The 57,671-nt window shown below is 44.7% G+C and carries 52 protein-coding genes and 5 pseudogenes (1 of these 57 running past the window's edge); 16 read left to right on the top strand and 41 right to left on the bottom strand.

Annotation, left to right across the window (positions count from 1 at the left end):
* Positions 1-367, top strand: partial view of a sensor histidine kinase gene (locus tag LCF57_RS19225; protein WP_226002144.1) — the final stretch only. 1,031 nt of this gene lie to the left of the window's left edge; 367 of the gene's 1,398 nt are visible here — the last part of the coding sequence; its start codon lies off the left edge, out of view; it ends in the stop codon at positions 365-367.
* Between the two features lie 435 nt (positions 368-802).
* Here the strand turns inward: LCF57_RS19225 and LCF57_RS19220 are convergent.
* A pseudogene (locus LCF57_RS19220) lies at positions 803-1,143 on the bottom strand (VanW family protein); the annotation flags it as partial.
* A gap of 502 nt (positions 1,144-1,645) precedes the next feature.
* Complete coding sequence (locus LCF57_RS19215) at positions 1,646-2,212, bottom strand: VanZ family protein (RefSeq protein WP_226002143.1); 567 nt, start codon at positions 2,210-2,212, stop codon at positions 1,646-1,648.
* 209 nt (positions 2,213-2,421) lie between these two features.
* Between LCF57_RS19215 and LCF57_RS19210 the strand changes: the two are divergent.
* A pseudogene (locus LCF57_RS19210) lies at positions 2,422-2,690 on the top strand (transposase); the annotation flags it as partial.
* Between the two features lie 42 nt (positions 2,691-2,732).
* Here the strand turns inward: LCF57_RS19210 and vanY are convergent.
* From vanY to LCF57_RS19180, 7 genes and pseudogenes are all read right to left on the bottom strand, one after another.
* Positions 2,733-3,596, bottom strand: a complete 864-nt coding sequence (gene vanY, locus LCF57_RS19205) for a VanY-A/VanY-F/VanY-M family D-Ala-D-Ala carboxypeptidase (protein WP_226002142.1) — start codon at positions 3,594-3,596, stop codon at positions 2,733-2,735.
* Between the two features lie 119 nt (positions 3,597-3,715).
* Positions 3,716-4,813, bottom strand: a complete 1,098-nt coding sequence (locus LCF57_RS19200) for a sensor histidine kinase (RefSeq protein WP_226002141.1) — start codon at positions 4,811-4,813, stop codon at positions 3,716-3,718.
* Positions 4,806-5,501 carry a vancomycin resistance response regulator transcription factor, VanR-F/VanR-M family gene (gene vanR / locus LCF57_RS19195; RefSeq protein ID WP_226002140.1) on the bottom strand — a complete coding sequence of 232 codons (696 nt, stop codon included), beginning with the start codon at positions 5,499-5,501 and terminating at the stop codon, positions 4,806-4,808. Before vanR ends, LCF57_RS19200 begins: the two co-directional genes overlap by 8 nt.
* Before the next feature lie 225 nt (positions 5,502-5,726).
* Positions 5,727-5,851 (bottom strand): annotated as a pseudogene (locus tag LCF57_RS28265) (helix-turn-helix domain-containing protein); the annotation flags it as partial.
* A gap of 99 nt (positions 5,852-5,950) precedes the next feature.
* Positions 5,951-6,061: pseudogene (locus LCF57_RS27680) on the bottom strand (group II intron reverse transcriptase/maturase); the annotation flags it as partial.
* Between the two features lie 5 nt (positions 6,062-6,066).
* Complete coding sequence (locus tag LCF57_RS28260) at positions 6,067-6,306, bottom strand: hypothetical protein (RefSeq protein ID WP_413232208.1); 240 nt, start codon at positions 6,304-6,306, stop codon at positions 6,067-6,069.
* 533 nt (positions 6,307-6,839) lie between these two features.
* Positions 6,840-8,708, bottom strand: a complete 1,869-nt coding sequence (locus LCF57_RS19180) for a stalk domain-containing protein (RefSeq protein ID WP_226002139.1) — start codon at positions 8,706-8,708, stop codon at positions 6,840-6,842.
* Positions 8,709-9,014: 306 nt separating this feature from the next.
* Between LCF57_RS19180 and LCF57_RS19175 the strand changes: the two genes are divergently transcribed.
* The gene (locus tag LCF57_RS19175) at positions 9,015-9,344 is read left to right on the top strand and encodes a DUF3817 domain-containing protein (protein ID WP_226002138.1); all 330 of its coding nucleotides are present in this window, start codon (positions 9,015-9,017) and stop codon (positions 9,342-9,344) included.
* Between the two features lie 143 nt (positions 9,345-9,487).
* Here LCF57_RS19175 and LCF57_RS19170 read toward each other — a convergent pair whose 3' ends face one another.
* On the bottom strand, positions 9,488-9,739 hold the full coding sequence (locus LCF57_RS19170; protein ID WP_007432418.1) for a YolD-like family protein: 252 nt from the start codon (positions 9,737-9,739) through the stop codon (positions 9,488-9,490).
* 191 nt (positions 9,740-9,930) lie between these two features.
* Entirely contained in the window at positions 9,931-10,500 is a 570-nt protein-coding gene (locus LCF57_RS19165) for a TetR/AcrR family transcriptional regulator (protein ID WP_226002137.1), read from the bottom strand.
* A gap of 135 nt (positions 10,501-10,635) precedes the next feature.
* Between LCF57_RS19165 and LCF57_RS19160 the strand changes: the two genes are divergently transcribed.
* From LCF57_RS19160 to LCF57_RS19130, 7 genes are all read left to right on the top strand, one after another.
* Positions 10,636-12,099, top strand: a complete 1,464-nt coding sequence (locus LCF57_RS19160; protein ID WP_413232207.1) for a DHA2 family efflux MFS transporter permease subunit — start codon at positions 10,636-10,638, stop codon at positions 12,097-12,099.
* Between the two features lie 179 nt (positions 12,100-12,278).
* The gene (gene nikA / locus LCF57_RS19155; RefSeq protein ID WP_226002135.1) at positions 12,279-13,820 is read left to right on the top strand and encodes a nickel ABC transporter substrate-binding protein; all 1,542 of its coding nucleotides are present in this window, start codon (positions 12,279-12,281) and stop codon (positions 13,818-13,820) included.
* A 1-nt stretch (position 13,821) separates the two neighbouring features.
* Positions 13,822-14,766 (top strand): nickel ABC transporter permease, encoded by a 945-nt coding sequence (gene nikB / locus LCF57_RS19150; protein ID WP_226002134.1) that lies wholly within the window; start codon positions 13,822-13,824, stop codon positions 14,764-14,766.
* Entirely contained in the window at positions 14,763-15,617 is an 855-nt protein-coding gene (nikC, locus tag LCF57_RS19145; RefSeq protein ID WP_226002133.1) for a nickel transporter permease, read from the top strand. The genes nikB and nikC overlap by 4 nt, the downstream gene beginning before the upstream one ends.
* A 7-nt stretch (positions 15,618-15,624) precedes the next feature.
* Complete coding sequence (locus LCF57_RS19140) at positions 15,625-16,458, top strand: ABC transporter ATP-binding protein (RefSeq protein ID WP_226002132.1); 834 nt, start codon at positions 15,625-15,627, stop codon at positions 16,456-16,458.
* Positions 16,451-17,311 (top strand): ABC transporter ATP-binding protein, encoded by an 861-nt coding sequence (locus LCF57_RS19135; RefSeq protein ID WP_226002131.1) that lies wholly within the window; start codon positions 16,451-16,453, stop codon positions 17,309-17,311. The genes LCF57_RS19140 and LCF57_RS19135 overlap by 8 nt, the downstream gene beginning before the upstream one ends.
* The gene (locus LCF57_RS19130) at positions 17,278-18,591 is read left to right on the top strand and encodes an MATE family efflux transporter (protein ID WP_226002130.1); all 1,314 of its coding nucleotides are present in this window, start codon (positions 17,278-17,280) and stop codon (positions 18,589-18,591) included. Before LCF57_RS19135 ends, LCF57_RS19130 begins: the two co-directional genes overlap by 34 nt.
* Positions 18,592-19,091: 500 nt before the next feature.
* On the opposite strand, the gene katA is transcribed toward LCF57_RS19130, so the two are convergent.
* The 6 genes from katA to LCF57_RS19100 form a co-directional block, all read right to left on the bottom strand.
* Positions 19,092-20,549, bottom strand: coding sequence for a catalase KatA (gene katA, locus LCF57_RS19125; RefSeq protein ID WP_226002129.1), 1,458 nt, complete (start codon positions 20,547-20,549; stop codon positions 19,092-19,094).
* Positions 20,550-20,748: 199 nt separating this feature from the next.
* Entirely contained in the window at positions 20,749-21,351 is a 603-nt protein-coding gene (gene cysC, locus LCF57_RS19120) for an adenylyl-sulfate kinase (RefSeq protein WP_226002128.1), read from the bottom strand.
* Positions 21,352-21,391: 40 nt separating this feature from the next.
* Entirely contained in the window at positions 21,392-22,294 is a 903-nt protein-coding gene (locus tag LCF57_RS19115) for a TIGR02452 family protein (protein WP_226002127.1), read from the bottom strand.
* Positions 22,291-22,782, bottom strand: a complete 492-nt coding sequence (locus LCF57_RS19110) for an NADAR family protein (RefSeq protein ID WP_226002126.1) — start codon at positions 22,780-22,782, stop codon at positions 22,291-22,293. The genes LCF57_RS19115 and LCF57_RS19110 overlap by 4 nt, the downstream gene beginning before the upstream one ends.
* A 29-nt stretch (positions 22,783-22,811) precedes the next feature.
* Positions 22,812-23,717, bottom strand: a complete 906-nt coding sequence (locus LCF57_RS19105; RefSeq protein ID WP_226002125.1) for an NUDIX hydrolase — start codon at positions 23,715-23,717, stop codon at positions 22,812-22,814.
* A 210-nt stretch (positions 23,718-23,927) separates the two neighbouring features.
* On the bottom strand, positions 23,928-24,980 hold the full coding sequence (locus LCF57_RS19100) for a DUF1835 domain-containing protein (RefSeq protein WP_226002124.1): 1,053 nt from the start codon (positions 24,978-24,980) through the stop codon (positions 23,928-23,930).
* Between the two features lie 137 nt (positions 24,981-25,117).
* Here LCF57_RS19100 and glsA point away from each other — a divergent pair, with 137 nt between their 5' ends.
* Complete coding sequence (gene glsA, locus LCF57_RS19095; protein WP_226002123.1) at positions 25,118-26,056, top strand: glutaminase A; 939 nt, start codon at positions 25,118-25,120, stop codon at positions 26,054-26,056.
* 71 nt (positions 26,057-26,127) lie between these two features.
* On the opposite strand, the gene LCF57_RS19090 is transcribed toward glsA, so the two are convergent.
* Positions 26,128-26,994: a VOC family protein gene (locus LCF57_RS19090; protein ID WP_226002122.1), complete on the bottom strand. Its 867-nt coding sequence runs from the start codon at positions 26,992-26,994 to the stop codon at positions 26,128-26,130.
* Between the two features lie 48 nt (positions 26,995-27,042).
* A complete protein-coding gene (locus tag LCF57_RS19085; RefSeq protein WP_226002121.1) occupies positions 27,043-27,456 on the bottom strand; it encodes a DoxX family protein in 414 nt (137 codons plus the stop codon).
* Positions 27,457-27,724: 268 nt separating this feature from the next.
* Here LCF57_RS19085 and LCF57_RS19080 point away from each other — a divergent pair, with 268 nt between their 5' ends.
* On the top strand, positions 27,725-28,264 hold the full coding sequence (locus tag LCF57_RS19080; RefSeq protein ID WP_226002120.1) for a helix-turn-helix domain-containing protein: 540 nt from the start codon (positions 27,725-27,727) through the stop codon (positions 28,262-28,264).
* A gap of 123 nt (positions 28,265-28,387) precedes the next feature.
* Here the strand turns inward: LCF57_RS19080 and LCF57_RS19075 are convergent, their stop codons facing one another.
* The 9 genes from LCF57_RS19075 to LCF57_RS19035 all read right to left on the bottom strand — a co-directional run bounded on the left by LCF57_RS19075 (position 28,388) and on the right by LCF57_RS19035 (position 38,920).
* The gene (locus tag LCF57_RS19075) at positions 28,388-29,401 is read right to left on the bottom strand and encodes a stalk domain-containing protein (protein ID WP_226002119.1); all 1,014 of its coding nucleotides are present in this window, start codon (positions 29,399-29,401) and stop codon (positions 28,388-28,390) included.
* A 42-nt stretch (positions 29,402-29,443) separates the two neighbouring features.
* Positions 29,444-30,565: a phosphodiester glycosidase family protein gene (locus LCF57_RS19070; protein WP_226002118.1), complete on the bottom strand. Its 1,122-nt coding sequence runs from the start codon at positions 30,563-30,565 to the stop codon at positions 29,444-29,446.
* A gap of 236 nt (positions 30,566-30,801) precedes the next feature.
* Complete coding sequence (locus tag LCF57_RS19065) at positions 30,802-32,268, bottom strand: potassium/proton antiporter (RefSeq protein ID WP_226002117.1); 1,467 nt, start codon at positions 32,266-32,268, stop codon at positions 30,802-30,804.
* A gap of 194 nt (positions 32,269-32,462) precedes the next feature.
* The gene (gene fumC, locus LCF57_RS19060) at positions 32,463-33,851 is read right to left on the bottom strand and encodes a class II fumarate hydratase (protein WP_226002116.1); all 1,389 of its coding nucleotides are present in this window, start codon (positions 33,849-33,851) and stop codon (positions 32,463-32,465) included.
* Between the two features lie 160 nt (positions 33,852-34,011).
* Entirely contained in the window at positions 34,012-35,556 is a 1,545-nt protein-coding gene (locus LCF57_RS19055; protein ID WP_226002115.1) for a 2-isopropylmalate synthase, read from the bottom strand.
* 99 nt (positions 35,557-35,655) lie between these two features.
* Positions 35,656-36,366, bottom strand: coding sequence for a FadR/GntR family transcriptional regulator (locus LCF57_RS19050; protein ID WP_226002114.1), 711 nt, complete (start codon positions 36,364-36,366; stop codon positions 35,656-35,658).
* Positions 36,367-36,537: 171 nt separating this feature from the next.
* Positions 36,538-37,557, bottom strand: coding sequence for an aldose 1-epimerase (locus LCF57_RS19045; protein ID WP_226002113.1), 1,020 nt, complete (start codon positions 37,555-37,557; stop codon positions 36,538-36,540).
* Positions 37,558-37,694: 137 nt separating this feature from the next.
* Positions 37,695-38,498 (bottom strand): MBL fold metallo-hydrolase, encoded by an 804-nt coding sequence (locus tag LCF57_RS19040; protein ID WP_226002112.1) that lies wholly within the window; start codon positions 38,496-38,498, stop codon positions 37,695-37,697.
* A 125-nt stretch (positions 38,499-38,623) separates the two neighbouring features.
* A complete protein-coding gene (locus tag LCF57_RS19035; protein WP_226002111.1) occupies positions 38,624-38,920 on the bottom strand; it encodes a hypothetical protein in 297 nt (98 codons plus the stop codon).
* A 161-nt stretch (positions 38,921-39,081) separates the two neighbouring features.
* On the opposite strand from LCF57_RS19035, the gene LCF57_RS19030 reads away from it, so the two are divergent.
* Positions 39,082-40,314 carry an aminopeptidase gene (locus tag LCF57_RS19030; protein ID WP_226002110.1) on the top strand — a complete coding sequence of 411 codons (1,233 nt, stop codon included), beginning with the start codon at positions 39,082-39,084 and terminating at the stop codon, positions 40,312-40,314.
* Positions 40,315-40,398: 84 nt separating this feature from the next.
* Here the strand turns inward: LCF57_RS19030 and LCF57_RS19025 are convergent, their stop codons facing one another.
* The 10 genes from LCF57_RS19025 to LCF57_RS18980 all read right to left on the bottom strand — a co-directional run bounded on the left by LCF57_RS19025 (position 40,399) and on the right by LCF57_RS18980 (position 50,692).
* On the bottom strand, positions 40,399-40,680 hold the full coding sequence (locus LCF57_RS19025) for a hypothetical protein (protein WP_226002109.1): 282 nt from the start codon (positions 40,678-40,680) through the stop codon (positions 40,399-40,401).
* Between the two features lie 245 nt (positions 40,681-40,925).
* Positions 40,926-42,038, bottom strand: a complete 1,113-nt coding sequence (locus LCF57_RS19020) for a glycerol dehydrogenase (protein WP_226002108.1) — start codon at positions 42,036-42,038, stop codon at positions 40,926-40,928.
* Between the two features lie 35 nt (positions 42,039-42,073).
* A complete protein-coding gene (gene bioB, locus LCF57_RS19015; protein ID WP_226002107.1) occupies positions 42,074-43,081 on the bottom strand; it encodes a biotin synthase BioB in 1,008 nt (335 codons plus the stop codon).
* 204 nt (positions 43,082-43,285) lie between these two features.
* The gene (locus LCF57_RS19010; RefSeq protein ID WP_226002106.1) at positions 43,286-44,587 is read right to left on the bottom strand and encodes a hemolysin family protein; all 1,302 of its coding nucleotides are present in this window, start codon (positions 44,585-44,587) and stop codon (positions 43,286-43,288) included.
* A 389-nt stretch (positions 44,588-44,976) separates the two neighbouring features.
* Positions 44,977-45,432 carry a spore coat protein GerQ gene (gene gerQ / locus LCF57_RS19005; protein WP_226002105.1) on the bottom strand — a complete coding sequence of 152 codons (456 nt, stop codon included), beginning with the start codon at positions 45,430-45,432 and terminating at the stop codon, positions 44,977-44,979.
* Between the two features lie 53 nt (positions 45,433-45,485).
* A complete protein-coding gene (locus tag LCF57_RS19000; RefSeq protein WP_226002104.1) occupies positions 45,486-45,908 on the bottom strand; it encodes a cell wall hydrolase in 423 nt (140 codons plus the stop codon).
* 129 nt (positions 45,909-46,037) lie between these two features.
* The gene (locus LCF57_RS18995; protein WP_226002103.1) at positions 46,038-46,787 is read right to left on the bottom strand and encodes an SDR family NAD(P)-dependent oxidoreductase; all 750 of its coding nucleotides are present in this window, start codon (positions 46,785-46,787) and stop codon (positions 46,038-46,040) included.
* A gap of 132 nt (positions 46,788-46,919) precedes the next feature.
* Positions 46,920-47,315: a DUF2500 domain-containing protein gene (locus LCF57_RS18990; RefSeq protein WP_226002102.1), complete on the bottom strand. Its 396-nt coding sequence runs from the start codon at positions 47,313-47,315 to the stop codon at positions 46,920-46,922.
* A gap of 569 nt (positions 47,316-47,884) precedes the next feature.
* On the bottom strand, positions 47,885-49,135 hold the full coding sequence (locus LCF57_RS18985) for a YCF48-related protein (protein WP_226002101.1): 1,251 nt from the start codon (positions 49,133-49,135) through the stop codon (positions 47,885-47,887).
* Between the two features lie 165 nt (positions 49,136-49,300).
* Positions 49,301-50,692 carry an amino acid permease gene (locus tag LCF57_RS18980; RefSeq protein ID WP_226002100.1) on the bottom strand — a complete coding sequence of 464 codons (1,392 nt, stop codon included), beginning with the start codon at positions 50,690-50,692 and terminating at the stop codon, positions 49,301-49,303.
* 232 nt (positions 50,693-50,924) lie between these two features.
* On the opposite strand from LCF57_RS18980, the gene LCF57_RS18975 reads away from it, so the two are divergent.
* A complete protein-coding gene (locus LCF57_RS18975) occupies positions 50,925-51,854 on the top strand; it encodes an L-lactate dehydrogenase (protein WP_226002099.1) in 930 nt (309 codons plus the stop codon).
* Positions 51,855-51,974: 120 nt separating this feature from the next.
* Here the strand turns inward: LCF57_RS18975 and LCF57_RS18970 are convergent, their stop codons facing one another.
* Positions 51,975-53,078, bottom strand: a complete 1,104-nt coding sequence (locus LCF57_RS18970; RefSeq protein ID WP_226002098.1) for a DUF3900 domain-containing protein — start codon at positions 53,076-53,078, stop codon at positions 51,975-51,977.
* A 306-nt stretch (positions 53,079-53,384) separates the two neighbouring features.
* Here LCF57_RS18970 and LCF57_RS18965 point away from each other — a divergent pair, with 306 nt between their 5' ends.
* Positions 53,385-54,602 carry an MFS transporter gene (locus LCF57_RS18965; RefSeq protein ID WP_226002097.1) on the top strand — a complete coding sequence of 406 codons (1,218 nt, stop codon included), beginning with the start codon at positions 53,385-53,387 and terminating at the stop codon, positions 54,600-54,602.
* A gap of 524 nt (positions 54,603-55,126) precedes the next feature.
* Here LCF57_RS18965 and LCF57_RS28255 read toward each other — a convergent pair.
* A complete protein-coding gene (locus LCF57_RS28255) occupies positions 55,127-55,189 on the bottom strand; it encodes a MerR family transcriptional regulator (protein WP_413232206.1) in 63 nt (20 codons plus the stop codon).
* 2 nt (positions 55,190-55,191) lie between these two features.
* Here LCF57_RS28255 and LCF57_RS18955 point away from each other — a divergent pair.
* A pseudogene (locus LCF57_RS18955) lies at positions 55,192-55,839 on the top strand (aldo/keto reductase); the annotation flags it as partial.
* 1,290 nt (positions 55,840-57,129) lie between these two features.
* Here the strand turns inward: LCF57_RS18955 and LCF57_RS18950 are convergent.
* Positions 57,130-57,495: a cupin domain-containing protein gene (locus tag LCF57_RS18950; protein ID WP_226002184.1), complete on the bottom strand. Its 366-nt coding sequence runs from the start codon at positions 57,493-57,495 to the stop codon at positions 57,130-57,132.
* Positions 57,496-57,671: the final 176 nt, after the last annotated feature.

The following is a 57,671-nucleotide window of genomic DNA, read 5'->3' as shown; positions in this document are numbered from 1 at the left end:
TCCTGACACGCTGTATGCGGACCCCGTTCTACTGGAACGAGCCATCATGAATGTTGCCTCCAATGCGGTAGACCAAGCGGCGGAGCATAGCGAGATTCGGATGACCGTGGAAACGACCCTGGAACGCATCCGGTTCACCGTCTTAGATGAGGGTCCCGGCTTCACCCGGGAAGCCCTCAAACAGGCGGCTGAGCAATTTTATATGGGCGACTCGTCCAGAAGATTAAATGGGCATTACGGAATGGGGCTGTACATTACGAAATCTATCGTCAACCTGCATGGCGGAACGCTGCACATCGCTAACTCCACCGAAACGGGAGGCGGGCAGGTAAGTATAGAAATTCCGATTAGTCCATTATCGACATGATCGTCCAAAGGTTCTTACCTCCCAGTCTCGATTTAAAGCTTTAGGAACGTCTCTGCTAATGTTAGTCTCTTACGGAGGTTACGAAAGTGTCAAATTATTTTAAAATGGGGTAGCGTCAGGAAAATACGGATTTACAACGTTAAGGAAATTACAATATTAAAAAGCTCAATTCCTCAACACTATTGAGAATTGGGCTTTGTTCGTTACTATAGCGATTGGTAAGCCTTTGACGTTATAGCCGGTTTTTCCCTCACTTCACACCGTACAGCGAGTTCCCCCACATACTGCGTTCTATCTAATCCAATTCATTCAATATTTTTATGTGTATGCAAGATGAAATGTAGGATATCAGATTGCTTGATTTAGACATTTGCTCACGCAATTTATTCTTTTAACCAGACTCGCAATTACTGTGAAATTTCTGTTTCCCTAAGCTACCGTAAGATCGTCTTTATAGGGGGGCGCTTATACGCATGGCGTACAAGCCGCCAGAAGGAAAAAGTTTCGTCCGGCTTCAACAAAAGACCGTTCAGCGTCTTCGCTGCCAGTTTTAGGTTAAATACCTTGTTTACCTGATACACCATGTCAAAGCCGGTATTGCCGTTGTATAATGCGCAGCCCGCTTCAAAGAGCTTATAGAGCGACTGCTTCTCGGCAATGGTTTCCGCGTAGCGACGGCCATCAAGTCGTATACTGGCATAAAAACATATCTTCCTTTGCATGACCCGAACTGGCAGCAGGAAAGGGAATATCTGCGTCAATCTATTTCTGCTCATGGTAAGCACCCGCTTTCTCATTTTTTGAACCCACAATGTCTACTGAAGAATTGCGGCGTAAATCGCAAAAGCGTCGTCAATGTGTAAATAATCCGTCGCTCTTGGGAGTATGCGGGGATGTACAGACAATCATAATGTTCATTTAGATAATTTTTCGAAATAAAAATGGATAATAAAGTAATATCATACCTATAAACGAGCAAACTAAATAAAAAATACCCTCGTATTGTATTACTAGAATAGAAAATGCTTAATGGCAGGCTTGTTGATTAACCACTAAATGGTAGAAAAAGAATCGTCAACTCGGTAAAATTGTTTGTACCCCTACAAACCAACCGAAAGGTGACGACTCCATGAAAAAGCTATCACGATTGTTAAGTTGCACGTAGCCCTGCGGGTTAAAACGGGCAGCCCCTGAACGTTACAAAGCAGAAGGAAAATCCTTTGTCATAAGACCGTTCCTTTTGTGTAGGGTATCATCTTGCATATGCAATAAAGATATTCAGAGGCGCAATCTCACCACAAATAATAAATATAATAAAACAGGTAATCCTATTGCTGATAGTATTGTGATTGCAGTACGTACTTTTTTCCCATCTCGTAATATAAACAATAAAAACTTATACCCTAAAATACCAACTAATCCACCCAAACAATTTAAAATTATGTCATCAATGTCTGATGCTCCAATGCCTAAAAGCCCCTGAATGATTTCAAAAAATAAACTCACTATGAGTATAAATAGCAGATTGGTTATTACTCTTTTATTTTTTTTGAATAATGACAAATATGTGCCAAGAGGAATAAAGATAACTATATTGCCAACCACATTAGCAAAAGCGAAATTTTTTATAGTGGCAGAGTTGCTAAATATATATTCCTTTATACTATTAAAAGGAATGAGATTGATTGACCTATCTAAAGTCCTTTGACTATTTAACAAATCCAAAAGTGAAATTCTTGATAAGAACAATAATTTAAATAAAAAAAGTACGTAACAAATGAAAACTCCATATAAAAAGACTGTTTCAATTCTCTCTTGTTTATTCATAATACTTCCATTTTTCATTTCTTCCCGCCTATTCTCTGATATTCAGTTTATAAATTCGTAACGGCTTTGACTATAAGCCGACCTAACGTGTAAAACCATTCTACCAAGCCTGTCGATTAACCACTAAATAGTAGAAAAAGAGTCGTTAACTCGGTAAAATCGTTTTACCCCTACAAACCAACCGAAAGGTGACGACTCCATCTATCCTTCAATCCGTATTAACGCCTGAACAAATCGCGCTGATGTACAAAGCACGTTGGCAAATAGAGGTATTCTTTCGCTGGATCAAGCAACATTTGAACATCCGACGCTATTTGGCACAACGGAAAATGCCGTCTATGGCCAATTGTATACGGCGCTGATTGTCTTTGTGCTGCTCAAATGGCTGTTTGATGGTGCAAAGCAAGCTTTTCCCCGTCATGCAGTGCTTTCTTTTGTTCGCTTTACTCGCTTGCTGCTTGTGAGTAAGTGTAAGCATATAGAATACGTCTCCTAACTTTACATTTAAACCTATGACTTTATCATTTTAGAACCTAATTCAAGAAAATGTGGTCACAATCACTCCATCAATATTATTACCAGATATTTCATACTGTTCATTCGCTGGTACTTCAACTTCAATTGTCTCGTTTTGAGAAATGGGATAATATGAAATTGTATATTTTTTCCCATCAGCACTAACAGAAATGCTCTTTTCTTCTTTTAAGTAATCCCAATATTCTTCCAAAGCTAAATTCATTTCCTGCATAATCGCACTGTGAGGCAAGCCGACATAGCGAATATGCCATGGTTCATATTGAATTCCTGTAATATCCGTTTTATCCGAGGGATAGCGTAAGATAAAGCCGTATTTCCAAGAATTTTCTTCTATCCACTCTCCTTCAGGTGCTTCTTCCATCTTCATTTGAGTAGACCCTACATCAAGTGCTAATCCTAAATTGTGTTCGCTATGACCAGCTGGCAAAGCATAGTCAGCCCCCATCTCCTCGTACAGTCTGTTTTGCTCATCAAAGTCTCGATAACCACTGCTAATTAAGAAATTACTAACCCCATCCTCTTCAGCCGCAGCTATTATCTCCGAAAATTTTTCAGCTATTTCTTCTGATAATTTTATTTCACTATTAAGTAACTGGTATCCGGTTGTTAATTCTTTGTGTGTAAATAAATTTATGATATCCGATTTTATACCAGCTTGTTGAACAGCATATTCACTGTTAACCAAAAGCAGATCCCCTTGATAGATCTGCTCTTCTGTAATCTCAATCTTTTGGGTATTTTCAGTAGCTGTATTATCATTTTGTTCATATATTTGATCTTCTACTTTATCTTGGGATATCGGTAATATATTAAAAATAAAAACTAGAAATAATGCAAAAACCAATAAAAATCCCCACTTTTTCATTTTTAGTCTCTCCTCCTTGATGTAACTTGTTTATAGGATAGGAAAAACTTTTAAAATAAAAAGTGGGGTAAATATTAAATTTCTCTTAAATTTTTACTTGGATTTTATTATTAATCTTCTTAGAAATCCGCCATTGGTAATCGGACTTCAAATATAGTGCGTATTAAATCACTTTCGGCAGTTATTGTCCCATTGTGTTGCTCTACAATATTCTTCGCAATGAATAAACCGAGACCTGTACTATTTTCTTGATGAGTTCGTGCTTTGTCACCAGTATAAAGCATATCAAAAATATGAGGCAGTTCATCTGGAGGAATGGCATCCCCATAATTGATAGCTTGAATAACTACTTCCTCTGAATCAATAAAACCGTTGATATCTACATACTGCCCCTCATACCCATAGCGATTTGCATTAATCAGAAGATTTTCAAACACACGTGCCAATAACTCTCCATCACCCATAATAGATAAAGGGGAAGTCATATTCATTCTTGCTATCAAATCGTTTTTCTCGAAGACAGGATACAACTCTTCTTTCAATTGAATAAGTAGCTCACTTAAATCGATTTGTTTCTTTTCAATTGGTAACATGCCATAATTCATCCTAGTTATTTCGAATAATTCATCAATTAACCTTTCTAAGCGTTGAGATTTGGTAAAGGCAATCGTTAAATAATGCCTGATCTGATTTTCAGTCAAGCTATCATCCTTAAGGATTAAATCTAAATAACCTAAAACAGAGGTAAGAGGTGTTCGCAAATCATGAGCCAAATTTACTACTAACTGCTCTTTGCTACTTTCCGAAAAGTCACCCCTTTCTATGGCTTGTTCTAATTTTTCACTTGCCAGATTAATGCCTTGTGCAATATCACTAAATTCATCATTTGACAATATTTGAATTCGATGCTTAAAGTCACCCTGAGCGAGATAATGAATTCCTTTTGAAATCTCATTGAAATAGGCAGAATAGGGTTTTGTAAGTAAAAAGAAAAATAATATCGAAAGCGTGATAAATAACAGTAAAAAGACGTTAAGGTCTCCAATATTTTGTATGATTTTGCGAAAATAAGCTAGTGTATCTCCATGACTAACATTTGTATAATAATACAATTGGAGTACTTTAAAGAGTAGATATGTTATGACGCTAGACAACAACATGCTTAAACCTAACAGTATTATCATTTTTGAACGAAAGCCTCGTAGTATTTTACCCATTGAATTGATAACCTACCCCCCATAGAGTTTTTATCAATTTGTTTTTTCGTTTATCCTCTTCAAGTTTTTTCCGCAAAGTACGAATATGAACCATAACGGTATTCCCACCTTCATAGTATGCTTCCCCCCATACCTTCTGAAAAATATCTTCTGCACTATAAACTTTATTTGGATTACTGGCTAATAAATATAAAATTTTAAACTCTTTCGGTGTTAACTCAATATTCTTACTATATAGAGTAACTGTACGTTGTTCAGGTGAAATCGTTAATCCTCCAAACTCCAAGTTTGAGTTCTGTTTGGTTTTAGGTTGATTCAACTTCATAAAGCGTCGCAGCTGTGCATTTACCCGAGCTACCAATTCAATGGGTATAAATGGTTTCGTCATATAATCGTCTGCTCCAATCACGAGTCCCTGCACTTTATCAAAATCAGACGTTTTAGCGCTCAAAAAAATAATGGGCATATTATGTTTTTCGCGAATGCGACGTGTAGCTTCATATCCATCCATTTTTGGCATCATAATATCCAAAATTAGTAAATCAATTGGTTGAGTCTGGATAACATCAATGGTTTCTTGCCCATCCGATACCTTAATGACACGATACCCTTCTTTCTCTAAATGTATAGCAACCAAATCAGCAATTTCAATATCATCATCAGCTATTAATATTGTTATATTTTTCATTTATTTCACTCCTATACAAAGTTATCATTAATCGTCAATAAGTCATACGAAGTTGGATCATAAAAATATCAGTTTTTGATAGTTAGTTCCGCAAAGTTAGTTTAACAGTGTTACAGTTAGTTGAATAATTTAGAGTTTTTATTTATATTCTATTGTTTCCTTTTCTTCTTTAAAAATATTGCCCATTAGAAGAATACAGAATGGCTAATTATTCACTTCTGATAATTACCTGTATAATGATGCCCTAGATACATTAGTAATTTCACAAATTTGATTTACAGTCATATTTCCTTCTTTATATAGCTTACCGCATAATTCATTCCTGCGTGATTTTTATTATACTTCTTTAAATTTTGAAATGCTTCCGGGCAACTGCACTGACCACCTTGCTTCTGCGTATTCATCTTTAGTCTCAGCTTGTTTTCCAGGTACTTCTGGCATGATTCCAGTAGTCGCGTTGCTGCTCGTTTGCTCTTGGCTAGCACCACGATGTCATCCGCGTAGCGAATGACGATAACCCCTCGGCTTTTCATCTCCTGGTCGAGTTCGTTCAGATAGATGTTCTTCAGCAGAGGGGATAAGGGGCCGCCCTGTGGAGAGCCTTCTTCCGTTTTGCAGTAGATCCCGTTTCCATAACCCCGCTTTTCAGATATTTCTTAATCAGGTCGACTACGCGTTTGTCATGGATTTGTTTGCGCAGGAGATTCATCAGCAGCTCGTGGTTCAGCGTATCGAAATATTTGGAGAGGTCGATTTCTACCGCGTAGCCATACCCCTTTTCCGCATATTCTTTTACTTTCCCTATGGCTTGCTGCGCGCTTCGCTTCGGGCGATAGCCGTAGCTTCCCTCCGAAAAGAGCGGCTCAAACAGGGCTGCAGCTGCTGGGCGATGGCTTGCTGGATGTACTTGAGACTTACGATTGTTCAGCCCTTCCCGAGAAAAAAAACTTCCCGGTAGTATGGCTTATGCTGACTTTTCACAGCAAGCTTTACTCCGTCTTTCGGATTTTTTTTCCTACTTATCGTCTGTGAGATCTCCCCGGGTAAGAGCGATAACCTTCCCCTCATCTATCTGCCACATCTACATCCTGGGATTCGGGCAGTATTGGACTTTGCTTCACAATGCCTTCTATGTGATTTTTATTCGTCAGACCGAGGGTTTGCCTCCGGCTTCCTTCAGATTTCGCCTCGCGACCCGACACCCTTGCCTTTAGCTAACAGTTCCTACTGCCAAGCCTGTAGCGGACTTTCACCGCCAAGTTATCGCCCATGCCGGGTGCACAACTTATAAAAAGAGTCCCATAGTTTTCACTATGGAACTCTTTTTTACAGATACATTTATTTTGTAATCGTAATTTGTTTGGATGCAGTGTTATAGTTCACCTGATAACCCGAAAGCTCGCTGATGACTCGTAATGGAACCAGTGTATAGCCGTTAATAATAACCGGGGCCGTGATGTTCGTCGAGTAATTCCGGGAATTGTTTAACTCATACACGGCAAGGGTCGAATTCTTGACTTGAAGCATCACTTGTTTACCGTCAGTAGGGCGAGTCATGATGATTTTTTTGGTCGCTTTTTCATAGTTTACCTCGTACCCCACTCGTTCACTGATAAAGCGCAACGGGACCATTGTTACCCCATTTATGATCCGCGGAGCCTGAGCCATCGTCGTAGCACGACCATCAACATAAGCTGCTTTAGCTCCTGGTGTCAGGATGAACGAAGTTGAATATGAGGAAACCGCGCTGTTAGGGTATGAGGACGTTGTACCGGAAGTGGTCGTAGTAGTGCTCGTCCCGGACGATGAGCTACCGGTACCAATCGCTCTATTGCGAATAGCTTCCAGCCGATCCAGCAGATCGCTTTTACGGGACCCGCTCGGCAAATCACTGATTGCGTCTCTGGCAGAGCGCCAGTCGGAGGCATTCAGACTATTTTCTGCAATTCGCATTAAATCTCTTGCTTTCTCATAGTTTGATGAACTAGAGGAAGACGAGGAATAGCTATAACTATCTGCACGTTCCGAGATCTTTACCCCGCTAGATTCCCTTCCACTGCTATTTACAGTTGTAACCTTAATCTCATACCAGCGTCCTTCACGTAGATCCGTAATTTTGTAGGATTCAGAGGATGTAGTCCCCTCGTAATCACCATCAACATATATTTTCACTTTTTCAGCCGAACTCGGCATATCGTAGGTAATTTTAATCCAGGTATCGCTCTTGCTATCTACTTCAAGATTGGATACTTCTGACGAATTGGAGGACGTGCTGTTCGTCGTGGCAGTCAGCCTCACACCGGAGGACAATGCACCTGTACTTCGCTTGGACCTGATCATAAACGTGTATGTCTGGCTTGCCGAAAGATTGTTGAATGTATAGGATGTTCCTGTTGAGTCAGTTACCAGTTGTCCGTCCTTATACAGACTGACCGTATTAATTCCGCTAGGCCTCGTCCAGGAAACAGTAACGCTATAGTTATTAACTGATGTCACTGAAGCCCCTGTCACTTCTGGTACTGTATCGACAGTAAGCGCTGAGGTCGTAACCGGAATACTGATCCCTCCAGATATGTTGCCGGATTTGTCTATAGTCTTGATCGTTACTGTATAGTTTGTGGAAGCAATCAATCCACTAAACGTATAGGACGTGCCTGTAGTTCGCTGCACTTCCTTGCCATTTAAATAGATAATGGCTTGGCTCAAGTCAGCATCCCTGGGCATTATGTAATTTACGGTAAAAGTGTTGTACCCTAAATTCGCCACTGTCAGCCCGCTTACCTCTCCCGGGGGTGTCTTATCTACAGGAGCACTAGCGGAAGCAGTCTTGGCCTGTATTGTAGTACCTTGAGATTCATTTCCACTCTTATTCACCGTCTTCACTCGGAAGGTATATGTCGTATCCGGCTGTAAGCCGCTCAACGTATAAGAGTTACTTCTAATGTTATCTACATACACATCGTTACTGACACCGATCACCTTTACATGGTCAAAATTGATGTCCGACGGATTAGCCCAAGACAAATTCACCCTTGTTGTATCTAACGCAGCCGCAATCAGATTGCTCACCTCTGCTGGTGCAACACTCAGAGCCGCGGATTGGCTCGCCAACACTTCCGTTCCTCCCCAGATGCCATACCCCGTATTTAAAATCAGTGTAGCCGTTGCGAACGGAGCCATCCATTGGCGCAAATGCTTCTTATTCATGGTCAATGCTCTCCTTGATAACAGTATAGAAATTTAAAATTTCATAATTATAAGTAAGCCTACAAAACCCTCCTGCTGCAATCCAGCTTTTAAAATTTATGCCATAATGGTTACACGTTCATTTAACTGTTATCGGAATTATCATAGAAAATGTTTAGGGCTCTATATTCTTTGATGTTAAATGAAAACTCAGATCTCCCCTTGGGTATGCTGTAAATATTCAATATATCGTAACTTTTTATTGTCTTATAACATCAATTTGTAGGTTATATTAAATTTTAATTAATAAAATAAAGGAGGTTTATGATGTTTAAAAATGCATTTAAGACCTTTGGTTTCATCGGTAATATTGAAGCGATTTCATATTTGCTGCTCGTATGTATTGCCATGCCGCTTAAATACGCAGCCGGAATGCCGCAAATGGTAAGCTGGGTGGGGATGATTCATGGGGTACTGTTCGTGGCTTATGTGGCTGCAATTGTAGTCATGCTGATTTTACGGAAAATAACAATACTGCAAGGGCTCATGGCTCTGATTGCCTCACTGCTGCCGTTCGGGCCTTTCATTTTTGATCGTAAGGTGCTAAAGAAAGCCGAAGCACGTGGTAATAACACTGCCCCAATAAAAACTACATAAGCATGTATGAGGTTTCTTCCCTCTTTAATGCGACCATATATGCAAAAACAACCGGTGGCTTCAAACCACTCGGTTGTTTTTGCATATAGATTGTAAAGTGCTATTCTTCTAGTTTTTCCTTCTACTTAACTATGTAAGCTTGATTAATCTCTCGGGTAATTGACACTCATAATGTCCATAAAAGGAACTTTATCCGTCTCACCATTATTCTCTACATGAACTCTCCCCGTTCTTGGGTCCATTTTGACGATCTGTCCGCGGACTGCTTCTTCACGCCCCCATACGGTCAATACAACTTCGGATTGCTCTTGTTGTGCCTCTACAAGCTGATTCCCGATTTCCTCCAACACAAATTCATCCCGAGTAGGCCGTTTGGCCACCTTCGCCTTTGCCACTTTTGTTCACCCTCTCTTTCGTGCAAAATCAAATTCATTCCATTTTACCATACTTTTCATCATTTGGTACTGGTGATCTAAGTAAAATTGCATCCACTGATACATAAAAAAAGAGCAGATTTCTCAAGGCAAGAAAATCGGCTCTCAAAACAGTTGTTCGGGCTTATTGCGGAGCGTTTTGGGGGTTCTGATTATTTAATCAGCTGTGGAATATAATCCACCACATTATAAATGGGTGCACTGCTCTGTTGAGTAACGGCCAGTATTAAAGCTCCTTCCAGCATGGATATAATGAGCACTGCCAAACTGCGCGCTTTTTCTTCCATCCATCCAGCCGCTTGAAGGCGTTCCATATAGAGATGCTGCCAATCTGTAAACGTATTCACACAGGCATGACGGAGAGATTCACTAATGCAGGAAGTTTCTGCAGCAGTCCAAAAGCCAATCGGCATAAATCCGTTAAAGCTGACGCGATCTGCCTCCTCAGCTGTATTGCGAATAAATTCCTGAATGGCCCTCACGGGGTCATCGTTCTCTGCCAGAGTCTCTTTCAGTTTTTGCTTAATAAACTCGTTCCCTCTTCTAATACACTCTAACGCCAGCTCTTCTTTTCCACGCGGAAAATAATAATAGAGAGAACCCTTAGGTGACCCACTTTCTGCAAGAATCTGATTAAGCCCAGTAGCGTGATACCCCTGATGAAAAAAAAGCCTCGACGCGGTTTGTACGATATTCTCATATGATTCGGGTTTAGCAGCCATATACAGCATCCTTCATTGTATGATATTTAAATTTTATTTTGACAAAAAAATAATAGCATGTTTATTATATATAGACCGATCGTTATAATTCAATACCCATCAATATATTGGAGGAACAAAAACAACATGAGTACAATGAGTCAAACAAGTGCTCCTTCTGAACCCAAAACGTTCAAGGTGCTGCCTATTATGATTGCCCTGCTGCTTAGCGGTTTTATCGGGATGTTTAGTGAGACGGCGCTGAACATTGCGCTGAATGATTTGATGCAGATTTTGCACATTACGACAGCAACAGCTCAGTGGCTGACTACGGCTTTTCTGCTAACACTCGGTATTTTGGTACCTGTATCTGGATTGCTGCTTCAAACCTTCACGACAAGACAGCTATTCGTTACATCGTTGCTGTTTTCTATTGCGGGTTGTCTCGTTGCTGCGCTCGCACCTACATTTTCAGTGCTATTGATCGCACGTATTCTTCAGGCCGTCGGCACGGCGCTGTTATTGCCGTTGATGTTTAATACCATCTTGATCATTTTCCCAGCTGAAAAAAGAGGCGCGGCTATGGGGATCATCGGATTGGTGATTATGTTTGCACCTGCGGTTGGACCTACCATTGCAGGACTGGTTCTACAAAATCTCTCCTGGCACTGGATTTTCTGGATCTCCCTTCCGTTCCTGGTTCTCTCGTTGATCTCCGGTATTTTATTTATGCAAAATGTTTCGAAAATTACCAAGCCGAAAATTGACGTTTTATCTATTCTATTGTCTTCCATCGGCTTCGGCGGTGTCGTATTCGGCTTTAGTAAATCCGGAGAAGGCGGCGAAGGCTGGACCAGCCCGGTTGTTTTGCTGCCTGTGATCATCGGGCTGATCGCGTTGATTCTGTTTTCGATGCGCCAATTAAAAATGAAGCAACCTATGCTGAATTTGCGTGTTTTTAAATATCCGATGTTTGTCATCGGAGTCGTGATGATCTTCCTGTGTATGATGACCATCCTTTCTACGATGTTAATTCTTCCGCTCTTTTTGCAAAAAGGGCTCGCCCTGTCCGCTTTGACAGCAGGTTTGGTGCTTCTGCCAGGTGGGATTATCAATGGTCTCTTATCTCCCATTATGGGCTCCCTATTCGATAAATTCGGTCCCAAATGGCTCGTCATCCCAGGGCTTGCGATCGTTGTCGCTGTTTTGTTTTTCCTGTCCGGCATTACAACAACATCAGCTATCGTACTCATTATTGTGCTTCATTGCTGCCTGATGATCGGGATTTCCATGATCATGATGCCCGCTCAGACGAACGGTCTAAACCAGTTGCCTCTGGAGCTTTATCCAGATGGAACAGCCATTATGAGCACGCTGCAACAAGTTGCTGGTGCTATCGGTACAGCCGTAGCAGTAAGCATTCTCTCCAAAGGTATGGAAAGCTATTTGAGCCAATCCAGTATGCCTGAATCCATTAACGAACTGGCGAATGCCATGGCATTCGGGTCTCAGAATTCATTTTTCTTCGCCATGATTGTCAGCGTGATCGGGCTATTCCTTGCTTTTTTCATCCGCAGAGTTCATGTCAAAAAAGGGGCAGCTCAAGCTCCGATGCACTAATAAACAAGCCTATAATAAAGGCTGCTGACCTTATATCCACGGTCAAGCAGCCTTTTTTCTGTATGAACCTATCTACATATTCATACAGTTACATATTTACAAACCTCCCCCATTTGGTTACGATATGCTTTATGAAGTAAAGCGTAAGAATTACGATTACTATTAAGGGGGATACTCTGTTGATTAAGCATCCGTATTTTAAATTATTCTTACCTACAGTAATAGCGGTGATGGTGGCAGCCTGCTCTACATCTCCATCAGCTTCACTCTCTCCATCTGCTGCAAACGCACCACAAGATAAAACTGTCACTTTATTGTTCAATGTGCAAAGCTCTTCGATAGATCCGCATACGGATGTGAACTATACAGCCGTCCGCGCTGGAGTGAGTGAAACACTGGTCAAAGTGAATAAAGATCTCAAGCAGGAAGCTTGGCTTGCAGAGAAATGGAGCAGCAAGGATGGACAACACTGGACCTTTAACATCCGTCCGGGCGTGAAATTCCATAGCGGTAAGTCCGTTAATGCCGCTGCTGTCAAGGCGTCTCTGGAAAGAGCGCAAAAGCTTAACCCATCGGTTAAAAATGCGCTGCATATTCGTGACATCCGTGCGGATGGGCAGATTTTGGAGGTTACGACAGACAGGCCCTTCCCGGAATTTGCATCTGAGCTAATTCATCCCAATACGGCTGTCATAGATAACTCCTCTACAGATGCCCTTCCATCGGGAACGGGGCCGTTCAAGGCTGCCAGCTTTCGCGCCGGAAGTGAACTGAATTTGGAGCGCAACGATCAATATTGGAATGGTGAAGTGAAATTGAAGCAGGCCAAATTTGTATTTAACGAAGACGCCAATGCGCGTCAGCTTGCTTTTCAAGCCAAGAACGCTGACATTGTATATCGTCCGCCGATTGAAAGTCTGGACCTGTTAAAAGCTGATTCCACAGTTAAAGTGGACTCTCTGCCCAGCCTGCGGACGCATCAGCTCATTTACAATATGAACAACAAAGATCTGAACAAGACGGCTGTACGTAAAGCCTTCGATCATCTGATCAATCGTGATGAGATTGCGGATGGCATCATGTCGGGTCAGGGGACTCCTGCTCAGGGACCGTTCCTGTCCGAATTTCCTTTTTCACCGACATACACTGCGAAAAAGTTTGATTTGAGCGCTGCACGAGACAACTTCAAGCAAGCTGGATATTCAGTGCATGACGACAAAGTAAAAGCGCCCGATGGACAAGCGCTTCATCTCACGTTATTGACTTATCAGTCAAGGGCAGAGCTTCCGCTCATTTCACAGCTAATCCAGGCTAACGCCAAGGAACTCGGGATTACGATTGATATCCGCCAGGTTGATAATATCGACGAATATCTTGCTGCTCATCAGGATTGGGATTTGGCAACTTACAGCTGCATTACGGCCCCGCGCGGCGATGCAAGCTATTATCTGAATGCGGCTTACATGCCCGAGGGAGCACTGAATTATGGGCGTGTGCATGCACCGGAGCTGGAGGCTATAATCACGAAGCTGAATACAACAGTGAACGAGGAACAACGCAACAAGCTGGCGCTGGAAGCTGTCTCGTTGATTGATCAAGAAAATCTGCACTCTTTTCTCGTTCATCCGAACAACGTAGTGGCTTACCGCAATTACGTGCATAATTGGGTAACAAGCCAAAGTGAGTACTACCTGCTGACCCAGGACCTGGATGTGAAATAGCATGCTCAAATCGATCGCCAAAAAGCTTTTTGAACTGGTATTCTTCTTTCTTATTCTTTCCTTTGTAAGCTTTTGCCTGCTCAAGCTGGTTCCGGGTGATCCCGTCCGGAGCATTCTCCGGGTAGATGATGTAGCTGTATCCAATCAGCAAATTGCAGATATGCGCAGCCAGCTCGGACTAGATCAGTCGTTACCTGTGCAATATGGTAAGTGGCTGGTTCAGTTGCTTCAGTTGGATTTTGGACAGTCTTATTTGACCCATCGTCCAGTGTTGGCAGAATTTACGGAAAAACTGCCTTATACACTTCTGCTGACCGGAGGCTCCCTGTTCATTATGCTGCTCATTGCGCTTCCGCTGGGAACGATGGCTGCGCTATATCGCAACCGCTGGCTTGACACCGCCAGTCGCATGTTTGCCTTAATTGGCTCCTCGATTCCCAGCTTTTGGCTAGGGCTCTTGTTTATCGAGTGGTTTGCGGTTAAACTGCGCATTTTTCCGTCCATGGGTGAAGGAACCGTTTTTCATCTGGTACTCCCTTCTCTCACCTTGGGACTGGCGATGGCGGCCGTTTATGTACGCATGATCCGCGCCAGTCTAATTGAAAGCTCAGGACAAGATTTTATCAAGGCGGCGCAAGCCCGGGGAATCAGTCCGACTCGCATCTTTTTCAGACATATATTTCGTCACAGCCTTGCTCCACTTATTACAGTATTCAGTGAGAGCATAGGCAGCCTATTGGGAGGAACGGTTGTGATTGAGGTGCTATTCTCTTATCCGGGGTTGGGCAAATGGATTGTGGATGCAATTGCCGCAAGGGATTATCCCATTATTCAGGGCTATACACTTTTTATGGCCGTGTTCATTGTATGTATCAATATGACAGTTGAGCTATCCTACCGTTGGATCAATCCCGAAATGGCTTTGAAGGAGAAACGTCCATCATGATAAAATTCTCACATGCTGAAAACAGGCAATTCGCTAGCATGAAATGGTCTAAAACTTGGATTGTGGTGCTCTTTATCCTGCTCATTTTTACAGCAATTACAGTGATTCCGCTCCTTGCCCCGCAAGATCCGTATCGTATCCGGATGGAGAATCGGCTTCAACCGCTCAGCTCTACACACTGGCTGGGAACCGATCATATGGGCAGAGATGTGCTGTCGAGAGTGATCACAGGGCTTCGAACAACGGTCGGAACCAGCTTGCTGATCTTAGCCGTTTCACTGGTTGTCGGAGTTCCACTTGGTCTGCTGTCAGGATTTGTCGGGGGCTGGGTTGATCGTGTATTCAAACGAGTGGTCGATGCCTTCATGACATTACCCGATTATATTTTTGCCATTGTGCTGAGCGGTCTGCTCGGACCTGGCTTGATGAATCTTATTTTCGCGGTGACGGCGATAAAATGGGTTAGTTATGCACGACTGGTACGCAGTACTGTGCTCACTGAAAAGCAAAAGGATTACATTTGGTTATCCATACTTGCAGGTACATCCTCCCTGCAAGTTGTCATGCGGCATATTCTGCCCCATGCGATTGGGAATGTGCTGGTAATGGCTGCGCTGGATATCGGCAAAATCATCTTAATGATTGCCTCCTTGTCCTTTTTAGGTTTAGGTCCGCAACCGCCGATTCCCGAATGGGGCACCATGCTGAATGAAGGAAGAGCATATTTCCAAATGGCTCCCCATCTGATGCTGGTCCCCGGAATAGCTGTCGTAGTCACGGTGCTACTGGCGAATGTGCTGGGAGACAAGCTGCGTGACCGATATGATGTTAAAACACGGACGGAGGAGTGAACCGTATATGCTATCTATTGAAGGCTTAACGATTCGAGCAAATGCAAAAACAATTGTAGACCAACTGGAGCTGACCATTCGTCCGGGGGAGTGGTTTGCCCTTGCCGGAGAAAGCGGCAGCGGCAAAAGTATGACAGCTTTCGCGATCGGTGGGCTGCTCCCCTCCTCCTTAACAACGGACGGGGTTATTGACTGGAAGGGCAACAATTTGCTGACCTTGTCCACCAAACAAAGACGTTCCTTACTTGGCAATGAAATCTCGTATATTTTTCAGGACTATCACGGAGCATTTACCCCCTTCCTGCGTATAGGCAGTCAACTGGACGAGCTGATGCACGCTCATGGCAGTGCAGATCGAAATGAGCGTAAACAGCACTGTATAGAGGTCCTTGAGCGCGTACAGCTTCCCGCCGAGCGGGTATACGGCAGCTATCCCTTCCAGCTGAGCGGCGGTCAGCTGCAACGAGCGGCTATTGCCGCCGCACTGCTGCTAAAGCCACAACTTCTGATTGCTGACGAACCCACAACGTCGCTGGATACCCTGACAGCTCACCGGGTGCTCCAGCTCATCGACCGAATCCGGATGGAAACGGGGATTTCTGTCCTGTGGATCACCCACGACCTTCGTCATGTCCGCAAGTATGCGGATCGAATCACGGTGATGCGTGCGGGCTCGCTGGTCGAAAGCGGCGAGACAACAACGGTGCTGGATCATCCGGCACATCCATATACACGTCGACTGCTGGCAGCGATTCCGCCGCTGTCTCCAAGTACTCCGGCACGTTTACCATACAGCACCGAAGAACAAATCTCACGGGAAAGAAGCGATTTGTATGGATGATCACGTCTCCTCTCTTCAACATGTAGTCACATCCAAATATGTAGCCACATCTAAACCTGTTGTCACCGTCTCCGGTTTGACGAAGACTTTCACCGGAGGCAAAACCGTGCTGCACAATGTTTCCCTGTCGATTTCACCCCAAGAATGTCTGGGCATTGTCGGAGAAAGTGGCAGTGGGAAAAGCACGCTTGCTCGCTGTATTTTAACGTTGGATTCGTTTGATCAAGGTGAGCTTATGCTGGATGGCCAAACAGTCCAGGGATTAAAGCGAAATAAGTTAAAACGGTTTCGCAGCAGGCTGGGGGCGGTATTTCAACATCCCGCAGCGGCTTTAAATTCCAGACTGACCATTCTGCAATCCTTGCTGGAACCGTTAGATCAGCTCAAAGGTTATGTCCCTTCCTATATGACAGGTATGCCATCGAAACGGCGGGAAATAGCCGAGCATCTGCTCGGTATGGTCAAACTTCCAGCCAGCTATCTGGATAAGTACCCGCATCAGCTCAGCGGCGGGGAGAAGCAGCGTGTAACCATTGCGCGCGCGATCAGTACAGAGCCGGACTTTATCGTGCTCGATGAGCCAACGGCAAGTCTGGATGTGACGACGCAGGCAGCCGTTTTAAATCTGCTTAAGGATTTACAGGATGAGCTGGGAGTGGCCTATCTGTTCATTTCCCATGATCTGGCCGCTGTACACTTCATGAGTGACCGGATTATGATCATGAAAGATGGCAAGGTACTTGAGGATTTTGCCAAGGAAGCTTTATTTCAGCCAGATCGTCATCCATATACACAATCTTTACTGGAGGTTTTTTCAACATGTTGCCTTCCCACCGAGACTATCTTGCTTTAGCTATCCCTTTAATACTTTCGACGATTACAACCCCATTGCTCGGTGCAGTGGATACGGCGGTAATCGGTCATTTGAGCGATGCCTCCTATTTGGGCGGTGTGGCTGTGGGCACTCTTATTTTCAATACTTTATATTGGCTGTTTGGTTTTCTACGCGTTAGCACATCGGCTTTTACCGCACAGGCTGCGGGGGCTCAAAATAACGATCAGAGCATAGCCGCACTCATGCGCCCACTGGCTATCGCTTTACTGATCGGCGGGTTGTTCATTATACTGCAAAAGCCGATCCTGCTGGCCTCCCTACATTTAATCCATCCTGCTCAGGATGTAGCTGCGCAGGCAGCGATCTATTTTAACATTCGTATTTGGGGAGCGCCGCTTACACTGATAAACTATGTGATGCTCGGCTGGCTGATGGGATTATCTCGCGTGAAAGCCACCTTATTTCTGCAAATTACGATGAATGCGATCAATATGATATTGGCTATTGGGTTCACACAAATCATGCAGTGGGATGTAGCCGGTGTAGCAGGTGCTACACTAATCGCAGAAGCCCTCGCCTGTATACTCGGTCTTGTACTTATACTTCGTTCCTCGGTCTGGAGAGAATGGTTGCAAAGTAGTGGGAAAAAAGATTGGCAGAGTTGGTTTGGAGTCTCGGAGCTGAAAAGTGTCATGGCAACGAACCTTGACCTTATGATTCGTACAGCCTGTCTGCTGACGATGTTTAATCTGTTCACATCCCATAGCGCAAGCTTCGGAACCGATCAACTTGCTGCAAATGCTATTTTGTTGCAAATTCATTACATTATGGCTTATTTTTTTGACGGATTTGCCAATGCCAGCAGCATCATGACGGGTCAAGCCCGTGGTGCTGGAGATCGGAAAATGCTGCAAAGAGTTATCCACTTGTCTTGGTTCTGGACCCTGGTTACCAGTGTGGTAACGGGTGGACTGTATCTAGCACTGAAGGAGCCGCTTATCCGACTGTTCACAGATAACGCCACGGTGATTAGCCTAACAGGTCCATACAATGGATGGCTTGTCGTCTTTCCGCTGGCTGCCGGGCTGGGACTGGTATTCTACGGTGTGTTTACAGGAATGACGGTAACGTATCCGATCCGTAATTCCATGTTGATTTCGCTACTCTTCTTTTTAGCTGCTCTCTTCTGGTGCGTTCCCCACTATGGGAATCACGGGCTATGGCTGTCCTTTATCGTTTTTGCTTTGGGGCGGTCTCTATTTCTTGTAATCTATTTGCCCAAGCTACAAAGGATATAGCGCTTACAGTGCTGACGAGCGTGTTAATGCGTACTTCTATACAGCTGCACGGACGGATCATTCTTACGATCACTGACGCTTCTACAGAACGTTTCCGTCCTCTCCGCTTGCTCTATGCTGTTTACATCATTATATTTTTAAACACAAAAACACACCAAAATAAGCCACAAAACTTATATTATAGGAAGCTTGCAGCTTTTCTAGTTTTAGAATTTTTCCTTTGGTTTGTAAGACTAGAGCACCTAAAAGCAGCGGAGAGGACGGAACGATTTCGGAAAAGCGGTAGCGGTCGGTTTGTCCCCAGATTTACACCGCTTAGCGTGATTCAATAAATCTGGAGACAACAGCGATTGGAGCAACGTTCCGTTCGTGGAGCGTCCACCACAAACAGCTGCTCTATATCGTACTCAAAAGCAAAGGATGTCCTATCAACCATGTACGTGGCGTTGGGACATCCTTTTATTTTATGGAGAAGTCTTAGCTAAAGTACGCAAATACCTCTATTCACCTTGAGGAATGGTCAATCCCAAACCTTCGGCTACACGGCGTCCGTATTCAGGATCAGCCTTGTAGAAATGTCCGATCTGGCGCAGCTTAATTTCGTCGCTTTCTACGGGTTTCATCGCATTTACGATATTTCGAACCAGACGTGCACGCTCATCTTCACTGAGCAAGCGGTACAGGTCTCCTGGCTGTGTGTAGTGATCATGATGATCGTAGGCTACACTTTGAGCTTCGCCAGACACTTCAAAAGGAGCGATTTTGTGTGCTGGTGATTCTTTCGGTCCACCGAGGCTGTTAGGCTCGTAGTAGACAGAGCCACCACCATTGCTGTCACTGCGCAATGCCCCATCACGTTGGTAGTTGTGTACTTCCGCATGCGGACGGTTGATCGGCAGTGAATTGTGATTAGCGCCTACACGGTAGCGATGTGCGTCACCGTAGGCAAACAGGCGTCCTTGCAGCATTTTATCCGGAGAGGCTTCAATACCTGGCACAAATGAACCCGGAGAGAACGTCGCCTGCTCTACTTCTGCAAAATAGTTCTCAGGATTACGATTCAGTACCATACGTCCTACCTCGATCAGTGGGTAATCCTTTTGCGACCATACTTTTGTTACATCAAATGGATCAAAGCGGTATGTGTTCGCATCCTCTAATGGCATAATCTGCACATATAGTCTCCATGCAGGAAAATCGCCCTTCTCAATGGCATTAAATAAATCTTCTGTATGATAATCCGGATTTTCACCAGCAATTTTCGCAGCCACATCGACATCGAGATTTTGTACGCCCTGCTCTGTTTTAAAATGATATTTTACCCATACGGCCTGACCCTGGGCGTTTACCCACTTGAACGTGTGACTACCGAAACCGTGCATATGTCTAAGTGTAGCGGGAATGCCGCGATCAGACATGAGAATACTTACCTGATGCAGTGATTCAGGAGATAAGGACCAGAAATCCCACACTGCATTCGGATTTTTCAGATGAGTTTGAGGATGACGTTTTTGCGTATGAATAAAGTCTGGGAATTTAATGGCATCCCGAATAAAAAAGACAGGCGTATTATTGCCTACGAGATCATAATTACCTTCCTCTGTGTAAAACTTCACCGCAAACCCGCGCGGATCACGTACCGTATCAGACGAGCCCAGCTCACCCGCAACGGTAGAAAAGCGTATAAACATCGGTGTACGCTTGCCTACCTCGGACAAGAAGCCTGCTTTGGTATATGCAGATAAATCATTAGTGACTTCAAAATATCCGTGCGCTCCCGCACCTTTGGCATGAACAACACGCTCCGGCACACGCTCCCGGTTAAAATGCGCCAGTTTCTCCAGCAAATGCACATCCTGAATCAGTGTAGGTCCGCGTGATCCGGCAGTGATGGAATTTTGATTATCACCGACAGGAGCGCCCCAGCTTGTAGTCAGGTTGGTTGGTTGTTTACTCATGAATGAAATCACCTCTTGAATGAATTGGTTGACGATATGTTGTTGTAATCCAAAAGACCTCCCACCTCTGACACCGTATATATAAAGAACCAGGGAAAGATTCAGACGGCTTCAAGATGAGAGGTCTATTCTATTTAAACATGAATTCCAAATTGGATAATGAAGATTTCAGGAAGATTTGAAAAAGGTTTGACGAAGATTAGAACAGCAATGATTCCCTGTCGAGAAAATCCAAGATATCTTGAACCGACTGGGCTACCTCCCGACCTTCAGTAGATACAATTAGATCAGGCTCCAGCGGTGTTTCATAAGGAGCATCAACACCTGTAAAATGACGAATTTCTCCCGCTCGCGCTTTCTTGTACATTCCTTTTGGATCACGTCGCTCGCACTCCTCCAGACTGCACTGTATATAGATCTCATAGCAGCCTTCCTGCTGTAAAATTTCCTTTACCATTTCACGGTCTTCACGATAAGGGGAAATGGTGGCGCAAATTGTGAGAACACCTGCATGTGCCATTAGCTTTGACACTTCAGCAATACGACGGATATTTTCCTTACGGTCAGCGGGCAGGAACCCCAGATTGCTATTTAAGCCATGTCGAACATTATCCCCATCCAAAATAAATGTGCGTATGCCGCGTGCATATAATGCTTTTTCCAATGTGGAAGATACCGTTGATTTTCCTGAGCCAGATAGCCCCGTCAACCAAAGCACCGGACTTTTATGTCCATTCAGAAGCTGACGCGCTTGCTTATTAACATCTGACGTATGCCAGGTAATGTCCGAAGATGGATTCATTCAGCACTCTCCTTTTCATGACATATTATGGCCTCCAGCTTCAGGAAAGGGCCTCTTTAAAACTGCTTAAGGTACGTTGCCCTGGTGTATGATCCAGTATGGCAAAAACAACCCGTTCGAACAACAAGGCATAGCCCTCATCTACAAGCACTTGCTTAAACCAGTCCGCAACCTCTTCCGGCTTATTGCGGAATACCCCGCAACCATAGGCTCCCAGTACGAGATGCTCTACCCCGTTTTGCTTAGCCATTCCGAGAATGTAACGAATACGCTCTAACATCACTTCGCTTATCCGGTTGACCTGCTCTGGCTCCCGTTCTCGCACGACTCCAGCATTAACAGCAGGTGCAGTCAGGAAATCGACCTGATACGGCTTTTCCAGCAATGTTCCTTGATCATCTCGAAATACCGGAACTTCCGGCGAATAAATCATATAATCCGAGTAAAAACAGCTTCGCAGCTTTCGGTTATGCTGGTACATTTCTTCCATTTGTGAAATGCAGGGATACAACGCTGACGAACGAGCCAAGCTTTCCTCTTGGGCCTGGCTGCCTCCAAGAAACCCGCCTCCCGGGTTTTTGGCTGATGCAAAATTCAAACACGCTATGTGCTCCAGCCTCTCCTCAACCCGGAGCCTAAATGCCGCCTGTAACGTGCTTTCGCCCGTAATTTCCATCATTGCAGCAGTATGCGCCCGTTTGTCTATGTGTGAAGAGGACTCCAATGCACCTTGTATCCTTTGCTCTGCCTCTTGTTTTACAGCCACCAGTTGAGAAGGTGTATATAGCTTCGAGCCTGTGATCGCGTTATCCACTTTTTTTGCTATATTCACTTGGGCTTGCTTGGTATTTGTGTAATATCCATTCTCCAAAATAGATAGCGTTTCCTGCGCCATCTGTGATCGAGCATCCCGGTTGCTCCGGTGATTCATCGTACTTGTCATGATGACAATTCCTCCTTTTGCAATAGTTCCTCACGTAAATTCGTCAATATTTCCCCTAGCCAATTCGTGCCTCGCCATAACTTGCGGTTGTTTATGCGGGCATCATTTTCAGTCAAGCCTACACCCCAAATGGTGTCTGTCGGACTAGCCTCAACCAGTGTGGTCCCCTTCGTCTTAAGCAAATACTTAAGCAGATTCGGATTTTGCGTAAATTTGGCATGGTTACCGTCATACACAAACTGTCGGCAATTCTTATCCCACAAGGTTTGATCAAACCCGAGTACACTACGACCACGGGCCTTTTGCTCCCTAGGTGTGGATGCCAGCATTATTTTCCGGGCCGCCTCTTCATCCCCAAAAAGCTGCGCTTTTTTAAACATCATATATTGCTCCGCGCAGTTAAACTCCAAACCATCTACGACAAAATCAGAGGGATACCATTGTGAAAATGGCGAATGACTGCGATAAAAAAATGTAAACTTCTCCATGACAATTCCTCATTTCATATTCCTTTATACTATATAAAACGCGACCTAGGCTTGAATCGGTATAGCTTGGACGGACGATGTCCAGCCGCCTTTCTATATTCATTCGTCTCGTCTACGAGATCCGCTATTTTACGGCGGAAGGCCGCAGCCAACAGCTCTTTACCCAAAATAATTTCATACACCTGTTGAAGCTCACTCAATGTAAATAGGGAGGGCATCAGATGAAATGCAATATCTGTATATTCAATTTTGCTGCGCAGACGCTCGATGCCATACGCAATAATTTTGGCATGGTCAAAGGCAATTCCCTGTGACTCCAGCACTTCTCGCTTGATTTCAATGGTTTTCCCCTTCAGGATTTCAGTCACTTTTACTTTGGCTGACAGGCGAATGTCCCCATGCTTCAGGGTAACGTCAATGTCTTGCTCCCACGTGTAACCTTCCGGCTGATTCGTCCGCGTCTCCTGAGCCACACTGTAATCCAGCTCAAACCATCGGGCATCCGCGGCATCGTCCCCGGCCTGTATCTCCAAGGAATCGTGGTCTACCAATGCCATGTAAGCGCAGCTGATGACCCGCATCCGCGGATCACGTGCTACATCTCCCCAAGTGTATAGCTGCTCCATATAAATCTGATCCACATTCGTTTCGGTTTTAAGCTCGCGTCGTGCAGCTTCTTCGAGGCTTTCATCCATACCCACAAAACCACCGGGCAACGCCCATTGCCCTATAAAAGGGTGCTCCCCTCTTTGGATCAAAAGAAGCTGGAGTGTCTTCTCCGGCAGCTTGCGATAATTATGCTGGAGCTGATCCATTACAGTAAAAAGCAGCATATCTACCGTTACTGACGGACGTTCGTATTGAGTTGCATCATAAGCGGCCAGAAATTGCTCCTCCGTCAAGCCGTTAGGATTGTATTTTGATATTTCTGTCACTTGTGTCACCTGCCTGTTCATATATTGGTATAGGTTATTGTTGTTATGATAAAAACAACATGTTAATATCAATATAGTAATATATAAGTTTAGCCTCGTCAACATCTTCTCCATGAAATCCATATTCAATCAGATGAAGGGTATTGCCCCCTATGTCTGAAAAATAAAAGAGAAACCCTGGTCTTGTATGGACTGGGTTTCGTGGTTTTACTACTTTAGTTTCACAGCATAACGATGTAACATTCCCGGCATCCCTAGAAATTCAAGTTCGCCATGAGCGATTAAATATTGAATCCGATATTCCAAAAAGGTATCGCTTCTTAGTTGCGGCCATTGTGTTAACGCCTCACCTATTATTTTTCCGGTATTTACATATTGCTGATTATTCTCTAGCTGTAGTTGAGCGATCATATCCAGCAAAGCCTGGTCAAAGTAATCTACTGGCACATGAACGATTTGGTCATTGTCCCATAATCTCAGCACACTATCCTGTTCACTAAGCTCCAGCCACTCTTGTTCGTATCGTCGTCGATCTTCCATGCGTACAACATGAATTTTATTTTCATTTCGCTTAATGAGCCCTTCGATCTCTTTTGAATGCACCACACTCATGGATAATGGGAATGGATTCTCAGCATTTATACGCTCATTCGACTCCTGTTTCATGGCATCCGTGATATTGATGACCTGAATAGGAGCAGCCCTGTTTCGCAGAACATATAATGCAAACCGTAATCCAACCTGCTCATGAGCATTAGACCCACACCAGATTGTGATCGACTTATCATCAGAAATTTCACTAAGAGTAGTCATCATCTGTTCAATACGATGCTCCCAATTGGCGTAATGGAAGAATTCATGATGAACCATCCGTTCAGCTAACCAGTTATGGCGGTTTTCTTGTCCTTCTTGTGTTTCCAGCTTCCATAACGGCCCTATGGAAAATAGATCATCAAAACACATTACCTTACTTTCATACCGCAATCCTGCACCTGAAAGTCCTTGCTTCATCGAGCCCGCGGCAGACTGAGAGAACAACAGGTGTATATGCCTTTCCCGAGTGCGCTCAAGCTTCAAGCGCTCATTTCGGCTTGCCTCCACATTGTTTGCCCACTGCTCCAATATGTAATTAGCCCATTCAGGATTTCTGTCCGATAAGGCTTCAGCCCGCTCCAGCACACTACGTACGAAACCTCTAAGTCTTCGACCATTGGATACCTCATTATAGTCTTCATCAAAAGTTGAGTTATTGTTAGATGACAAGTCATCTACCTCCTTTCATCCAATCCAATTAGAGCTTGTCTTTCGACCGAAAATTTCTTTAGAATAAGTGTATAGCTATCACTTAATGCTCTACAATAACAATACCACAGGATGGTTACTCGACTGGAGGAAAAGAAATGACATCGGAGTGGCAGAGACTACAAACCAAACTGCCGGAATGGGTGGAACAAAGCCGTCATGAGTATATCCATGGCAAGGTAGCGGCGTATATTCCCGAATTGTCCAAAGCACCGCCGGAAGCGCTGGGTATTGTTGTCATGAATGGTGCGGGTGAGACCGTGGTAACCGGGGATACGGAACTCCAATTTACGATGCAAAGCATCTCAAAAGTATTTACGCTCATTCTGGCCTTGATGGATAACGGAGAAGACGTTGTCTTTTCCAAGGTGGGTATGGAGCCTACGGGCGATCGTTTTAATTCCATGTTGAAGCTGGAACTGGTCGAGCCAGGTATTCCGTTTAATCCGCTTATTAACGCTGGAGCCATTGCCGTCTCCTCCCTGATTCGCGGGAACAGCCCCGAAGAAAGGTTTGCCCGTGTTTTGCAATTTTTCCGACTGCTTGCCTCTAATGACACGCTGGAATATGACCAGGATGTCTACGATTCGGAATCTGCCACAGGTCATCTGAACCGTTCTCTTGCTTATTTCCTGATGGAAAAAGGGATTCTAAGAGGTCATGTCGAGGACGTGCTGGAGGTTTATTTCAGACATTGCGCTGTAAAAATGAACTGTACGGATTTGGCACGTATGGGGCTCGTTCTCGCCTACAACGGCCGTGATCCAGTTACGGGCGTACCTTTGATCCCTCGCCGCTATGTGCAGATTGCCAAAACATTTATGACGACATGCGGTATGTATGATGCTTCTGGAGAGTTCGCCATTCAAGTCGGACTGCCTGCCAAAAGCGGTGTATCCGGCGGCATTATGACGATGGTGCCTGGACGATACGGCATTGGATTAGTTGGGCCTTCCCTGAACCGTATGGGCAACAGTACAGCGGGTGTACATTTGCTGGAAACCATGTCTCGGGATTTGGATTGGAGCTTGTTCTAGTATACAAAAAAAGGGTATTCCGAGCCTAATGGCTTATGGGAATACCCTTTTCTGCCTGCGTTCCTGTCATGTTACAAGGTTTGACCGTTAGCCAGTTTAATTTGAATGCGGAACGGGTCAGCTACATACTTGGCACCATTGCGTTCCTGCATTCCATAGCCTGCTGCTGTCAAACGAGCGACAACGGCATCTAGTTCCTTCTGATCCGGTACAATCAATTCAAAAAAATCCAGTCCAACTGCATTCTCGGGAGCTGGAGGTGCTCCTTCACCTGCCCATATATTCAAGCCCATATGATGGTGGTAACCTCCTGCGGAGATAAACATAGCCGAGAAACCATACCGGGACGTAATGTCAAAGCCAAGCACATCGCAATAAAATTGCTGCGCTTTGAGCAAATTAGACACATGGAAGTGGACATGCCCGATGACTGTTCCCTGCGGCAGTCCCTGCCAAGGCAGGTTTTCGGAGATCGCAACTAAGCCTTCCGCATCCACGGGATCTGTACCCATAATATAAAACCCATTGATATCTTTTTTCCACTGATCGCGAGGACGATCCGCATAGATTTCAATCCCGTTATTATCGGGGTCATGGATATATAGTGCTTCACTTACATCATGGTCTCCCTGTCCGATTTCAATCTCATGAGCCAGCAGATTACGTAAAGACAGTCCCAGAGCCACACGGTTCGGTAGAAGAATAGCAAAGTGGTATAATCCGGCTGTGGACTGGCGCGGAAGAATGACTGCATTTTCAATATATTTTAGGGTCAGCAGCGCATGCTTTCCGTCGACCGTCAATTCAGCAGTATCCGCCGTTTGACGCAGCAGTTGAAAACCAACCACCTCAGTATAAAATTGAACCGAGCGCTCCAAGTTACTAACCTTTAATGAAACCTGCCCGATTTTAGTATTGTCAGGAAGATGTGCTGTCATGGGATTTCCCTCTTTCTACATGGATTGGACGACTTGGTTAATCAAACATTATTGTTCTGTTGACGTACGACGGCTGAATAAAGAATCCACAGACAAGCGGGTCGTCGGTGCAAATACTAGATGAAGAGCTACCAAAATAAAAGCAATATCCAGCTCATAGCCGGCACCTTGACCATTCCCCATCAACCCGCCGGACAATTTGGCAGTGAGAATCGCGCCGATCAATACAATAACAAAAATTCCGGATACATAACGGGTAAGCACTCCGAGGATTAATGCAATTCCGCCGACCAATTCAATCACCGCAACAACATAACCTAAAAATCCTGGAACGCCAATGCTGGAAAACCAGCCTGCTACATTACCCAACCCCATTTGAAATTTAGCAATTCCGTGTGCCAAAAACAAAATTCCTAGCGCCACCCGCATAATTGTAGAAATATTTCTGCTTGCTGAACTCATGTTTATCTCTCCATTCTGTTTGTTTTTCACACTCACAAGTGTATATAAATAATTAATTTATATTACTAATAATTCGGCTAAAAAAACAATTACAATTCGAATCCATGCTGCAACATATTTATACGAATCATACTCAAATTATTAGTAATAGGAATAATTATTTTGTAATGTGAATTTATCATAAGAAACTATAGTCTGTCAACAAAATATTTGGTATGATAAATATTAAATTAGTATACATTATATTCCCTTAAAGGAGGAAAGCTCTATGGGTATAGGATGCAACATAAGGGCCGCACGTAAACGTAAAAATTTATCCATTCAGCAAATATGTGAACGAACCGGACTATCACAAGGATTTATGAGCCAGGTGGAAAACAATAAAACCTCTCCTTCCATTGCTACACTGGACAGCATCGCTAATGCGCTTAGGGTCCCTCTCGCTTTTCTGCTTCTTAAAGAAGAGGAACGAATGCGGGTCATTCGCAAGGACGAGCGCCGTAAAACGGTGTATGGTAAAAACAACCTTCAGGTCGACCATTTAGGTGGCCAGGGTAACGTTAAAATGATGCTGGTGGACATGCCGCCAGGCTCATCGACAGAAGAAGAGCATGCTCATGCGGGAGATGAAATTCATTATATTTTGGAGGGTACGGTGTATGTAGAGCAAGGTGAGGATTCAGCTACCCTCCAAGCAGGAGATTCCTTTAGCTGGAGAGCAGCCATACCCCATTATGTCAAAAACGTGGGAGAAAGCAACGCTCGCGTTCTCATCTCCGTGTTTCTCGAAGCAGAAAATGACGCTTAATAAAAGCTTGAACACAACGAAATATCAATACCCATTTCATCAAAAAAGCGCGTACCGGGAAGTTATGTTAACTTCAACGATACACGCTTTTTGTATTTTTCATCTACCAGTGCGACTCTTAACTTATTCCATCGCGTATTGGGCATCTGTCCGTGATTCCCATGGCAGTTTGAAGGTTTTCATGATCTGCTTGGTATCAGAGGGAAGTTCAGTTCCTAAATTTACCACCTTACCCAGCTGCTCTTCTTTATTATCCGTAGTAATACGCCCGTAATAAGTAGTGCTGCTGTCTCCCCATCCTGTAGTAAACTCATAGACCAGCGGCTTATTTAATCTCGGATAAGTTCCCCACTGATTTTTGGCTTTATTTTTTAAAAAAAGCTCCAGTGGATCGTAATCCATCGTAAATTCTTTGCCAAAGGGGGCTCCCACATACCCTTGATAGGTGACAAGCGGAAAACCGTCCTTCACTTCAACCAAACTCAGCACGTCCCCATTCACTGTAAAATACCGTAATGCTTCTCCTTGAGGGAACATATGGACACTAGACAAGAGTTCGGTGTTGGGAAAATGTGCTTCGATATAAGGATGGATAGAACGGCTGTCTATACGGATTAACGCTTTACGCGCTGTCACCAGGTCCCCCTCGTATATTTGTTTTTTTATTGCACCATGGATCGGCGGCTGTACCTGTATATGTGTGTTTGTCTTCTCCAATGTATAACCCAAATCGACCGACACATCCCGCAGTGGGATATACACTTCTTTACCTGACACTTCATAGGTGAGTTGCTGCTCGTTCTTGCGTGATCGTTCCTTAAGCTGCACGAGTTCTGCCCACTTTTTTAGCATAACCAGCTTCTTTTTGACATCCCACTGATAGGTCGCACCCACTGCTTCGGCAAAAGGCTTAAGCGGAACCATCAGCTTTCCGTTGATCAACATAGGTTTTGTCTTTGAATTTAATGGCTGTCCGTTGACGACTACATTCGTTACCTGCATCGATTGGGTTGATGGAGTCACAGTCTCTCCCTGTCCGGCAGCTTCGACAACTCCTTGCTGCATTGCCGTAAAGAGTAAGGATAGCATAAACAAGGCGGCAAGCAATCGTTGAAATCTTCCTCGGTTTAGCTTCATCATCATTCTCCGTTCACTTCAATGGTCTATTGTATTCCGGATCTATCTCTTTTTGGCTGCGTCAATGTCTCCAGGATTCAGACCTGCCCAAATGTTCGGAATACTGACGTTCTCTGGATGCTCAAATACGAGAAACGCTGTCGGCAAATACCGCTCGCCATATTCAGAAGAAGGTTTATTGATTATAGCATGATCCTTAACGAGCACGGTCGATGATCCACCATCCAGATTAGCACCAATAACGGCTCCGTGTTTAAGTAAAATATTTTGCATATCGTACAAATTAGCACCGATGCTGTAACCCGGCTGACGCCCGTCAATGGTCACGAAAAGAATCGCGCCGTCTGCTCTTTGCCCCATTGCAGTGCGAGGAGCAATTCCCCATCCTTCACTGGCATTGCGAATCAGACCTTTACCATTCACGATTAAACGTGGCTGAAAGGTGACTGCTTCTTGCACGTTCATTTTGGACAATTCAGATAGTGAATAGTGCCCGGCAATCATTTTTCCCTGCTTATCAATACCTACGATTTGGGCTGAAGCATTTTTCCCCATATCGTTGTAGTATATCTGACCCTGGGAGATGACAACACCGATCGGTTTAAAGCCATTTCCGTTCCAGTTGGGATCGGCAAATCCGCCGCCGTTTACGCCAGCAACGGCTCCTAAGCGCTCGACCATGCTGGATACCCGTTCTCCCCTGCCAACCTTGGCAGGGATCCCGAGTCTGATTTTAGTGGGATCATTCACTGTCATCACGTAGCCATGATAATTCCGACCTGATACCTCTTCCACTTCAACCAGCGGCGTTTGCTGCAACTTGGTCGGTGTCAGATCAGGCAGCTTGATCGTATGCCTGTCCTTCTCCTCGCCCATCTGCTCAAAACGAGCCGAGTATTCGGCCACACGCTTTTGCGCCTCCTCTTCACCGATAAAATATTTCGCCCAGTGGCGATGTTGAGTAGTAATCAGCGTATCGGCGGCCAAATAGCGCATATCCTTGCCAGAGGGGGTTAAGAATAGCCACGCCGCGCCTCCTATTCCTGCTAGCAGGAAGACTATAAAAAGTCGCAGCACAAAGCGACCGAATCTACCCTTTCGTTTCTTCTTTTTATTTTTCTGCCTGCGAGCTGCTGCGCGCTGTGGCAAAACTTCCGGTTTCATTCAACATCTCTCCTATTATGGTGACTTCAATCTTAAAAACTCACTGTTATCCATCATACATCAACATCTAACGACAATATCATAATCTAATTTTGTAGAATGATAGTGTCAATTTTTTAACAGATTCCCAACCTATAAAATAACACAACAAACAGCCCTCCACACAGATGTGAAGGACTGTTTTTGCAATTTACTTTATGAAAACTACGTCCGCGTTCGCTTGGCATATACCTCTTTTACGGCACTGCCTCCGGTTCAAGCAGCATAAACAGTTCTTTCATTTGTTGTCGCTTGAGTTTGGGACTGAGCACATACAATGTATCCCCCGGCTCAATCACAGTCGTACCTCTCGGGGCAATAATTTGCTCGTTCCGAATAATGGCGGTGAATAAAATGTCATCAGGCAGCTGCATATCCTGGATCGCTTTGCCCGCAATTGACATTCCCTTTTGCACCTGAATATGATTAATTTCCGAAGTGGTTTTCCCCAGAGAAACCAACTCCAGCAACGAAGGCGACGACGTCTCGTTAGGGTCCATTAAGCCTAGCTTCACTGCCAGCCACGAAATGGTCGTACCTTGAATAATCGCAGAGGTAAGCACGACGAAAAATACAACATTAAAAAACATGGGCCCTACATCCATCTCGTCCAGTAGTGGATAGGTGGCCAGTACAATGGGGACTGCTCCCCGTAGCCCTGCCCAAGATAACAACGTCTTTTCGCGTATGGAGTATCTGGAGAAAAGCAAGCTCAGAAAGACGCCAATCGGTCGAGCTACGAGCATCAGGATAAAGGAAAGCGCCAAACTTTGCCACGCAATACCCAGCAGCTGATCAGGGAAAACCAGCAATCCGAGCAGGACGAACATCATAATCTGCACCATCCAGGCGAAGCCATTGTTAAAATGAATAATGGACCGCTTGTAGGTCAAGTCGGAGTTACCCAGCACGATGGCCATGACATATACCGCCAGCAGTCCGCTTGCCTCCAGCAAGGATGCCGCCGCATACGTTAGCACTGCAAATGCCAGGGCCATCACTGGATACAGGCCGGATGAGTCAAAATTCATTTTATTAATCGCATATACCCCTAAGCGACCGAGTGCAAAACCAATGACCAGACCAAAACCCATTTCCCATAAAAACAACAAAATATGTATCCAAATGGATTGTTCAGGGTGATGTATCAACTCAATTAATGTAACTGTGAGAAATACAGCCATCGGGTCATTGCTGCCGGACTCCGCTTCGAGCGTAGAGGTAATTCGTTTCTTGATATTTTCCCCCCCCAAAACGGAAAACACAGCAGCCGCATCCGTCGATCCAACAATAGCCCCAAACAGCATAGATTCCATCCAGCCTACGCCTAAAATAAACTTGGCGCAGACACCAATGACTACGGTCGTAACGATGACCCCAAGCGTGGATAACGACAACGCAGGTCGAATGACTGGTTTAATATCTGCAAACTTCGTCTGCATCCCGCCTTCAAACAAGATCACAATGAGCGCGAGAATACCCACCAGCTGCGTAATAAAGGCATTATCAAAATAAATAAACTGACTGAGCACCATGCCAACGGCAATAAACAAAACAAGCGCAGGCATGCCGAAACGACTGGAAAATTTGGTAGTCAGTACACCGACCAGCAGTAAGCCGGACAGCAAAAGCACAATAAAATTAATAACGGTTGTTTGTTCCATACAGCTTCTCCTATCTTGAAAATAGATGTTCATTTTTCGCCTTCTATCTATATACCCTCAAATCATGCAGAATACTAATCCTGGGATAAAAAATGTTTGAAAATTAAAAAATCCAGCTCACGGTCTGTGCTAAATTAGCACTTCATGAGCTGGATGTATGTTTTTTATAGACTTAGCTGCGACAAAGGTGGCGCTTATGCTTTAGGCTGAATCATATGAGCCGGTACGACATACTGGTCAAATTGTTCCTCGGTCAGCAGCCCGCTACGAAGAGCCGCTTCTTTAAGAGACAATCCTTCCGCATGCGCAAGTTTGGCAATTTTAGCGGCATTCTCATATCCGATATATGGATTCAATGCCGTCACCAGCATCAGCGAATTGTTCAAATTGTGCTCAATTTTAGCGAGGTCTGGCTCGATGCCGATCGCACAGTTATCATTAAAGGCCACAATTGAATCGGCTAGCAGATTTACGGATTGCAGGAAATTATAAATAATAACCGGCTTAAACACGTTCAGCTCAAAATTCCCCTGACTCGCAGCAAAGCCGATCGCTGCATCATTACCCATAACCTGCGTAACGACCATCGTCAGCGCCTCGCTCTGGGTCGGATTCACCTTGCCTGGCATGATCGAGCTGCCCGGCTCGTTAGCAGGGATCGTAATTTCACCCAAGCCGCTGCGTGGACCACTTGCCAGCCACCGGACATCATTGGCGATTTTCATCAAATCGGCAGCGAGCGCTTTGATTGCTCCGTGTACGGCTACGACTTCATCATGGCTGGTGAGTGCATGAAACTTGTTCGGTGCGGAAGTAAACGACTTGCCAGTGATGTTGGAAATTTCGGCAGACGTTCGGGTACCGAACTCTGGATGAGCGTTAATACCTGTACCTACAGCTGTACCACCAATTGCCAGCTCCTTCATGTATTGAACCGTGTCTATGATAATTCGCTTGCTTTTGTCCAGCATGGCATACCAGCCGCTAATTTCCTGACCCAGTGTAAGCGGCGTGGCATCCTGTAGGTGAGTCCGTCCGATTTTAATAATATCCTTAAACTGCTCTGACTTCTGTTGGAAGGTTTCTTTCAGCTTGTCAATGGCAGGCAACAAGCGATCCTCGACTGCAATGACGCCCGCTACGTGAAGCGCCGTAGGAAACGTATCGTTTGAACTTTGTGACATGTTCACATCGTCATTAGGATGCAGCTTCACATCTTTTCCCTGCTCCTGTAGCCATTGACTTCCCAGATGGGCAATTACTTCGTTCACATTCATATTGGACTGCGTACCGCTCCCTGTCTGCCATACAACCAGTGGGAAATGGTCATCGACCCGTCCAGCGAGAATTTCATCCGCTGCATAAATAATGGCGTCCTGCTTCTCCTGTGACAGCTTGCCCAGCTTATAGTTGCTGATCGCCGCACTCTTTTTAAGCACCGCGAACGCCTGAATAACCTCTAGCGGCATTTTCTCCGAACCAATCGGGAAATTTTCCTTGCTTCGCTGTGTTTGCGCCCCCCACAGGCGGTCTGCCGGTACCTTGATTTCGCCCAACGTATCCTTTTCGATGCGGTAGTTCAACTCATTTCCTCCTCTTAGCCTATGTAATTCAGACAAAATATGGTGATCTTCTTTGCCTATTATACATTAAATTTCAAATGTTATCATATATTTTGCAAGCGCTTTTTTACGATAAGGTAAGAGGAGGAAAGAAATACTATCTACAAACCTGATCTTTAAGTCAGCTAACGGAAATATTACCTTTGGCGCGAACTTCTTTTCTGCCCAGCAGCTTGTTCAGTGCGTCAATGTAGGCTTTAGCGCTGGCTTCCAAAATATCTGTACTTGTACCTCTTCCCCGAGCTGTGTACTCTCCTTGCCTCAAGATGGCATGCACTTCCCCCTGTGCATCCTTGCCATACGTCACGGACTGGATTGAATAATCCTCCAATTCCACCTCTTCACCACTTGCTTTATCTATAGCATTGAAAATCGCATCTACGGAACCGTTGCCCATCGCGACTTCATCAATGGACGTTCCATCCTGTTTACTCAACCGAATAGACGCTACCGGAACCGACTGATTGCCATAGGATACTTGAATGGAGTCCAGGGTGTAAATCTGAGGGGAGACATTGCGGCTTTCGTCCATCAGGACAAGCAGATCCTCATCCAGCACCTGCTTTTTCTTGTCGGTCAAGGCTTTGAATTTGTGGAACGCCTCCTGAAGCTGCTCCTCCGTCAGACTATCCAATCCCATGTCCGCCAGCTTTTCCTTGAACGCATGTCGACCGGAATGCTTGCCCAACACAAGCTTACTCGTCTTCAAGCCAATACGCTCAGGGGATACGATCTCATACGTTGTGCGCTCCTTAAGCATTCCGTCCTGGTGTATGCCGGATTCGTGTGCAAAAGCATTGGCTCCAACGATGGCCTTGTTCCCTGGTACCGACATCCCCGTTCGCTTGCTCACCAATCGGCTGGTTGCATACAGTTCCTCCAGAACCAGACTCGTTTGTACGTTATAAAGCTCGGTTCTCGTATCGAGGGCCAATGCAACCTCCTCGATCGGTGTATTTCCTGCTCGCTCACCGATACCATTGATGGTACCTTCAAATTGATCTACACCGTTACGAATAGCCGCCAGTGTGTTGGCCGTGGCCATGCCAAGATCATCATGACAGTGCGTGCTGAGCTGTATTTTTTCGATGTTGGGCACTTGTTGTTTTACGACTCTAAACATTTCACCGAACTGGTCAGGCGAGGCATATCCCACCGTATCCGGCAGATTGACGACTGTCGCCCCAGCGCGAATTGCCATATCCACGACCTCACAAATAAAGTCCAGCTCGGTACGACTGGCGTCCTCCGCCGAAAATTCTACCTTGCTGAAATACTTGCGTCCATAACGAATGGCAGCGGCTGCGGTCTCTAGTACTTTTTCCTTATCCATCCGCAGCTTATGCTGGCGGTGAATAGGTGAAGTAGCCAGGAACAAATGAAGACAGGCATCCTCGGCTCCCCGCAGCGCCTCTCTTACCGCATCAATATCCTGCTCTTTGGAGCGTGCAAAACCAACCAGTGTGGCCTGGGTAACCTGTTTGGCAATCTCCTGCATGCTGAATATCTCACCAGGCGAGGTAGCCGGAAAGCCGGTCTCAATCCGATCTACGCCCAACTTTTGAAGCTGAAGGGCAATTTCCACCTTTTCTGAGCTGGTCAGGCTGACTCCCGGTGACTGTTCTCCATCTCTTAACGTTGTGTCCAACACCCATATTTTGCGCATACAGTTACCACCTTTGCTTTAGTATTAGGAGATGCTCAAGAACAGGTTTGCAGATCGCTATATATTCATCCGATCATCAGATGTTTAAGATTAAAAAAATTATGAATTAGCCATATGCTTCTGCAACTCCAGCTTGGTGCCGTCCAAATGTTGAATGCTATACAGCTCGGCAGCCTTACCATCCCGATCCCGGATTGCTTCATATATTTTCTCATGCTGCAATGTAAAATGGTTTTGCATTACTGGATCGGTAATGAGATTGTTCAGCGCCTTCCGAATCGCCTCTACAAAGCTGCGATATACGTCTGTAAGCACCTTATTTCGTGTAGCCCCGGCAACAGCCAAGTGAAAAGTGATATCCGCATCGAGATACCCGTTCATATCTCCAGCGGCCAATGTCGCAGCACGTCGATCCAGCGCCTCCCGCATCAAGTGTAAATCCTCGTCATTACGGCGTAAGGCAGCCAATCTGGCAATCTCCAGCTCCAACACACTCCGTACCTCATACACCTCGATGATTTCAGCGCGGCTTAGGCGGTAATCCAATGGCTCTTGAGAGGTTGTCGGTTGGCAAACAAAAGTTCCGTGTCCTTGCTTTTTCTCTAATAGACCGGCATGTACCAGAACGCTAACCGCTTCACGCACTGTGGATCGTCCGACCCCAAAGAGCTTCATGAGCTCAGGCTCTGTTGGAATCTTTGTGCCCACGTTCCATTCACCAGCAGCTATTTTTCGTTGCAACTGTTCAGCCACTTCATCGGCAATTTGCTTGCGTTTGACGGCTTGAAAAGGCACCATATCATAATTCATCTGATCATCTCCTGTTTCGTATCATACTATGACCGGCTCTCGCTTTGCAACTGTTTTTCAATCCCCTTCTGCACACGCTACTGCCCTAGACTCGCCACCTTCAGCTTTTCGTCCACCCAAATAAAGCCTACACCGTTAAACACGATGCAGGCTTATTTCTATACAATAATGCTAGGATTTCGATTTATTAGGTGTAACACAATACAATCGGCTGGTTGTTTCAAAAATATGACCTGGCGCAAGTGCAATTAACCCGATGTCTTCCGCATTCAAATCCGTACGATTCGGTGCATTGATCATGTTCATTTGCGGCTCAGGACAGATAAATTCCTTGTTCGCTTTGTTGTTCCAGATCATCCAATGCTTATAGGCTGTGCCTACATCATATACGAGGGTAGCACCTGTCTTACTGTGTGTCAGTTCCATGTAGTTGCGTCCATTTTGCGGAGCTGCCGTGTAATGATTATCCATAGAGGCAAAATAAGGACTAACTCCCGTTGTCTTCAGCAGTTCCTCTTCCGGGGATAATGGCTGGAACTGTCCGGTGGCCAGCAGCCGCTCCGTTAGCTCACGACGTTCACCGATCGTGACCTTGATCTTGTAATCCTCGGGCGAGCTATCGGGTACGAACGGAACACGAATCGCCGTGTGAAAGGCAAACAAGTTGGGGATCGGTTGATCTCCCTCGTTATGGATCACATAGCGCTGATGCAGGCCGAATTCATCCAGGCTGTACGTCAGCTTCATAGTGAAGTTGAACGGCAAGTATCGGAACATGGGATGTCCTTCCCTTACATGCTGATTCATTACAACATAGCTGCCCTGCTCCCCGGAACCGTAATCCTCTACCTCCCACCGAACGGTGTGTAAAAAGCCGTGCAAATGGTTGTGGGTCGCCTCCTCGTTAATTGGCAACTCATATGTAACTCCATTCCACAGGAATTTTCCATCCTCATACCGATTCGGAGGGTACAGGAAAGGAATTCCATAAACAGACGGGCTTTGTTTAAAAGCCTCTATGCTGTCAGCATCCGGCTCACGCAAAAAAGAATATCCCAATTCATTGTCACGAAAAGAAATCAGATTCGCACCGTTTCCCGGCAGGGCTACCGCTTCATATCGCTCAAATTTAAGACGAATCGCTGGTATTCCATAATAAAGATCACCAATTGCAGCATGCTGTTGTGTCATCAAATATCCTCCTTGATGAAATGACGATGGTTAATGAAAGCGTTTTGCTTTTGGCTTGACTATACCATGCTCAGCAAAAAAATTCCACGTCAATACAAAAAAACGACGCCTCGCAAGGCATCGTCCTTCTCACACCACTACACATAACGCCCCTGCTTAGGGACAGCCATGCGCTCAAAATCTTCAGCCAGTCGATCCAGCTGATCTCTCAGTTCCGTTCCATGCATGTAATGACCGTGTCCTGTAACTGCAATCTTGGGCTTTAACCCAGCCAGCATTTCCACCGACTGCTGAGCAGCCTGCCAATCTGTCGTAAAATATGCAGGTGGCCCGTGTATTTCTTTTTCCTGTAAAATAACGGCCAGCGCCGATTCCTGCTTCACCGTAATAAAAGCATCCCCAGCAACCAGTAACCGTCTCCGCTCATGAAAAAGCGATACATGTCCCGGCGTATGTCCCGGCGTATGTAGCCACTTCCAACCGGGAGCACCTGGGACACTGCCATCCTGAGGCAAGGGAGCAATACGATCATCAAGATCTATAGCATCATTGGGGTATAGAAAAGAAATACCCGACAACAAACCTCCACCCACACTGGGATCAGGTTTCTGATAATCCTTCATTCCCGTCAAAAAAGGCAATTCCAGCGGATGTGCATAAACAGGAGCCGCCCAATGCTGGACCAACTCAATAACCGAGCCTACATGATCAAAATGACCGTGAGTAAGCACAATAGCAACCGGAGGACCAGTGAACCGTTCCTCAGCCTGACGAATAATCGAGTCTGTAAATCCTGTCATCCCCGTATCCACCAGCACCCAGGATCGGCTTCCCGGCTCCCCGATAAAACACACATTTACAAACAGTGTCCGTAAGCTCAAGAGATCGGGAGCAGCCTCTTCATTTGCCGTCATTCCTTCGGTGAACAGATGATTTGCCAAAGCGTCACCCTCCTATTCACATGGAATTTCCTGTCATTCACAACTTATAGGCTTCCCCCATGTCAGCAGATTATGCGGACACTGCTAAATATAATCCGCTTGTCACGAAAATAGACCTGTTTACATTACTCGGATAATTTGCTCCAGGCCGCATCCAGCAAATGATCGAACAAATCATCATTTTCTTCAATCCAGCTATCCATCTCCAGCATTTCTTCCTCTACCCTCGGCTCCCCCGCAAAATGGAGACTGTAGTCCCATTCCTTCCCCCTCTTACTGTGGAATGTAATTTCATATACGGACTGATGTCCATTTACTCCAAATACGACTTGGCCTAAATAAACACCGTTTTCATCTCTCGTCATTTGTGCCTGTTGAATATGTACTTCCTTCACTTCCTGAGGTGAATTTTGCTCTGTCATTTATTTATCCGCCCTTTCATTTTCACTAAAATGTACCAAAACTGATTTGTGAACCTTTTCGTTACATTGTACAATATATAAGCTATGTGTAGAATTTGCAAAAAAATGTGCAAGCAACCTAAGCCTGTTTAAGGCTTTTTCGTGAAATGGAGGTAAGTAACATGTCAGATTTTCAACAAAAATTGCAAAAATATGCCGAATTAGCCGTTCGCGTGGGCGTCAATGTCCAGCCTGGGCAGACCCTGATCGTTCATGCTCCCATCTTGTCCGCCGAACTCGTGCGACTGATTGTTAAGTCAGCCTACACGGTCGGAGCAAAGCTGGTTAAAGTAAAATGGAGCGATGAGACTATCACCCGGTTACAGTATGAACTAGCTCCTGATGAAACTTTTAATATCGCTCCCAAATGGTACGCAGCCGAAATGACTGAAGAGGTCGAAAATGGTGCGGCAGTACTCCATGTTATTGCAGAAAATCCGGATTTGCTTCAAGGTATCCCGTCCAGCCGAATTACTGCTGCTCAACGGGTGCGGTCACATGAATTACGTCAATACCGTGAATATCAAATGGCCGACAAATTCAGCTGGTCTCTGGTCGCTTATCCTTCTGCAGAGTGGGCTGCCAAAGTATTCCCGAATCTGGCTGCTTCCGAACAAATAGATAAGCTGTGGGAAGCCATTTTCAGCACCGTGCGTGTGGATTTGGACAATCCGGTAGAAGCGTGGAAAGAGCATTTAAAAACCCTTTCCAGCAAATCCGATATTTTAAACGCAAAACGCTATAAAAAGCTTCATTATTTGGCTCCTGGAACCGATCTTACCATCGAATTGGCTAAGGATCACCTCTGGGTAGCTGCTGAAAGCGTCAACCAACAGGGACATAGCTTTGTAGCCAACATGCCTACCGAAGAAGTATTTACAGCTCCACTCAAAACAGGTGTGAACGGCAAAGTCAGCAGTACCAAGCCACTTAGCTACAGTGGCAATATTATCGACAACTTTTCGTTGACCTTTGAAAATGGACGCATTGTCGATGTACAGGCCGAAACAGGCTTGCAGACTCTTCAGCACCTCGTAGAAATGGATGAAGGTTCCCACTACTTGGGCGAGGTTGCTCTCGTGCCTCACAAGTCACCTATCTCTGATAAAAACATTTTGTTCTATAATACGTTGTTTGATGAAAATGCATCCAACCATTTGGCCATTGGTAATGCCTATGCATTTAACCTTAAGGGTGGCAAGGATATGACTGCAGAGGAACTGGTGGCGAACGGTCTGAATTCCAGTCTGACACACGTCGACTTTATGATCGGTTCAGGTGAAATGGACATTAACGGTGTTACCGAGGACGGTACTGAGGAGCCTATCTTCCGCAAAGGGAATTGGGCGATCTAAAATGATAAAAAAGGCTCTCGCCGCTTTACGTGGGGGAGCCTTCTTACTTCTTCAGCAGGTGATTCACAGATATTCTATAACGTATTAATCCAATAATTCGCGGCAATTCCAAAAACAATTTGTACCACGCTGATGATGAAAAAGACAATAAAGCAGCTTACAACTCTGCGATTCGTGGTTTGATGTAAGGACTTTACCCACGGGAACATAGGGTTGATTAGTCCCGATATATACACCATCCACGGCCAAATCCGCTTTGTTGCCGATGACCACAACATTTACAGCTTTATGGGTCAATTGAATTGGAAAATCAATCAAGTTTAAAAATGCATTCTGGCTTTTAACCCTTTGCTCGCTTCCATTCACAATGATTTTTCCGCTATTTAAGCTACGCTTGTACTCAATACTATATTGTCCCGTGATCTTCTACATTCCATTTTGCCATTGCCAAACTCCTCTCAAGTAATAGGTAAGCCGCAGATGTATTTCCGGCATTTCCTAATTATGTATCAATAAAATCATAACATAAGCTACAAGTTAAATAATGAAAAAGACCGCTTGTCAGCGGCCTTTACAAATCATTTTTATATTGTAAAAGTTATTCTTTTAGATTAGTTCTTATATCCCATTTTAGCCTTATAAGCCTGTGAATATTGATCAGCCGCTAAAATCGCATCAAGCACATCATCGGCTGTGACGGCAAATGGCAGATTGTGAGCTGTTTCGCCTTCTTTCGTAGCTGCCTGAGCGACCCGATACAAATCCTCGCGCGAAGCTTCCTGAAGCTTAACATCTTCCAGAGTTACGGGCAGATCCAGCTTGAGATAAAAGTCGATATATCGCTCCACCTCGGTCAGAGGTCTTTTTTCCAGAGCAAGCTGAACCAAGGTGCCAAAAGCTACCTTCTGACCATGCGTCAGGTGATGAATGTCCCCTTCCAGCACGGTAAAGCCATTGTGAATCGCATGTGCACCCGCCAAGCCACCGCTTTCAAAGCCTAAACCACTCAGTAGCGTATTAGCTTCCACTACTGCTTCCAGCGCAGGAGTGACAACTTTGCGTTTTACAGATTCATAAGCTTGCAATCCATAATCGAAGAGAACCTCCTCGCACTTGGACGCAATGGCTTCGGCTGCCAAGGTTGGCAGACCGCCAGCCATCGTCGTTGCGCGAGCCTCGATGACCGCACGGGCTTCAATCCAAGTCGCCATGGCATCCGCGATACCTGAGGAGAGGAATAGTGGCGGGGCTTGGGAAATAACCTTCGTGTCAACCAGGATCAAACTCGGATTTTTACTAAAAAAGGAATACGTATCAAACGCACCTTCATCCGTGTACAAGACAGATAGCGCACTGGTCGGTGCATCTGTGGAAGCAGTCGTAGGAATAATCACAACCGAGGCACCGAGTAGCTCATTAACAGCTTTGGCGGTATCCAGTGTTTTACCACCGCCAACACCGATGACAATATCAACACTTCGTCCATGATCAGCAATACGGTTCACTTCATTTTTGGATGCTTCTCCTTGAAACTCAACCTTTACCGCAGTTATCCCGACCTGCTCCAGACTTTTTACGACCCGGTCGGCTGCGATGCCCCAAACCAGCTTATCTGCAATAACCAGAGCAGAATGGCCTAATGGCTTAACATACTCCCCCGTTTTATCAATCACATTTTTCCCTTGCACATATTTACCTGGACTAATAAATACTTTTTCGCTCATCATTCAACGCTCCTTCCAAGTTTGTACAACTTTTATTATACGGCTGAAAGGGCACACATCTCAATTTCAAACCCGAGATCTTCAATCATTTGATGATCAGCTGTGACCTCTTGCCCTTCAGTCGTCAAGTAATCCCCTACAAAAATCGAATTAGCCGCATATAAAGATAGAGGTTGTAGCGAACGCAGATTTAGCTCCCGTCCGCCAGCGACACGTATTTCTTTGGATGGACAGATGAATCTGAACAATGCCAGTACCTTTAGTGCTCTAATCGGGGTTACTCGCTTTGCTCCTTCCAGCGGGGTTCCGGGAATCGGATTCAGAAAGTTAACCGGAATAGAATCAGCAGCTAGTTCCCGTAAGGCATAGGCCATTTCAACGATTTCCTCATTCGTTTCCCCCATACCGATAATAACGCCAGAGCATGGAGACATTCCGTGAGATTGAGCTATTTTAACGGTTTCGATCCGTTGATCATATGTATGTGTGGTGGTAATGGACGGATAATTGCCCTTGCTCGTATTTAAATTATGGTTGTAACGATGTACCCCAGCCTCAGCCAGCCTTTGGGCCTGATCTCCCTTGAGAATCCCCAGGCAAGCACAAATTTTGAGCGGCATTGTACTGGTAATTTCCTCTACAGCTTCAATCACCTGATCCAGCTCCCGATCCGTTGGGCCTTTGCCGGAGGCGACAATGCAGTACGTTCCCGCTTTCCTTGCCAACGCTTCACGCGCCCCAGCCAGCAGAGACTCCTTGTCCAGCATACTATACTTGCTGACAGGCGCCGTGGATACAATAGATTGTGAGCAATAACCACAATCCTCCGGGCATAGGCCGCTTTTAGCGTTCATGATCATGTTGAGCTTAACCTTTTTACCGTAAAAGTGATGCCGTATCCGGAAAGCAGCTTGCATGATCGCCAATATGTCCTCATCGTTTGCTTCCAATAACGCGGTGCCTTCCTTTAGTGTCAGCCTGCCGCCTTGGATCGCTTTATCAGCCAGCGAGTACCAATCCAAACCCTCATTGAATAATTTCATACTTTATACCTCCATCATTTTGATCATGAAAAATAATAAAACGCTCAGGATCATTTTAAATTCATTCTTTAATTGTAAACCTAATATATTTCGTTTAGGTTGACAATAACACAAACATCATATCAATTCATTTCCTTTCTGTAAAGAAGAGAAAATAAAAAGCGACCCCATATCGTTCAAGGTCGCTTGCAAGGTTTTATTCCATTATGAGACTCCTGCTTCCTCCACGATGATGGGCTGCTTTATGAGCCGAATACGTGAAATCCGCTTGTTTTCAACCTCTTCTACAACGAACATACACCCTTCAAACACAACAGACTGACCTGGCTGTGGAGGAATAACCTCAACATGTGAGTATAGCCAGCCCCCTACCGTATCATAATCCTCATGATCAAGTTCCAGTCCGAAGCGATCGTTCACTTCATCAATTAATAACATACCGTCAATGGAAAATTCCTCGTCATTAATCTGCTCACAACCAGGACGTTCCTGATCGAATTCATCCTGAATTTCACCTACGATTTCTTCCATAATGTCTTCCAGCGTCACCATACCCGATGTCCCGCCATATTCATCAATCAGAATCGCAATTTGCGTTTTGCTACGCTGCATGCGCTTAAGCAAGTCACTAATTTGTGTAGATTCAGGAACAGCCAGAATCGGTCGAATCATCGTACGGGTATCCAGTGTGTTGGCCCGCAGAAGGTCCTTAATGTGGATAAAGCCAATGATATGGTCCTTATCTTCGGCGCAGATTGGATAACGGGTTCTCATGCTTTCCGTCGCAATCCTGAGATTTTCTTCTCTGGACTCATTGCTGTACAAACAGATCATCTCGGTACGCGGAATCATAATTTCCCTGGCGGTCGTATCGGTAAAATCAAATATATTATCAACAAGCGCCAATTCCGTATTGTCAATTAGTCCGCTCTTATTGCTTTCTTTCATCAGAATGCGTATTTCATCTCCGGTATGCGCGGAATCGTCATATTCCGATACCGGTTCCATACGGAATAAACGCAACAGGCTGTTCGCCATACCATTCAACACCCAGATAAATGGATACATGAGCTTGTAAAACCAAGTCATCAGCATGGCTGAATACAGCGTAATGGTTTCAGATTTACGAATGGCTATCGTTTTGGGCGCCAACTCACCCAACACAATATGCAAAATCGTAATGACAATAAATGCAATGACCACGGCAGTTCCGTGCACATACACCGCTCCCAATCCAGCGGCGGTAAATACAGGTTCGATCAAATGTGCGATGGCCGGCTCTCCGATCCATCCCAGTCCCAATGATGCCAGTGTAATGCCCAATTGACAGGCCGACAAATAGGCATCCAAATTGTGTAACATTTTCGCAGCGTACTTGGCCTTTTTATTGCCCGCCTCCACCAACGTTTCAATACGGCTGCCTCTGACCTTGACCATGGCAAATTCCGCAGATACAAAAAAACCATTCAATAATACTAATGCAAAAACAATAATCAAGTTAAACATACTCGGTAAAGGGTCACTCAATATGCTCCCCATCAGCCGTCATTACGGCAGACAGGCGCACCTCCTTCGGATAATTTCATCATAGACAGAACGATAACACATCATAAGCAGCATCAACTTCCCAACACGTTCACTCCTTCCTGCTTCTAAAAGCATTTTTCCGCATGATTAATTATATTTTCATCAGCTTATATTCAATTATATAACTATACTCTATACAGTCAAACCACAAGCAATGTTATAAAAATTAGTTTCCCCTGTCATTTAGGTCAAAAAGCTTCATTTTTCGCCTCTTACCACAAAGGAAGCAACTATATTTGAGAAAGATTATAAACAAAATACATCCCCTGCCTTCAGGCAGAGGATGCAGACTAATCTATATAAAGGCATCAGCGAACCGGGGATACGCCCGGGCTCCCGATGACGCCGGGATATTGATACACCAAAGGCTCATCAAAAGTAGCATAATCCAGGTTTACCATAAGTAGAACGGTCCGCTTGCCCGTAGCCGGATCACTGATAATAATGTGGTCACGACCTGCTGCTTCCAGCGTACCTTTGAATATTTTCGCGTTCCATTCCCGGTTATTTTCATAGGTCATATAAAAGGTTCCTATTTTACCCAAGTTCAAGCGTAAAATATTTTCAATGTATGATTGCTCAAATTGCGGAGTCTGAACCTGCACCACTGCACCAGTCGGCGTCATGGCGCTACCACTGCTTACTTGTGGCGGATAACCAGTCATTGGCTGCATGGTTCCGACCGGAGTCATCCCTCTTGGCCATTCAGGATACCCGTTACCGAAAGGATAAGAAACAGGACGATACGCTTGCTGTGAAATCATGTAAATTCCTCCTAAAGTGGTTTTAAACCATTCAAAAATCATGTTGAAGCGCTCTAAAAGACGGCAGGGCAATCCTGTACAGTCGGGGCAAAGAAGCAATGCGCTTTAAAACGCCCGGTGTTAGTCTGGTTATACCAGGTACCCGGACACTCTCCGGAAGGTCTGAAAAACCACAATGCATTCGAAGCCGGACGTATTTTTTCCCCATTAATGACACGCCGGGCAAGACGAATTTCACGGTCACGGGCTCTTTGATAAAAGTACCCCTTTTGGGTAGCTTCAAATCCGCCAGGACTTTGAAAGACCATGTCATTCATGAGGCGAATTCCCCGAAAATCCAGACAATTGCCCAAAATCCGATTTACTCCAACATTGCCGACCATGAGCATCCCCTGCTCTCCTTCTCCTTCGGCCTCTGCCCGCATAAGTCGGGCGAGTGTCCTTACATCCTCCGAGTTGACATTAATAACAGCCAATGTGTTCCCTCCTTGCTGCTGCTCAATTATATACCTTATCGTATGGTACAAATGCCCAATGGGTGACAGCTCCAATACAATCAAATAAAAAAAATAGTCCCGATTTGGGGACTACGTATTCAATCAATCTTATGGTTCGTAAATCATTTTGCGCGTCATGCCACCGTCTACCACCAGATTCGTACCTGTTACAAAATCATTGCCAGATTGGGTCAAATACAGACAGGCCCGTGCGATGTCTTGAGGAGTTCCCACACGTCCGGACGGATGCTGCTGATGGTCTTCTGCACGCAATTGCTCGTAATTCCCAGTTTCAATCCACCCTGGACTGATGCAATTGACCTGAATCCCATCCTTTCCTAGCGATATGGCCATCGCGTGTGTAAGGGCAGCAATGGCTCCTTTGGACGCTGCGTAGGCTTCTGTATCCGGCTCCGACATAAAAGCCCGTGTAGAGGTCATATTGACCACCGAACCCCCCTCCGGGTTTCGTTTCATCACCTTAGCCGCTTCCCGTGTCGCAATAAAACAACTGCGTACGTTGGTATTCAAAATATTATCCCATTCTGCTACCGTTAACTCATACGGGGACTTCCATTTGGACACACCTGCATTGTTGATCAGTGTATGAATAGTACCGTACTCTTCCTCCGTGGTACGAATGAGCGTTACAATATCTTCTTCCTTTCGCACATCACAAGGAATAAAAATGGCCTGATATCCTTCATTACGTGCCGCTGCAGCGGCTGCGGCGCCCTCTTCTTCATTATGGTCTGCAAATACGACTTTGGCACCCTCAGCAGCGTAGGTGAAAGCGACCTCTCTCCCAATTCCATGCGCCGCTCCTGTTACAATAACAACTTGTCCTTCAAATGACACGACTCATTCCTCCCTCTAAACTCTTCACTAGTATATATGTACCAAAATATGCTGTACAAGAAACACTCACAGCCCCCTACCCTGTTGCATCGCAGAAGGCCGTAAATGATCAAATGAGGGAATAGGCTGTGATCACATTTTAACCTGTTCCAAGCTATAGCGATTAAGACGTTGAAATCCGATGTATCGTGTCCCCTGAAAGGTAAGCCGTCCTTCATCTCCTTCGGCACATTGTCCATATTCTTCTCCGGTTACCTTAAACTCCATCCGGTCGCCGCTTTCCACCTCGAAGGTTAAATAATAGAAAGTATAGGTTCGAGTCCCTTGCTCCTCCTGCCGCCTCTGCTGGAGATGTGTCCTTCTGGCCGTAATTCGGGAACCGACTGTCAATACAGGCTGCCTTTTATTTCGGTTCCATTCCACGACTTCTTTGCCCGCAGACAACACAACAATACCCAACACGACTACGAAAAATACGGGCAGTACCGTACCCAGCCAATCGAACATCCATAATGACTCAAATCCCATGCACCGCACTCCTCTCCGCCAGGCATTCCATAGGGGAACCGCCGGGCATCCTCACATGACCTAAGCTTTCCATAGTAGTATATGTAGGTTCCTGCCCAAATTTGATAGCAACCCTTAAGAACGCCAAGAGCCTCCACGGAATGATCCGGGAGGCTCAAAATATGGCGATATCAGAATGGTACATCGATTTACACATGTACAAGCTGGAGATAACGTTGCGTTTCATCTAGAACTTCACAATCTTCAGCTTCAGCGTAACGCTCTGCACACTGCTTACAGTCCTCTTCAGTCGTACAACCATAGGCATCTTGGCAAGTGTAACAAAATTGAAGGTAGTACTGTGTTAACATATGATCCTGATTCGCTCTCATGATTATCACTCCTATCGTTGTTTACAGGTTTAGTATAACAGCGCCGTAGTCGTTACCTTGTGATTTTTTTCACATAATGTCATATAAAATTTAAATTTTTTAAAAATAAAACGCCCCACACCTTTTTCCTAAGTCTGCATGTCTTATGAGAACCTGCAAAGTTAGAAAAAAAGCCTAGGGCAATCACCTTTGTAAAAGTTATAGAATTCTCCAGTTTGCGCCGCCGTCCGTCGTTTTCAGCAACAGTGATTTCTTATCATCCAGACGCTCCAAAAGCAGCCAGCCTACCGATGATGAAGCAAAACGGAGCTTGACCGATCGAGGGTAATCTTTTAGCTTCGAAGGCAGTACTTTGTTGCCTGTGAGACTTGCCCACGTCTTTCCCCCATCCAACGTGCGGCTCATTCCAGTTTGACTTATAATCCAGCCTTCTTTTTCGTTTAGAAAAGTACGACCTGGGATGATAGACTTACTTTTGCTGCTCAGACCCAAAGACACAGCGTTCCATTGTGTACCTGCATCAGCAGTAAACAGCCCGCTATATTTTGTGCCGTTATCCCCATAGCAAAGAACTGGAATCCAATACGAGGAGCTACTTCCCTGAAGAGACTGCTGAGCTTCTGCTTGGGCCTGCGGGCAACCCTGCATTTTGTTAACTGCCGGAGTCCAGGTTTTCCCTTGATTCAAAGTCCTGTACAGCTTAACACTGCTATCCAGATTGATTGCAACAAAACCCTGATTGCCGGAAGAAAAACTCATCCCCGCCACACTGCCCTGATCGGGCAGCCCAGAGCCTGATTCACTGGACGTCATGCCGGAACTCTGTACGACCTTTTTCCAGGTGGCTCCTCCGTCAGTGGTGTGATACAGCAATTTTTGCTGATTCTGCTTATTCAGGTTTACATAAGCCATTATCCAGCCTGTAGACGGATTCACATATTGAATCGAACTCACATAGTCCCCGCTCGGTAGTGCTGACACATCCCAGCTCTGTCCACCATCAGCCGTTCGGAGAATAACGGTTGCTGTTTTGTCCAAACTCTGACGAACAACCCAACCGTGGCGGGAATCAGTGAAGCTAATATCCTTACCATATTCAAGCTTGTCTTGAAATTGGACATTTTCGGAAGGAGAAATATTATTCCAGGTCTTTCCTCCATCATGCGTATAGTAAAGCCGAAGCTCATTACGGGTAACTCCCCAAACCAAACCTTTATTGTTATCGATCAAATGAAAATCTGCTATTCGCGTCTGTACTACGTATTTGGCGTTTGGATCGCCCACCTTTGGAGTTAACGGTGAATTAATCGTCATCGTCTGTCCCTGGTCATCTGGTTCTTCTACCGGGGGTTTGGTTACAGTTTTTGGGGCTTCGGAAGAGCAGGCAGTAAACAGAATGCCAGTCAGCAGCACTACTCCTACCATGAGCGCACGCCAGCGCAGTTTCATATATAAAAATCCTCCCTCGATGGCATGCGGTAATCCCGTGCCAATAGCTTATCTGAAACAGAATTATAACATAAACGACCTTATGTGACACTTTTCGCGCTTATGACAAAAAAAGCCGGATCTGCACATAAGTGCAGAATGTCGGCTTTTTCCATACGAATTTGATCAAGATTTACGATTCAACAAACTTTTGTGATATCCATAAAAGAAATAAATCAACAGCCCGAGCAGGAGCCACACGAGGAATCCGATCCACGTGCTAATATGAAGCTGAAGCATCAGACCGATGCACACGAGAGCACTCAAAATTGGAATCAACGGAACCCATGGCACGACGAATCCTCTTTTTAAATCCGGCCGTTTCTTACGAAGAACGATGACTCCAAGTGATACCACCGCAAAAGCGAACAGGGTTCCAATACTTGTAAGATTGGTTAGTGCATGTAACGGAAACAAACCACTGGCCAAGGCGATAATGCTGCCGACCAGCCAAGTGCTTCGGATCGGTGTTTGAGTTTTGACATTTACTTTGGACAAAAATAGCGGTAAAAGCCCATCACGTGACATGGAGAAAATTAACCGTGTCTGACCATACAGCAGCACCAATAGAACGGTAGTCATCCCTGCAATCGCGCCGACTGAAATCAATCCAGCGACAAAGTCCTGATGAATAAAGCGTAGGGCAAACGCAACAGGATCACTTACCCCCAGTTGCGTATAAGGCACCATTCCTGTTAATACGATCGAAACCGCTATATACAGTACCGTACAGATCGCTAATGAGGAAATAATGCCGATTGGCATGGTACGCTGCGGATTGCGTACCTCTTCGGCTGCGGTTGAGATGGCATCGAAGCCCAGATACGCAAAAAACACGATGGCTGCTGCACTTAGAACACCGGAAAATCCATAAGGCAAAAATGGCGTCCAGTTGGCAGGTTTAACATAAAAGATTCCTATCCCGATAAATAGGAGTACAACTCCGACTTTGACACAAACCATTATAAAATTAAATCGAACGGTCTCCCTCGCCCCGAGACTCAGCAATAGCGTAATTAACATAATAATGCACACGGCAGGCAGATCAATAATGGTCCCCTTGGTCGAATCGTAGGCTGCGGTTAGAGCTAGAGGCAGATGTATATCGAATCCTGCTAATAGACCTTGAAAATACGCAGACCAGCCACTGCTCACAGAGGCGGCCGCCACTCCGTATTCCAGAATCAAGTCCCAGCCCAGCACCCAGGCCAGAATCTCTCCAAATACAATATAACTATATGCATAAGCACTGCCCGCTGCGGGAACTGTAGATGAAAGCTCCGCATAGCACAAGGCTGCCAGCACACAGGCAATCCCTGCAATTACAAATGAAAGCATCAATCCGGGACCTGCATTTTCTGCTGCTGCTTTACCAGTAATAACAAATATCCCGGTACCGATGATACAACCTACACCTAGCATCGTAAGGTCAAAGGCGCTCATCGTTCTCTTTAAGCGTCCTGTCGATCCGCTTTCCTCATGCGGGAGTAGTCCTGTTTTTTTTCGAAATAAGTCCATATCATAATCCTCTTTCCCTAATTTCATACGTCAATATCGTTGCTGTAACGCTTTAGTGCATGTTCCCAGCATTCGATTAATTATTAGCGAGTCCAGCTTTGAAGTCAAGGAGAAATGTCATATTTTTTTGCATTGAGGTACACATATACGTTACACTGAGTTGGAAAGCTAAATTTTAAATGATTATTCTAAAATGAAAAGGTATACAACCCGAGAAGGAGATGAGGATTTTATGAGCTTAAAACCTTACAAACGAAGCAGAGTAGCCATTGTCGGCATGGGAGCGGTCGGTACAACGACCGGTTATACTCTACTACTGCGCCAACGCATGTCAGAACTTGTCTTTATTGATGTCAACGTCAAAAAGGCGAAGGGGGAAATGCTCGATATGAATCATGGGCTTCCTTTTCTCGGTGGTGTCAAAGTGTGGGCCGGTGATTATGAAGATTGCCGTGATGCGGACATCATTATCGTTACAGCGGGTGCTTCACAAAAGCCGGGAGAAACGCGTATTGATCTGCTCAAGCGTAATGCTGAAATTTTTGAGAGCATTATTGATAATATCGTTAAGGTGAACACACACGGTATATTGCTGATTGCAACCAATCCGGTAGACATTCTCTCCTACATCTCCTGGAAACGCAGCGGTTGGCCTTCAAGCAGAGTCATCGGCTCGGGTACGCTATTGGACAGTGCACGCTTCCGGTATTTGATTGGTAAGCAAAAAGGTATAGATCCACGAAGTATCCATGCTCATATTATTGGTGAACATGGTGATTCTGAGCTGCCTGTATGGAGTACAGCCAACGTTGCGGGAACTCCACTGGAGCTGGAAGAAGACACGAAAAATGAAATTTTCGAAAGTACCAAAAATGCAGCCTATGAAATTATAGATGCCAAAGGCGCAACGTCTTACGCCATCGGGCTGGCTCTGGATCGCATCGTAGCTGCCATCCTCGGCGACGAAGGGTCTGTACTTAATGTGTCCACCTTGCTGGAAGATTATAACGGAGTATCTGACGTATATTTGGGTGTCCCAAGTATCGTGGATCACAACGGGGTACGTGAAATTTTGGATCTTCCTCTTAATGATGAGGAACGTGCAAGACTGCTTCAATCGGCGGACAAGTTAAAAGATCAAATCAGTAAAGTGCATCTGTAAATCAGGCAAAATAAAAGCTAAACAAAAACTGGCCTCCACAGCGGATACATCCGTTTTGAGAGGCCAGTTTTTTGATCATTTTATATAAGAGTTCAATTGGTTTCACACATGGTAATCGAATTACCAAGGCGGAGTATCGCCATCTGCTGCCTCAGCTTCTTGTCGGCGTTTGTCTTTCAATCGCTCAGCCACCGTTTCAAATGATTCAGGTTGAAGCAGCTCTATCGGTGAAAAGCCCTTTTCAAACGTAAATGCGTCACCTTCAATGATCAGCGCATATCTGTCATGCAGCTTCGTGATATGCAGCTTGGTCCCAAAGTCGGACAGCAGCCCGCGCACAACCGTATCATCCAGCTTGAAGCGAACTTCAATTTCCGGTTTCAGCTCTACAATGTGCTGTGCAGCCTCTGCGACCCGCAAAGGTTCCCATTTCCCTTGCAAATCCCGCTTTTCACTGGCCGCCCAAAGCTCCAGTTCACGCTCTTCCTGCTGTCTTTCCTCATTAGAAGCATCTGGCCATTTGGTTTCTACATAGTTCTGAACGAAACCCATGACATGCTCATTGACGATTTCCGGCATGGATTGCTCATAAGTCACAAATTTCAGAAAATCCTCAAAATAGCGGGCATGGGAGGACTGATGAATTTTAAGCTCCCATTCATCGTTCATGCCCTCCTCCAGCATGTAAGGATACATGATCGATTTCATATTACGCGCTGAAATGGCCATTTCGACTTCACTAACCAGGCTGCTTTCCGTTATCCGGGCAATTTTGGGTTCAAAGTCGCATTTGAGCACAAAAATAAACGGATCATCCGAGTGTGTATTTAAGGTAGCCTGTACAACGATCAACGCTCCACCGCGTACCGCGCTTGTATCCAGATACATTCGCACCAGATCGTCGCATGCATTTTTAAAATCATCCTTATTCTCTGCCGCTCGGAGCCGAGCGAACATATTGAAATTCGGATTACTGCTCAGATCATGCTCTGGCTCAACGATAAAACGGCCGATTTTGGTTGGGGCCTGTTCAGTGCTTGGGTTTTTCTCGACCTTCCGTTTACTGATACGGGCAAATTCCCCATCGAGAAATTTTTTAACATCGCTTTCATCATAATCATAGTCATCCATCGTAGCGTAATGCTTGTAGGACTTACCGCCTTGTCCTTCCTTTCCGTCTACCTGGATTACAAAAAAAGATAAAAAGTCCACTTGAAAGTTCATTTACGTTCCATACGCTCCTTTTCAGGCATGTACGCGTAATTATATCACTATGGATTTAAAAGGTACATCCAATTCAACTCCTGATCGTTAAGGTACACATATAAGTTTACATAATATTTATTATGTATTTTTATTGAATATAATTCTGCACCATTCTATCTCTTAATTCAAAAAACAGTTGACTAAATAATAGTTAATTTATTATATTATCTATTGTTATATAGACAAAAATATATTTTGTTTATATAAATCGAAAATTATCCTTAGGGGAGTCACACCCTAAAATCAGGAAAGGAGAGTTTATTGTTGTTAAAAAATCCATATATAAGGACCATCATCGCCTCCAATGCGCTGCTAAATTTGGGCATCTGGGTGCGGAACTTTGCCATACTGTTGTATGTAACTGATCTGACTCATAATGACCCCATATACGTGTCGCTCATTTCGGTTGCTGAATTTGCGCCTATCTTTCTGTTTGCCATCATTGGAGGTACGTTTGCGGACCGTTGGCGGCCTAAACGGACCATGGTTAGTTGCGATCTGCTGTCGGCCGCGTCTATTTTTATCGTGTTGCTGGCATTGTGGCACGGGTCATGGCAGGTGCTTTTGCTGTCTACTTTCTTTTCGGCCATTCTATCTCAATTTTCTCAGCCGTCTGCGATGAAGATATTTAAGCAGCATGTAGCACCAGAACAGCTTCAGGGAGTGATGGCCCTTTTTCAGTCTCTTATGGCGTTATTTATGGTTATCGGCCCTGTTATCGGTACATTTATTTATCAACACTTTGGAATTTTCGTTTCATTGTCTATAACAGGAATATTGTTTCTCATCTCGGCGCTTGTTCTGACCCGTATTCCACAAGATGAACAAGCGCTTGAGATAGATGATCAACCAACTCATTTCATTCAAGAGCTTAAAGAAGGGATACGTTATGTATGGAATAACCGTACACTTCGCACGCTTGGGGGAACATTTACCGTAATTGGGCTGGCGGTCGGGCTTATTCAACCATTAATGGTTTTTATCGCCATCGAGAACCTTGGACAAAACAAGGAATTTCTGCAATGGCCGTTAATGGCGAACGGAGCGGCTATGCTGGTGGGAGGCGGCCTGATTATGGGGGTTGCCAAAAAAGTACAGCCACAATTGCTGCTGGTGACCGGACTTTTGGTCAGCACACTGGCAACCTTTGGAGTCGGATGGTCGCACAATATTGTGCTAACAATGGCATTACAAGTATTCAGCGGTCTATTTTATCCTTGCATCCATATCGGTATCAACACGATGATGATGAAAAATGCCGAAGCTGCTTTTATCGGCCGCGTCGGTGGTGCCCTCTCTCCCTTGTTCTCTGGGATGATGGTCGTCGGCATGAGTATCGGCGGAACACTCAAAAGCGAATCCTCCCTGAACACCGTATATACCGTGAGCGCCGGCTTGTTTTTAGTCGGAGCGATGCTGTTGTTACCATTGCTTCGTAACAGGCAGCCTATACAAACTGTCATAGCCGATGATTCTGAATAACAGCACAAGAAACCGCCCCTGGAGATATGATCTGCCATTCTCCAGGAGCGGTTTCTTTATGTTTGCATCATGATTTCATACGGCCTATGACTCTCTTCCCTCATGCTGTCTTTTCCACAAGCGTGCATACAGGCCGTTGTCAGCCAACAGCTTATCATGTCGCCCCTGCTCTACCACTATGCCTTTATCCGATACAACGATGCGGTCCGCGTTTCTTATTGTTTTGAGTCGATGGGCAAGCTACTTTTGCCAAATCGAATATTATTCGCAATGGTATCCTGAAACAATAGAAGAAATAAACAATTATACAATCAGCAAACAGCAAATGCTTTCAACAAGTGCCTTTTCTCACCTGCAGTCACAAAACCAGGTAAAAGACAATCTAACCCAACCAAGCCACTCCATTTTCTTTATTTGAACTTGACGCATTTTAAAATAAGAAATTTTATATTAATGGGCAATTCATATTATCTTTTTCCCATTTTGCGGGATTTGTATTATCTAAGATCAGATCATTAACAATGTTACAGCCCCTTATCTGTATAAAAGCGAATGGTATGTTCTGTAAGGTCGAGTAGTTTAGCCACTTCTTTTACTGTATACAAAACTTTGGATTCAGGATGCTGGTTATGAAAGTGCAAAAAAAGCATTTCCAAAATCATTGGAACAACTTCAACTTGATTATTTGGATCTGTATTTAATTCATCAGCCGATTGGGGATATATACGGTTCTTGGCGTGCGATGCAGGAACTGTATCAGGAAGGAAAGATCAGAGCAATTGGTGTAAGTAACTTCCAGATGGATCGTCTAGTGGATTTAATCATCCATAATGAAGTGATTCCTGTGGTAAACCAAGTCGAAACGCACCCTTTCTGCCAACAAATCGAAAGTGCTGCAATTATGAAAGAGAACAATGTCCAGATCGAGTCCTGGGCGCCTTTTGCAGAAGGAAGAAACAACATATTTCAGAATGAAATCTTAGTATCTATAGCTGAAAAGCATAATAAAACCGTAGCCCAGGTAATTTTGCGTTGGTTAACACAAAGAGGAATTGTTGTAATTCTAAAGTCAGTTCATAAAGAACGGATCATTGAAAACTTCAATATTTTCATTTTTGAATTAAACCTAGAGGATATGAAGTTAATAACGACGTTAGACACGAAAATGAGCTTGTTCTTTTCAAATACCGATCCTGAAACTGTGAAATGGCTCAACAATTTGAAAATTGATAACTAATGCTCTAATGGAGTAAATCCCAACAACAGAAGCTCTGTTTAGGGTAGGGTGGTAAAAATTAATAAATCAGCACGTTAATAAGGACATCAGCGAGAAAATCCGTGCATGACCGAGACCCGCACGAACGAATCGTGCGGGTCTCCTTCCGTTTCGACACCGTGATCAGTTGCTAAAGTAGTGACCCTGTTCCATATCCGCGATTAACCCGGGATGAACAGGTTGCCAACCAACGCATTTCTGGGTGAGTGCATTCGACGTCGGGTTGTCTACCGACGCTTACGAACGCCAGCCAAAGTGGGCGACGTCACGGAATGGCACACCTTCTATCGCCGACTCCATGCAACCCCGATCCCGCGGGGGCTTATTTCACCACCTGCCGGAACAAACGCGCCGCATCTAAGCAATGCACAGCCGGCCAGCAGTTTCCTGGAAATGGTCTTGGCCGATTAAACCTGTCGCATAGGGAATAACCGCTTCTTTGTTTTAACAGTCCTGAGGAATTAAATAGCTCAGTCACATTCACAACATTAATAGGCTGTACTCTTTCTCTCAACAAATACAACGCGAAACGTAAGGCTGTTTGATCATGGGCATGATCTTGCAACACCAAATTGACTATAGTTTCCCGTTAGTTCAATCAATCGACTTATTGATGCGAAATAAGTACTGATAAAGGAGAATTAATCTTACGGAACCTATCCATTTATCTCATAGTAAATTTTACATCAAAAAAGGTTTATAGTTGTTTTCCTTTAGTTTCAAACGTAAAACAGCGACCAGAATATCTGCTGGTGAATCTCCAAACTTTGAAAATCCATTTTTAGTTATAATGTCATTACCTTTTTATTATCCTTATTGGCATCAACTTTTTTTATCTCAAAATCGTTTATCGAAGAAACTTCGAAATGGTTTTCTTTTCAGAATCATCCCAGTTGGGGGTCGCCATGTTTAGCGGTTGTTTTAAAATAATGAATGAAGTAAAGCTAAGATTTCATCAAATGAACCGTTAACCAACTTCATAAATGGCAGCTTGAAAAGCAACTTTAGACCATAGTATACACCCAATCTATATTTTCGTATAAAGTTAACTTGATTTGCAGGAGTGATAATGAAATATTACATATATACCTATCTACTTTGTGGGTGGTGTCAGCTTCACGGGTACTACCCCTTATTCAGCATAACTGCCCATTAGTTGAGAAACGGTAGCCGATTCGGCTGCCGTCGTGTCTGTATTATGCTATAGTTACCCGTTACTTTAACGATGTAATCTAACTGAAGCTAAATGCATTAGATCCAAATATCATTGACTGCTGTTAATTCTGACTCAGTCTCGCCAGTGTTTACTACGCCCCTGGGCTCTACCAACATGATATGACACTCCTGGTTAGCGAAAGTTTTGTGTTCGACACCCCTTGGTACAATAAACATCTCTCCTTGGGAAATCTTTACTTGGCCATCGCGGAAATCGATGAACATCTCCCCTTCGAGCACGATAAACACCTCGTCGGTATCTTGATGATCGTGCCATACAAAATCCCCATCTATCTTGACCAATTTAAATTGATAGTCATTCATTTCACCTATGACTTTCGGAGACCAATGTTCATTGAACTTAGATAATTTCTCATTCAGATTAATAGCTTGGTAATTAATATTAATCCCTCCTTTTTCTTGTTCAAAATACCATATTATTGACTTGGTTCGTTGTTAACTATCCTGCCCTTTAGTTGAATCAATAGGCATTAATTTTTAACCCTTAGTAGCCCCATACTGTTCGATATGACAATCAATGCCGCACCCGTAATCACTAATCACTGTAATCCATAATG

The sequence above is a fragment of the Paenibacillus sp. BJ-4 genome (assembly GCF_020404765.1).
Taxonomy (GTDB): domain Bacteria; phylum Bacillota; class Bacilli; order Paenibacillales; family Paenibacillaceae; genus Paenibacillus.
Note: the sequence above shows the minus strand (reverse complement) of the source record. Positions and strands in the feature narration are given on the sequence as shown.

Excerpts from the sequence above, each read along its gene's own strand:
- LCF57_RS19215 (WP_226002143.1), bottom strand. The coding sequence starts at position 2,212 with ATGAAAAATGGAAGTATTATGAATAAACAAGAGAGAATTGAAACAGTC.
- vanY (WP_226002142.1), bottom strand. The coding sequence starts at position 3,596 with ATGAAAAAGTGGGGATTTTTATTGGTTTTTGCATTATTTCTAGTTTTT.
- LCF57_RS19200 (WP_226002141.1), bottom strand. The coding sequence starts at position 4,813 with ATGGGTAAAATACTACGAGGCTTTCGTTCAAAAATGATAATACTGTTA.
- vanR (WP_226002140.1), bottom strand. The coding sequence starts at position 5,501 with ATGAAAAATATAACAATATTAATAGCTGATGATGATATTGAAATTGCT.
- LCF57_RS19180 (WP_226002139.1), bottom strand. The coding sequence starts at position 8,708 with ATGAATAAGAAGCATTTGCGCCAATGGATGGCTCCGTTCGCAACGGCT.
- LCF57_RS19175 (WP_226002138.1), top strand. The coding sequence starts at position 9,015 with ATGTTTAAAAATGCATTTAAGACCTTTGGTTTCATCGGTAATATTGAA.
- LCF57_RS19165 (WP_226002137.1), bottom strand. The coding sequence starts at position 10,500 with ATGGCTGCTAAACCCGAATCATATGAGAATATCGTACAAACCGCGTCG.
- LCF57_RS19160 (WP_413232207.1), top strand. The coding sequence starts at position 10,636 with ATGAGTCAAACAAGTGCTCCTTCTGAACCCAAAACGTTCAAGGTGCTG.
- nikB (WP_226002134.1), top strand. The coding sequence starts at position 13,822 with ATGCTCAAATCGATCGCCAAAAAGCTTTTTGAACTGGTATTCTTCTTT.
- nikC (WP_226002133.1), top strand. The coding sequence starts at position 14,763 with ATGATAAAATTCTCACATGCTGAAAACAGGCAATTCGCTAGCATGAAA.
- LCF57_RS19140 (WP_226002132.1), top strand. The coding sequence starts at position 15,625 with ATGCTATCTATTGAAGGCTTAACGATTCGAGCAAATGCAAAAACAATT.
- LCF57_RS19135 (WP_226002131.1), top strand. The coding sequence starts at position 16,451 with ATGGATGATCACGTCTCCTCTCTTCAACATGTAGTCACATCCAAATAT.
- LCF57_RS19130 (WP_226002130.1), top strand. The coding sequence starts at position 17,278 with ATGTTGCCTTCCCACCGAGACTATCTTGCTTTAGCTATCCCTTTAATA.
- katA (WP_226002129.1), bottom strand. The coding sequence starts at position 20,549 with ATGAGTAAACAACCAACCAACCTGACTACAAGCTGGGGCGCTCCTGTC.
- cysC (WP_226002128.1), bottom strand. The coding sequence starts at position 21,351 with ATGAATCCATCTTCGGACATTACCTGGCATACGTCAGATGTTAATAAG.
- LCF57_RS19115 (WP_226002127.1), bottom strand. The coding sequence starts at position 22,294 with ATGACAAGTACGATGAATCACCGGAGCAACCGGGATGCTCGATCACAG.
- LCF57_RS19110 (WP_226002126.1), bottom strand. The coding sequence starts at position 22,782 with ATGGAGAAGTTTACATTTTTTTATCGCAGTCATTCGCCATTTTCACAA.
- glsA (WP_226002123.1), top strand. The coding sequence starts at position 25,118 with ATGACATCGGAGTGGCAGAGACTACAAACCAAACTGCCGGAATGGGTG.
- LCF57_RS19090 (WP_226002122.1), bottom strand. The coding sequence starts at position 26,994 with ATGACAGCACATCTTCCTGACAATACTAAAATCGGGCAGGTTTCATTA.
- LCF57_RS19085 (WP_226002121.1), bottom strand. The coding sequence starts at position 27,456 with ATGAGTTCAGCAAGCAGAAATATTTCTACAATTATGCGGGTGGCGCTA.
- LCF57_RS19080 (WP_226002120.1), top strand. The coding sequence starts at position 27,725 with ATGGGTATAGGATGCAACATAAGGGCCGCACGTAAACGTAAAAATTTA.
- LCF57_RS19075 (WP_226002119.1), bottom strand. The coding sequence starts at position 29,401 with ATGAAGCTAAACCGAGGAAGATTTCAACGATTGCTTGCCGCCTTGTTT.
- LCF57_RS19070 (WP_226002118.1), bottom strand. The coding sequence starts at position 30,565 with ATGAAACCGGAAGTTTTGCCACAGCGCGCAGCAGCTCGCAGGCAGAAA.
- LCF57_RS19065 (WP_226002117.1), bottom strand. The coding sequence starts at position 32,268 with ATGGAACAAACAACCGTTATTAATTTTATTGTGCTTTTGCTGTCCGGC.
- LCF57_RS19055 (WP_226002115.1), bottom strand. The coding sequence starts at position 35,556 with ATGCGCAAAATATGGGTGTTGGACACAACGTTAAGAGATGGAGAACAG.
- LCF57_RS19050 (WP_226002114.1), bottom strand. The coding sequence starts at position 36,366 with ATGAATTATGATATGGTGCCTTTTCAAGCCGTCAAACGCAAGCAAATT.
- LCF57_RS19045 (WP_226002113.1), bottom strand. The coding sequence starts at position 37,557 with ATGACACAACAGCATGCTGCAATTGGTGATCTTTATTATGGAATACCA.
- LCF57_RS19035 (WP_226002111.1), bottom strand. The coding sequence starts at position 38,920 with ATGACAGAGCAAAATTCACCTCAGGAAGTGAAGGAAGTACATATTCAA.
- LCF57_RS19030 (WP_226002110.1), top strand. The coding sequence starts at position 39,082 with ATGTCAGATTTTCAACAAAAATTGCAAAAATATGCCGAATTAGCCGTT.
- LCF57_RS19020 (WP_226002108.1), bottom strand. The coding sequence starts at position 42,038 with ATGAGCGAAAAAGTATTTATTAGTCCAGGTAAATATGTGCAAGGGAAA.
- bioB (WP_226002107.1), bottom strand. The coding sequence starts at position 43,081 with ATGAAATTATTCAATGAGGGTTTGGATTGGTACTCGCTGGCTGATAAA.
- LCF57_RS19010 (WP_226002106.1), bottom strand. The coding sequence starts at position 44,587 with ATGTTTAACTTGATTATTGTTTTTGCATTAGTATTATTGAATGGTTTT.
- gerQ (WP_226002105.1), bottom strand. The coding sequence starts at position 45,432 with ATGATTTCACAGCAAGCGTATCGTCCTGTTTCTTATCCTTTCGGTAAC.
- LCF57_RS18990 (WP_226002102.1), bottom strand. The coding sequence starts at position 47,315 with ATGGGATTTGAGTCATTATGGATGTTCGATTGGCTGGGTACGGTACTG.
- LCF57_RS18985 (WP_226002101.1), bottom strand. The coding sequence starts at position 49,135 with ATGAAACTGCGCTGGCGTGCGCTCATGGTAGGAGTAGTGCTGCTGACT.
- LCF57_RS18980 (WP_226002100.1), bottom strand. The coding sequence starts at position 50,692 with ATGGACTTATTTCGAAAAAAAACAGGACTACTCCCGCATGAGGAAAGC.
- LCF57_RS18975 (WP_226002099.1), top strand. The coding sequence starts at position 50,925 with ATGAGCTTAAAACCTTACAAACGAAGCAGAGTAGCCATTGTCGGCATG.
- LCF57_RS18970 (WP_226002098.1), bottom strand. The coding sequence starts at position 53,078 with ATGAACTTTCAAGTGGACTTTTTATCTTTTTTTGTAATCCAGGTAGAC.